The sequence below is a fragment of the Microcoleus vaginatus FACHB-2002 genome (genome assembly GCF_040004035.1).
Classification (GTDB): Bacteria; Cyanobacteriota; Cyanobacteriia; order Cyanobacteriales; family Microcoleaceae; genus Microcoleus; species Microcoleus vaginatus_C.
Genome location: NZ_JAMPLN010000023.1, coordinates 1 through 57,671, shown reverse-complemented (window position 1 = coordinate 57,671; position 57,671 = coordinate 1). Strand labels below are relative to the sequence as shown.

At 46.3% G+C, this 57,671-nt stretch carries 47 protein-coding genes (1 of these 47 running past the window's edge); 27 read left to right on the top strand and 20 right to left on the bottom strand.

Going from position 1 to position 57,671, the window contains the following annotated elements:
- The 3 genes from NDI35_RS19400 to NDI35_RS19390 form a co-directional block, all read left to right on the top strand.
- Nucleotides 1-1,079 carry the final stretch of a recombinase family protein gene (locus tag NDI35_RS19400; RefSeq protein WP_445314157.1) on the top strand. It extends 1,132 nt beyond the left edge of the window, so the window shows 1,079 of its 2,211 coding nt (coding positions 1,133-2,211); its start codon lies off the left edge, out of view; it ends in the stop codon at nt 1,077-1,079.
- A gap of 380 nt (nt 1,080-1,459) precedes the next feature.
- Entirely contained in the window at nt 1,460-4,762 is a 3,303-nt protein-coding gene (locus NDI35_RS19395) for an Ig-like domain-containing protein (protein ID WP_445314156.1), read from the top strand.
- Nucleotides 4,763-4,796: 34 nt separating this feature from the next.
- Entirely contained in the window at nt 4,797-7,832 is a 3,036-nt protein-coding gene (locus tag NDI35_RS19390) for an Ig-like domain-containing protein (RefSeq protein ID WP_445314155.1), read from the top strand.
- A 257-nt stretch (nt 7,833-8,089) separates the two neighbouring features.
- On the opposite strand, the gene NDI35_RS19385 is transcribed toward NDI35_RS19390, so the two are convergent.
- The 4 genes from NDI35_RS19385 to NDI35_RS19370 all read right to left on the bottom strand — a co-directional run bounded on the left by NDI35_RS19385 (nt 8,090) and on the right by NDI35_RS19370 (nt 15,667).
- Nucleotides 8,090-8,794 (bottom strand): rhomboid family intramembrane serine protease, encoded by a 705-nt coding sequence (locus NDI35_RS19385; protein ID WP_445314154.1) that lies wholly within the window; start codon nt 8,792-8,794, stop codon nt 8,090-8,092.
- A gap of 374 nt (nt 8,795-9,168) precedes the next feature.
- On the bottom strand, nt 9,169-10,266 hold the full coding sequence (locus tag NDI35_RS19380; protein WP_445314153.1) for a DJ-1/PfpI/YhbO family deglycase/protease: 1,098 nt from the start codon (nt 10,264-10,266) through the stop codon (nt 9,169-9,171).
- A gap of 136 nt (nt 10,267-10,402) precedes the next feature.
- A complete protein-coding gene (locus tag NDI35_RS19375) occupies nt 10,403-11,161 on the bottom strand; it encodes an SDR family NAD(P)-dependent oxidoreductase (RefSeq protein ID WP_445314152.1) in 759 nt (252 codons plus the stop codon).
- A 258-nt stretch (nt 11,162-11,419) separates the two neighbouring features.
- Entirely contained in the window at nt 11,420-15,667 is a 4,248-nt protein-coding gene (locus NDI35_RS19370) for a PAS domain S-box protein (RefSeq protein ID WP_445314151.1), read from the bottom strand.
- Between the two features lie 245 nt (nt 15,668-15,912).
- Between NDI35_RS19370 and NDI35_RS19365 the strand changes: the two genes are divergently transcribed.
- From NDI35_RS19365 to NDI35_RS19345, 5 genes are all read left to right on the top strand, one after another.
- Nucleotides 15,913-18,087, top strand: a complete 2,175-nt coding sequence (locus NDI35_RS19365) for an EAL domain-containing protein (RefSeq protein ID WP_445314150.1) — start codon at nt 15,913-15,915, stop codon at nt 18,085-18,087.
- A gap of 177 nt (nt 18,088-18,264) precedes the next feature.
- Nucleotides 18,265-19,212, top strand: coding sequence for an NAD(P)-dependent alcohol dehydrogenase (locus tag NDI35_RS19360; RefSeq protein ID WP_445314149.1), 948 nt, complete (start codon nt 18,265-18,267; stop codon nt 19,210-19,212).
- 927 nt (nt 19,213-20,139) lie between these two features.
- Nucleotides 20,140-20,883: a twin-arginine translocase subunit TatC gene (gene tatC, locus NDI35_RS19355; protein WP_445314203.1), complete on the top strand. Its 744-nt coding sequence runs from the start codon at nt 20,140-20,142 to the stop codon at nt 20,881-20,883.
- Between the two features lie 671 nt (nt 20,884-21,554).
- On the top strand, nt 21,555-22,673 hold the full coding sequence (locus NDI35_RS19350; RefSeq protein WP_445314148.1) for a calcium-binding protein: 1,119 nt from the start codon (nt 21,555-21,557) through the stop codon (nt 22,671-22,673).
- Nucleotides 22,674-22,889: 216 nt separating this feature from the next.
- Entirely contained in the window at nt 22,890-23,678 is a 789-nt protein-coding gene (locus NDI35_RS19345; protein ID WP_445314147.1) for a calcium-binding protein, read from the top strand.
- Between the two features lie 201 nt (nt 23,679-23,879).
- Here NDI35_RS19345 and NDI35_RS19340 read toward each other — a convergent pair whose 3' ends face one another.
- Together NDI35_RS19340 and NDI35_RS19335 are read right to left on the bottom strand one after the other, a co-directional pair.
- Nucleotides 23,880-24,188 carry a carbon dioxide-concentrating mechanism protein CcmK gene (locus tag NDI35_RS19340; protein ID WP_006631236.1) on the bottom strand — a complete coding sequence of 103 codons (309 nt, stop codon included), beginning with the start codon at nt 24,186-24,188 and terminating at the stop codon, nt 23,880-23,882.
- A gap of 412 nt (nt 24,189-24,600) precedes the next feature.
- Nucleotides 24,601-24,918, bottom strand: coding sequence for a DUF3067 family protein (locus tag NDI35_RS19335; protein WP_190661639.1), 318 nt, complete (start codon nt 24,916-24,918; stop codon nt 24,601-24,603).
- A 218-nt stretch (nt 24,919-25,136) separates the two neighbouring features.
- On the opposite strand from NDI35_RS19335, the gene petC reads away from it, so the two are divergent.
- From petC to NDI35_RS19305, 6 genes are all read left to right on the top strand, one after another.
- A complete protein-coding gene (gene petC, locus NDI35_RS19330) occupies nt 25,137-25,679 on the top strand; it encodes a cytochrome b6-f complex iron-sulfur subunit (protein ID WP_445314146.1) in 543 nt (180 codons plus the stop codon).
- A 165-nt stretch (nt 25,680-25,844) separates the two neighbouring features.
- Entirely contained in the window at nt 25,845-26,834 is a 990-nt protein-coding gene (gene petA / locus NDI35_RS19325; RefSeq protein WP_333099177.1) for a cytochrome f, read from the top strand.
- Between the two features lie 105 nt (nt 26,835-26,939).
- On the top strand, nt 26,940-27,791 hold the full coding sequence (locus NDI35_RS19320; RefSeq protein ID WP_445314145.1) for an alpha/beta fold hydrolase: 852 nt from the start codon (nt 26,940-26,942) through the stop codon (nt 27,789-27,791).
- 111 nt (nt 27,792-27,902) lie between these two features.
- Nucleotides 27,903-28,346, top strand: a complete 444-nt coding sequence (gene psbQ, locus NDI35_RS19315) for a photosystem II protein PsbQ (protein WP_445314144.1) — start codon at nt 27,903-27,905, stop codon at nt 28,344-28,346.
- A 328-nt stretch (nt 28,347-28,674) separates the two neighbouring features.
- Nucleotides 28,675-29,727 carry an NAD(P)/FAD-dependent oxidoreductase gene (locus NDI35_RS19310; RefSeq protein ID WP_445314143.1) on the top strand — a complete coding sequence of 351 codons (1,053 nt, stop codon included), beginning with the start codon at nt 28,675-28,677 and terminating at the stop codon, nt 29,725-29,727.
- Between the two features lie 51 nt (nt 29,728-29,778).
- Nucleotides 29,779-30,261, top strand: coding sequence for a hypothetical protein (locus NDI35_RS19305; protein WP_333055292.1), 483 nt, complete (start codon nt 29,779-29,781; stop codon nt 30,259-30,261).
- 20 nt (nt 30,262-30,281) lie between these two features.
- On the opposite strand, the gene NDI35_RS19300 is transcribed toward NDI35_RS19305, so the two are convergent.
- The 3 genes from NDI35_RS19300 to NDI35_RS19290 form a co-directional block, all read right to left on the bottom strand.
- Nucleotides 30,282-30,614, bottom strand: a complete 333-nt coding sequence (locus NDI35_RS19300; RefSeq protein ID WP_445314142.1) for a hypothetical protein — start codon at nt 30,612-30,614, stop codon at nt 30,282-30,284.
- A gap of 447 nt (nt 30,615-31,061) precedes the next feature.
- Nucleotides 31,062-31,478 carry an NUDIX hydrolase gene (locus NDI35_RS19295; protein WP_333178339.1) on the bottom strand — a complete coding sequence of 139 codons (417 nt, stop codon included), beginning with the start codon at nt 31,476-31,478 and terminating at the stop codon, nt 31,062-31,064.
- 280 nt (nt 31,479-31,758) lie between these two features.
- Entirely contained in the window at nt 31,759-34,395 is a 2,637-nt protein-coding gene (locus tag NDI35_RS19290; RefSeq protein ID WP_445314141.1) for a M1 family aminopeptidase, read from the bottom strand.
- 224 nt (nt 34,396-34,619) lie between these two features.
- Here NDI35_RS19290 and NDI35_RS19285 point away from each other — a divergent pair, with 224 nt between their 5' ends.
- Both NDI35_RS19285 and cas6 read left to right on the top strand, forming a co-directional pair.
- Nucleotides 34,620-35,702 carry a class I fructose-bisphosphate aldolase gene (locus tag NDI35_RS19285; protein WP_445314140.1) on the top strand — a complete coding sequence of 361 codons (1,083 nt, stop codon included), beginning with the start codon at nt 34,620-34,622 and terminating at the stop codon, nt 35,700-35,702.
- A 190-nt stretch (nt 35,703-35,892) separates the two neighbouring features.
- Nucleotides 35,893-36,774: a CRISPR-associated endoribonuclease Cas6 gene (gene cas6 / locus NDI35_RS19280; RefSeq protein ID WP_445314139.1), complete on the top strand. Its 882-nt coding sequence runs from the start codon at nt 35,893-35,895 to the stop codon at nt 36,772-36,774.
- Here cas6 and NDI35_RS19275 read toward each other — a convergent pair whose 3' ends face one another.
- Entirely contained in the window at nt 36,775-37,101 is a 327-nt protein-coding gene (locus tag NDI35_RS19275) for an antibiotic biosynthesis monooxygenase (protein ID WP_006631248.1), read from the bottom strand.
- A gap of 429 nt (nt 37,102-37,530) precedes the next feature.
- Here NDI35_RS19275 and NDI35_RS19270 point away from each other — a divergent pair, with 429 nt between their 5' ends.
- Entirely contained in the window at nt 37,531-37,998 is a 468-nt protein-coding gene (locus NDI35_RS19270; protein WP_445314138.1) for a response regulator transcription factor, read from the top strand.
- A gap of 100 nt (nt 37,999-38,098) precedes the next feature.
- The gene (locus NDI35_RS19265) at nt 38,099-38,392 is read left to right on the top strand and encodes a DUF2103 domain-containing protein (protein ID WP_242717336.1); all 294 of its coding nucleotides are present in this window, start codon (nt 38,099-38,101) and stop codon (nt 38,390-38,392) included.
- On the opposite strand, the gene cpcF is transcribed toward NDI35_RS19265, so the two are convergent.
- The 8 genes from cpcF to NDI35_RS19225 all read right to left on the bottom strand — a co-directional run bounded on the left by cpcF (nt 38,381) and on the right by NDI35_RS19225 (nt 44,836).
- Nucleotides 38,381-39,007 carry a C-phycocyanin alpha-cysteine-84 phycocyanobilin lyase subunit CpcF gene (gene cpcF, locus NDI35_RS19260; RefSeq protein ID WP_445314137.1) on the bottom strand — a complete coding sequence of 209 codons (627 nt, stop codon included), beginning with the start codon at nt 39,005-39,007 and terminating at the stop codon, nt 38,381-38,383. The genes NDI35_RS19265 and cpcF overlap by 12 nt on opposite strands.
- 250 nt (nt 39,008-39,257) lie before the next feature.
- Nucleotides 39,258-40,097, bottom strand: a complete 840-nt coding sequence (gene cpcE, locus NDI35_RS19255; protein WP_445314136.1) for a C-phycocyanin alpha-cysteine-84 phycocyanobilin lyase subunit CpcE — start codon at nt 40,095-40,097, stop codon at nt 39,258-39,260.
- Between the two features lie 226 nt (nt 40,098-40,323).
- Entirely contained in the window at nt 40,324-40,632 is a 309-nt protein-coding gene (gene cpcD, locus NDI35_RS19250; protein WP_445314135.1) for a rod-capping linker protein CpcD, read from the bottom strand.
- 101 nt (nt 40,633-40,733) lie between these two features.
- Nucleotides 40,734-41,603, bottom strand: coding sequence for a phycobilisome rod-core linker polypeptide (locus NDI35_RS19245; RefSeq protein WP_445314134.1), 870 nt, complete (start codon nt 41,601-41,603; stop codon nt 40,734-40,736).
- A gap of 191 nt (nt 41,604-41,794) precedes the next feature.
- The gene (locus NDI35_RS19240; protein WP_445314133.1) at nt 41,795-42,610 is read right to left on the bottom strand and encodes a phycobilisome rod-core linker polypeptide; all 816 of its coding nucleotides are present in this window, start codon (nt 42,608-42,610) and stop codon (nt 41,795-41,797) included.
- 149 nt (nt 42,611-42,759) lie between these two features.
- On the bottom strand, nt 42,760-43,248 hold the full coding sequence (gene cpcA / locus NDI35_RS19235; protein ID WP_006631256.1) for a C-phycocyanin subunit alpha: 489 nt from the start codon (nt 43,246-43,248) through the stop codon (nt 42,760-42,762).
- 102 nt (nt 43,249-43,350) lie between these two features.
- Nucleotides 43,351-43,869, bottom strand: coding sequence for a C-phycocyanin subunit beta (gene cpcB, locus NDI35_RS19230; RefSeq protein WP_333037001.1), 519 nt, complete (start codon nt 43,867-43,869; stop codon nt 43,351-43,353).
- A 754-nt stretch (nt 43,870-44,623) separates the two neighbouring features.
- Nucleotides 44,624-44,836 (bottom strand): hypothetical protein, encoded by a 213-nt coding sequence (locus NDI35_RS19225; RefSeq protein ID WP_445314132.1) that lies wholly within the window; start codon nt 44,834-44,836, stop codon nt 44,624-44,626.
- Between the two features lie 401 nt (nt 44,837-45,237).
- On the opposite strand from NDI35_RS19225, the gene NDI35_RS19220 reads away from it, so the two are divergent.
- The 9 genes from NDI35_RS19220 (at nt 45,238) to NDI35_RS19180 (ending at nt 57,056) form a co-directional block, all read left to right on the top strand.
- Nucleotides 45,238-48,060 (top strand): cation-translocating P-type ATPase, encoded by a 2,823-nt coding sequence (locus NDI35_RS19220; RefSeq protein WP_445314131.1) that lies wholly within the window; start codon nt 45,238-45,240, stop codon nt 48,058-48,060.
- Nucleotides 48,061-48,368: 308 nt separating this feature from the next.
- Entirely contained in the window at nt 48,369-49,622 is a 1,254-nt protein-coding gene (locus tag NDI35_RS19215; RefSeq protein WP_445314130.1) for a DNA replication/repair protein RecF, read from the top strand.
- A gap of 147 nt (nt 49,623-49,769) precedes the next feature.
- A complete protein-coding gene (gene psb27, locus NDI35_RS19210) occupies nt 49,770-50,168 on the top strand; it encodes a photosystem II protein Psb27 (protein WP_190659832.1) in 399 nt (132 codons plus the stop codon).
- A gap of 474 nt (nt 50,169-50,642) precedes the next feature.
- Nucleotides 50,643-52,292 (top strand): family 10 glycosylhydrolase, encoded by a 1,650-nt coding sequence (locus NDI35_RS19205; protein WP_445314129.1) that lies wholly within the window; start codon nt 50,643-50,645, stop codon nt 52,290-52,292.
- A gap of 155 nt (nt 52,293-52,447) precedes the next feature.
- The gene (locus NDI35_RS19200) at nt 52,448-53,605 is read left to right on the top strand and encodes a DUF262 domain-containing protein (protein ID WP_445314128.1); all 1,158 of its coding nucleotides are present in this window, start codon (nt 52,448-52,450) and stop codon (nt 53,603-53,605) included.
- Between the two features lie 107 nt (nt 53,606-53,712).
- On the top strand, nt 53,713-54,756 hold the full coding sequence (locus NDI35_RS19195; RefSeq protein WP_510182639.1) for an AAA family ATPase: 1,044 nt from the start codon (nt 53,713-53,715) through the stop codon (nt 54,754-54,756).
- Nucleotides 54,757-54,759: 3 nt separating this feature from the next.
- On the top strand, nt 54,760-55,722 hold the full coding sequence (locus NDI35_RS19190; RefSeq protein ID WP_445314126.1) for a hypothetical protein: 963 nt from the start codon (nt 54,760-54,762) through the stop codon (nt 55,720-55,722).
- 138 nt (nt 55,723-55,860) lie between these two features.
- Entirely contained in the window at nt 55,861-56,757 is an 897-nt protein-coding gene (locus tag NDI35_RS19185) for a polysaccharide deacetylase family protein (RefSeq protein WP_445314125.1), read from the top strand.
- 122 nt (nt 56,758-56,879) lie between these two features.
- Nucleotides 56,880-57,056 carry a hypothetical protein gene (locus NDI35_RS19180; protein WP_445314124.1) on the top strand — a complete coding sequence of 59 codons (177 nt, stop codon included), beginning with the start codon at nt 56,880-56,882 and terminating at the stop codon, nt 57,054-57,056.
- Nucleotides 57,057-57,066: 10 nt separating this feature from the next.
- On the opposite strand, the gene NDI35_RS19175 is transcribed toward NDI35_RS19180, so the two are convergent.
- On the bottom strand, nt 57,067-57,513 hold the full coding sequence (locus NDI35_RS19175; protein ID WP_445314202.1) for a transposase: 447 nt from the start codon (nt 57,511-57,513) through the stop codon (nt 57,067-57,069).
- Nucleotides 57,514-57,573: 60 nt separating this feature from the next.
- Complete coding sequence (locus tag NDI35_RS19170; RefSeq protein ID WP_445314201.1) at nt 57,574-57,657, bottom strand: IS630 transposase-related protein; 84 nt, start codon at nt 57,655-57,657, stop codon at nt 57,574-57,576.
- Between the last annotated feature and the right edge of the window lie 14 nt (nt 57,658-57,671).

Below are 57,671 nucleotides of genomic sequence, written 5' to 3'. Positions count from 1 at the left end.
TAATTGCCCCTGGGATGGATGCGATCGCCCGTTACAGTTTAACGGAAATTCTCGCGCGAGATGGTATCGCCGCCGTATCTCTCAACGATCAGCGTCCCCTCTCGACTACCCCAGAGATTCGAGCTTTACTCACTTTGTTAGCCTTAGTTTATCCGGGACTCGGCCGTTTAGTCGATCGAGACGGCGCAGCCGAAATGCTGGTAGTGTTGGGCAGCCAGAAACACCGTTCATTGGAAACAGAAGATTCTAACTCGACTTTCAATCTAACATCTCAAATTCACCATCAAAAATCGATCGACCAAGTGAGAGCAGGTTTAATCGCCGATCACTGTTTTTGTCCAGATATCGATCGACCTCAACTGCTGCCAATTACAGCCTTTCCCCGGTGGGACAGACTGGGACACCGAGCAGCCAGGGCCTACGAGCACATTGTCGAGTGGATCGAACAACAGCGGTCGCAACAGCAGGAGCGGCTGTTGCCGAGCCCAATTGCCCTACTCGATCGAGCCATCCAGAAATTTCTCATGAACGACAGATACCTGCCTTACGATCGGCTAGCAGCCCTGCGCGAGTTAATGGAAACCGCCAGCCACTACTGGGAAATCAACGGGCGAATGCAGCGCGTAGAACCAACAAACGGCGGCGACTCAGAAACCATCGCCCGGTTCATCCAGTTGTTGCGCCAAGGAACCGTCACCGCCAACCCCTTTCCAGTGCGTCCAGAAGGCCCAGCAGCCAGAGCCGTCACCCTCGCCAACATCTTCCAGTACCGCAGCAGCCGCCGCGCCCACAAATGGCACTTTTGGCTGGATGCCGGCTCGCCCCTGTGGCTGAGCGGCGGTGCGGCGACATTGTTTGGCGCTCCCTTATTTTTGCGATCGCAACAGGGGCGTCCCTGGGAAACCGAAGAGGAAACAGCGGCCGACCAACAGCGGCTGCGGCGAATTCTGCTAGATTTGTTAAGTCGCTGTTCCCTGCTTTACCTTTGCCACAGCGAACTCTCCGTCAGTGGACAAGAACAAACCGGGCCGCTTCTGCCCCTAATTAACAGCTCTGTTTCTTGTCAGCAGTCAGCATAAGACAGTCGGCTTCTGAAGGCAAGAGGCACAGATGTATTCGTCATTGAACATTCGGAAGGAAAAAATTATGAGGGCGAAGATTTTTATTTTTTCTGATTCTGGATAAATACACCGGGATGACTCGCAGCCCGACTTCTAGGTTATATCACTAGGGCGCGATATTAAAGTATACCCAACATAAGCCTCAAAACGTGCAATCATTAATATTTTGGGATCAAAAGATGCCCAGCTTAAAAAATATCTATAGCCGTGGCAGTTTTGATTTAGTATGTTAGAAATGATGGGGTTATTAATCAATTTTAAGCCAGATTTGTGGCAACAAACTGATACTAATCAGTTCTTAAAGTAAATCGGGATCGTCGTTTAAAGGAGCCAAAATAATGCCAAGTGCAGTGCCATTAGTAATTATACCACCTCCAACACCAACACCAGAACCAGAACCAGAGACGCCAACACCAGAGACGCCGACACCAGAGACGCCAACACCAGAGACGCCAACTCCGACTCCGACTCCAACACCAACACCACCTCCCTCCGGGGACGACACCTTTGGTGGCATAGATGACACAGTGGGCGGAGGCCAAGGTACATCGCCCGGAATCATCGGCGGCGTAGTCCGCGGCACAGAAAGCAACGACTCCTTAGCTGGCAGTCCCGGCCCCGACGTGATTTCCGGGCTGCAAGGCAACGACACCTTGCAAGGAGTCGGAGGCGACGATTTACTATTTGGCAACGACGATGACGACGTGCTGTTCGGCAATGAGGGCAACGACGTTCTTGATGGCGGTTCAGGACTCGATACCCTGTACGGAGGCAAAGACAACGACTCCCTCGATGGGGGAAATAACCCCGACCTGCTGTATGGCAATGACGGCAACGACACGGTAATCGGAGGCGAAGGCAGAGACACGGCTTACGGCGGCAAAGGCAGTGACAGCTTGCGTGGGGGTTCTGGCGACGATAGCTTTTTCGGCGATCGAGGCGACGACATCCTCTGGGGCGACCAAGGCAACGACTCGCTCTTCGGTGGCGACGGCGAAGACTTGCTATTTGGCAACGAAGGAGGCGACTGGCTCTACGGAAACGCCGGCGGGGACACAATTTTTGCCGGCGACGGCGACGACATCGTATTCGGCGGCGACGGTGATGACATCGTGGACGCCGGTGCTGGCAACGACGTTATTTGGGGCGAAGCAGGCAAAGACGTAGTGGCAGGAGGCGAAGGCAGAGATGTCTTCGTCATCGGTGCCTTCAGTTCTCCCAGCGGCAGCAGCAGCGACGGCACTAACGCGGCATTGATCACCACAGGCGGCCCAGATCTCGCCGATGCCGACATTTTCACAGACTTTCGCCAAGGCGAAGATTTAATCGGGTTAAGTGGCGACCTCAAGTTTGAAGATTTGGTAATCTTCCAAAGCACCGAGACCAAAGCTGGCAGTACGATTATTCGCAACGGCGTCAGCGGCGACTTTTTAGCAGTATTGCCCGGAGTAGACAGCAGAACCCTAGGGCGAAGCTCATTTGTAATTGCCCCCACAGTTCCCGGCAGCGCAACTCCGCTTCCCCTGCCGACGCCGACAACCAGTCCGACGCCGACAACCAGTCCGACACCGACAGACAGTCCGACACCGACAACCAGTCCGACACCGACAACCAGTCCGACGCCGACAACCAGTCCGACGCCGACAACCAGTCCGACGCCGACAACCAGTCCGACGCCAGACGAGCCGGTGCCGACGTTCCCGACGCCGAATTTGCCGACGCCGACAGGAAGTCCGACGCCGACAGGAAGTCCGACGCCCATCTTTAACCAACCTCCAAGAGCAGTTAACGACAACTTCACCACGGTTGCGGGTCAAGAACTCAGTTTCAACGTTCTGTTGAACGACACGGACCAGGAACAAAGCGCTCTGACTGTCACGACTTTTGCTCCAGCAAGCAAAGGGAGTCTGGTTCCCGTGGGTGGCGGCGTATTCAAATACACCCCGAATCCGGGCTTCTCGGGTACTGACAGCTTCAGCTACTCCATCTCAGACGGCAGCGGTGGCACAAGTAAGGCGGTAGTAACCATCAACGTCAGTAGCCCGCCGCAGCTAATAATTAACGACGGTGTGGTGGTTGCCAAAAGTAATCCTACCCAGACAATTACTGCCGCCGATTTGTTGGTCACAGATCCCGACAACAGCCCCTTGGAAATCGTTTACACGATTACTAAAGCCCCCGACGCTACCAGAGGTTTTGTCCAAAGGGGCACCACATTTCTCAACGTCGGCGGCAAATTCACGCAAGACGATATCAACAACAACATCGTCAAATACAACTTGCTGGCAGGAGGTGGCAGCGACAGTTTCACGTTTACAGCCTCCGACGGATCTGCAACTATCGGGCCGGCATCCTTCAGCATCACGGTGGTAGATAATATTGTCGATCGCAGCGCTCTCCCGGCCAGCAGCTTTACAGGCAGCAACCTCAGCGACTTCATCCTCGGCGGGGCCGGTGACGATACCCTCTCTGGGGGCGACGGCAACGACATCATCGATGGCAGTGGCGGCAACGACCTCGAATTCGGTGAAGCAGGCAACGACTCGGTGGTGGGTGCGATCGGCAACGACACCCTTGACGGCGGACTGGGCAACGATACTGTTGACGGCCAAGACGGCATAGACTCGCTGATCGGCGGACTGGGCAACGACCTGATGTTCGGCGGCAATGACAATGACAACCTCCTGGGCGGTGACAATAACGACACCATTGACGGCGGAACAGGCAACGACTCGATATTGGGAGAATCCGGCGACGACTCGATACTTGGAGGAACCGGGATTGACACCTTACTTGGTGGCATTGGCGACGACTCCCTCGACGGCGGTGCAGGCGACGACATCCTCGACGGTGGACTCGGCAGAAACTTGCTCGACGGCGGTATCAATAACGATTCCATCTCCGGCGGCGACAACGATGACACGATTTTGGGTGGAGAAGGCAACGACACGGGACTCGGAGGTTCGGGAAATGACTACGTGTTGGGCGAGGCCGGCAGCGACTCCCTCGACGGCCAAGCGGGCGACGACACTCTCGACGGCGGTGCCGGCAGCGACTGTCTCAGTGGCGCCTTCGGCAATGACTTGGTATTGGGCGGCGATGACAACGACTCGCTTTCCGGCGGTGCAGGCAATGACATTTTGGGCGGTGGCAACGGTTCTGACTTGCTCACGGGCGATGCTGGCAATGATTTCTTCTACTACGAAACTCCCAGCGAAGGCGTGGACGTGATTGCTGACTTTAACGCTAACGGCAGCGAGACCGACAGATTTTTGTTCAGGTCATCAAATTTCGCAGGTTTAACCAACTCAGGAACTACTCTCGATTTCACCAGTTTTATCGTCAGGAATATCGGGTCTAGCGGCGACGACATTAGCAAGCAATCAGTCATTTTGTTTGAATCTAAATTTGACAACGCTCAAGCAATAAATGCAGTGTTGAAGAATCAAAACGGTTCGAGCAAAACGGGAGCTTTCTTCGTGTACCTGAACAATACTTTTAACAAGTACGTTCTCGGCTTCGACCCGAATGTGGCAGATGACAGTCTCCCAGCTTTCGATTTGGCAGTGTTGAATTCTATTCCTACAGTGCCGGGAGCGCTCAGCACCGTCATTACTGCATCTGACTTTAAGTTTATTTAGTAGTTTTTGAGTAGCGTCGCAAGGAGTCGGAACAATGCCAAGTGCAGTACCACTAATTTTTCTCGAAGGGCGGCGACCCGATGAGAACGAGGATAGTTTGGATAGCGGCACGGTGCCGCAGCCTACGCCGTCGTCGGGGACGGAGCCGCCGATGATGACGGGAACGCAGCCACCGATGATGACGGGGACGGAGCCGCCGATGATGACGGGGACGGAACCGCCGATGATGACGGGGACGGAACCGCCGATGATGACGGGGACGGAGCCGCCGATGATGACGGGGACGGACATTTCTGTCACGCCTGTGCCGCGGCCACCTCTGACAGTTCCCACGCCTCCCCCAGAGCCACTTTTTGTCGATGGCTTAGTTGTCGCAAATGACGGCAGTAACTATTTAATCGGCAGCTTGTTCAATGACACGATTTCCGGGGGGGCCGGCGACGACACGCTTCTGAGTCGGGACGGAGACGATCTACTCAGGGGCGAAGACGGTAACGATTCTCTCAACGGCGGCGCTGGTAAAGATATTGTTGAGGGCGGGCGTGGCAATGACACGGCGCGGGGCGGAAAAGGCGATGACTTGGTTTCTGGCGACGAGGGCGGTGACGTAGCTTTTGGCGACCAGGGCAACGATCTTGTCTTGGGTGCTGAAGGCAACGACTCGCTGTACGGCGGTAAAGGCAATGACTGTCTGCGCGGTGGTGGGGAGGACGACCTGATTTTGGGCGACAAGGGCAGTGACACTGTTTTTGGCGACACGGGTAACGACTGCCTCATAGGCGCGGCTGGCGATGATATTTTGTTGGGCCAGGAGGGCGGGGATGTCATCACCGGTGGTGTTGGTAACGATACTGGTGATGGCGGCGAGGGTGATGACCTGATCTTCGGAGGCGACGGCAATGATTCTTTGTCTGGGGGGCCTGGGGATGATATTCTTTCGGGCGATCGCGGGTCTGATACTCTGACAGGAGGCGACGGATCGGATATCTTTGTTCTCGGTAGGGTGGGCACGTCGCCTGGTGGCAACGGGTTTCTTACTACTGGCGGCCGCGAAGTCGGCGATGCTGATGTAATTAGAGATTTTAATGCGGGAGACTCGATCGGTCTGGCTGGAGGTCTGAACTTTACCGAATTAGAAATTTTCCAGGGCCAAGGCTCGAATTCTAGCAACACGATTATTAGAGACAGGCGAACTGGGGAATTTTTGGCGGTGTTGATTGATGTTCGATCGAACTCGCTAGATGAATCTAGGTTCACTACAGCTCAGATACCGCGCGTAAACGACAATCCCTTCACCATTGAGGGGACAAGTGTTTCTCCGACTCCGGCAACGGGGACAACACCTTCTCCGACTCCAGCAACGGGGACAACACCTTCTCCTGCACCGGCAACGGGGACAACACCTTCTCCTGCACCGGCAACGGGGACAACTCCTTCTCCTGCACCGGCAACGGGGACAACACCTTCTCCTGCACCGGCAACGGGGACAACACCTTCTCCTGCACCGGCAACGGGGACAACACCTTCTCCTGCACCGGCAACGGGGACAACACCTTCTCCTGCACCGGCTCCTTCTCCGGAACCGGCACCGGCTCCTTCTCCGGAACCGGCACCGGCTCCTTCTCCGGAACCGGCTCCGACTCCGACTCCGAGTCCATCACCGGGGACAACTCCGAGTCCAATACCAACAACGGGGACATTGCCGACACAGGTTCCGAGTCCGAGTCCGAGTCCGACTCCGACTGCCGGCGGGACAACTCCGAGTCCGAGTCCTTCGATCGTCCCGACTCCAACTGCGGCGCCCCCAACTCCTCCGCCTTTGGGCGGGGGGCCGACTCCGCCGAGTTTTACATCTCCGACTCCTAACCAGCCGCCGATCGTGGAAGCTGGCAAGACGGTGACTGGTTTGCAGAATTTGCCTCTGTCTCTGAGCATTTCGGCGCCCAGCGACCCGGAAGGCCAGCCACTGTCGATCGCGGTAGTCGGACTTCCCAATCCTACTTTTGGTCAGGTAACTACCGGTACGAGTCCCGTCACCGTGAACCAAAAGTTAACGGTTCAGGATTTACTTGGACTGACATTTCAACCTGGAACAAACGTGATCGGGCAAGCCGGTTCTTTCAGCTACAGCGTAGCTGACGACCAAGGCGGCACGGCAGCAGCGTCAGTCGCAATTAACATCAATTCTTTCGATACCTCCGTAACTGTTCCAACTCTCCTGCCGCCAATTGTTGTTGATGACGGCATCGTATTTACCAATACGAATAATTTGCTGCCCACTTTTATCGACGTGCTGGCCAACGATTCCAGCCCGCAAAAAGGGACGCTCAGCATTATCAATGTCAGCACACCGCAACTGGGGATAGCTGTAAATCTTGTCTCTCAAGTGCAATTCATCCCCGGCAACGTAGCGGGTACAACTGCTTTCACCTACAGCGTCAGCGACGGATTCGGGACAGTTCCGGGCGTAGGTACTGTCACCGTTCAAATCTTGCCGGCTGATAGCGGGCCTAACAATTTAGTTGGGGGTTCTTTGCCGGACAATTTAGACGGTTTGGCGGGCAGCGATACTATTGATGGTCAAGGCGGCAACGATACGATTAACGGCGGTTTGGATAACGACGTGCTCGTAGGGGGCCTCGGCGCAGATACCATGACGGGGGGCGGTGGCAGCAATCAATTCCGCTATACCAGCCCTGCACAAGGTGGGCCTGCTTTTGATGCGGCTTCTTCGGCGGCGATCGAGGCTGCGATCGCGGCGGGCGGATACGATGTGATTACTGATTTTAGCGGTCTGGGTGTGCCGATCGCCGATCAGTTTAATTTTGCCCCCGGATTCCCCAATCTCAGCAATGGCAGTCAAGTTCTGCTGAATGTGCAGACAACTGTTTCTGCAAATATTCTGGGAGGAAGTGCTTTCTTGTTTGCCTACGATTCCGGTGGCAATACTTACATCATTTATGACGGCAATGGCAATAACCTCACCGGCAGCGATTCTCGCATTTTGGCGAAGTTAAATGGTGTAACTGGGGTTTCTGCTCTTTCGGAATTTGACTTGACGTTTATCTAGGAAGATAAGAGGTTTGAAACCGCAGATTAACGCAGATTAACGCCGATTTTCTTGGCAGTTTATCTGCGTTAATTTGTGTTTATCTGGGGGTAAAAAAGTAAACCTGATTATCTTTAGAAAACAAGCCCCACAAATGCCAGAGAATAGCGCCGAACTTTGAGAAAAATTCGAGGTTTGAAACTGCAGATTAACGCAGATTAACGCCGATTTTGTTTGCAGTTTATCTGCGTTAATCTGTGTTAATTTACGGTGAAAAATTAAATTTGATTTTCCTCAGAAAAAAGTCCCAATAAAGGGCCGAGAATAGCGCCGAAAACAAAGCCGCCGGCGTGGGCCCAGTAGGCAACTCCCCCGGATTCCATGCCGACACTTGCCGGGGCATTCAACGAAGCCAGGCCGCTCAATGCTTGCTGTGCAAACCAAAATCCTAGAAAGAAGAAAGCGGGGACTCTGACGGTGGTAAAAAAGATTCCCAGGGGAAGCAGTGTCAGAACTCTGGCTTGGGGATATCTGAGAATGTAAGCTCCCATCACGCCTGCGATCGCGCCGCTAGCACCCAGGGACGGAATGGCAGATGCTGAGGAAAAAAACCACTGAGTTAGTGATGCTAAAACGCCGCAAGTAAGGTAAAATATTATAAATTTGACGTGTCCTAAACGGTCTTCTACATTGTTGCCAAAAATCCACAAAAATAACATATTTCCGGCAATGTGGAGAAAGCCTGCGTGCAGGAATTGGGAGCTAATTAGTGTCGTCCATTCGGGAAATGGCGAAGCTGGCAGAGCAACCCGACACATATTGCTTAACTGGCAAGGAATTACGGCCCAAGAGTAGAAGAATTGGGTTAATTGTCGATCGCCCAAACTGAGTTCGTACAAAAATACTAATATGTTTGCGGCAATCAGCCCGTAGGTGACGTAGGGAGTGATAGTAATGGGATTTTCATCGCGTAAGGGAACCACAGCCTTTTTTTCCTCATCAAAATATTGGCAACACAGTAGCGCATTTATAGCCCAGGTGTCTCCTGTCTAAAGGAAGAGGGAAGAAGGCAATCGATTTTAGATTTTAGATTTTAGATTAAAGAATTGAAGAATTGAAGAATTGAAGAATTGAAGAAAGCCACTTTACGAATGTATCCGGGGGGCTGAAATAAAAATAAAACCCATTTAATAAAACCCTCCACCTTGCAGTTAGTTGAATATCTGCTTTTTAGTGTTGGGTTTTATTTTACCGCCAAGGCGTATATTATATGATTGCAGATCAAGTTTGTAGTGGCGATATTGGTACGGGTTTTCACATCTCAATAAAACTACAAACTTATTTATTCCCTTGCTGATTACATTTTTACAGCGGGGCTAGTCGAAGGTTTAGGCGACTTGATTTCCTGGGAAACTGCACGGGCGCGGAAGAGTTTAGCAACGACTTGTTCACACTTGGACAAATCCGATTCTATCTCTGTCAAAATAGCAGTTGATACGGGATCTGTGAACTTCACCCGCAGGTTGTTGATATCGACAACACCGGTTTGCAAGTCACCTAGAGTGCTCCGCAGTAAGAACGTTTCATCGGTTCCTTGCATCGAAGCTTTTAATTTAGCGTATTTGTCAGCAATTTGGGCAGGAATTGAGGGTTTTTCACCGAAATCGTTGAGGCGTTTTTCGAGAGCGAGGATGTGGTTCTGTTTGTTTTGAATCATTTCTCTCAAGAGCGATCGCAAATCGCTATCTTGCGTTTTTTCGGCATAATGTTCAAACGCTTCGCAAGCATAGCGTTCCCCTGCCAGGGCGGTATTCAAACCTTTAACAATGTCGCCTTGTGTAGAACCTCCCCAACCATTAGCTAATTTCCACCATTCTGCATTTGTGTCAGTTTCTTCTGGCAAACCGACTTCTTTTCCGCCGTAACCGAGGCGAGCCATAATTGCGGTGGTAAATATTGCTAAATCTCCCGGTTGGCGGGAAGTAATCAAGTTGCCGTCAACTACTAAAGCTTCGTTAATGTAGTTAGCTCCGGCATTAATCATGTCTGTTTTAATTGCCAAGAAACCCGTCGCATTTTTGCCTTTCAGCAAGTCGGCTTCTATCAAAACTTGCGGGCCGTGGCACACAGCAGCGACGATTTTTCCTTGCTCAAATGCTTCTCGTACAAAACGTACTGTATTGGGATTAGTCCGCATCATATCGGGAGCCATACCGCCGGGAATTATCACTGCATCGAATTCTGCAGGTACTGCTTCAGTGGTAGTTCCGTCAGCTTGCTGAGCAACTTTTCCTTGTTTCCCTGCATACTTTTCGTTTGTCCGCGAACCGAGGACAACTACATCAAAATTTGCTTGTTTTAAGGCGTTGTAAGGAACTAGAAATTCCGAATCTTCTACTCCATTTTCGATGAGTATGGCAACTCGTTTGGTGTTGGTGCCGTTATCTGTTGTCATAATCAACTTTCCTCAGATTGTCTTTTCATCTAACATTAAGTCATTTATGATGTTTTTAGCGTCTTGCTAAAGTGATAAATTAGTTGGTTTTAAAAGATATCAGCGTGAGCCTTGAGAGGTATTTTACAGAACTGTCTCAATGCACGTAAGAGGCTCCATTAATGTCGATCGTAGTCCCGGTAGCGTGTGCAGCTAAACCCGACGCTAAAAACGCGATAACATTGGCAACATCTTGAGGAGGAGCGATTTTGCCGATCGGGATATCGCGAATAATATCAGCTTCACCGAACTCCTGAATAAACTGGTTAGACATTTCTGTACTGACAAATCCCGGTGCAACTGTAAATGCCAAAATATTATCAGCCGCAAACCCTCTAGCAATGCTGCGAGTTAAAGCAACAATAGCACCTTTAGAAGCGGCGTAGTGCAGATAATTCGGGTCATCGCCGCGAAAAGCAGCGCGACTTGCTATATTAATAATTGTGCCGACTCGGCGAGTTTGAAAATGCAGGATAGATTCCCGGCACAAATCGGCAACGGCCACTAAATTTACTTGTAGAGTTTGCTGCCAAGCTGAAGACCAAATATCGAATTTGTCCTCGATACCCGCTGACTGCATAATCCCCGCATTATTAACTAAAATATCAATATGACCCCGCCATTTTAAAGCATCTCGCCACAAAGTCGAGGCCGCGTTTTCCACCATCAAATCTGCTGCTAATAAATAACAGCGATCGCGCGCCACACTTGCGGCTACCGCTTCCGCTTCTTTGTGACTGCGACAGTAATGCAAAATCACCTCGGCCCCAGCATTAACCAGAGTCCGCACCGTCGCTGCGCCAATCCCTTTCGAGCCACCAGTTACTAAAATTACTTTTCCGGTTAAATCAATCATTTCTATATCTCTTTTCTATTTCTCTGCCCCCTCAGCACCCTCTGCATTTAATAAAAAAAATAAATCTCCTTCACATACGAAATAGAATTGCTATATGATACAGCACATTTCATCTAATGTGTATGCCATTCCCTCAAGCTGATGGATATCTGCAATAGACTTATCCAAAAACTTCCAAATCCTTTTCGAGGTTGGTTTATATGGCAAATATAGCCACTGGTTACAGCGCTATAGCTTCTGTGTCCTTAAACTCGATAACTACAGTGGATTCGGCAGCAAAGGTCGAATCAACTCCATAATTCGGTCAGAATTAAAATTATTGATATAATCGGTTAGTGCTTTGGACAAACTTGCTTTGGATTCGGGAATTTGTACGATTAATTCGTTCATAACTTCCGTATCGAGATAGTAAGCAGCTTGATACATTTGTTCTAACCACTGAGGGGGCATCGTGGATAGATCTTTTACAGACACCGTTTCAACTAATTGTTTTTGTGGAGTTGGTTCTACGACTTCGTAGATATATTTTACTCCCAAATATTTAGCGATTTTGTCATAGATGTGTCTCTGCTGAAAAGGCTTGCTCATAAAGTCGTTAAAGCCAGCCATCAGAACTTTCTCTCGATCTTCTTCAAAAACACTGGCAGTTAAAGCAATAATGACCGTTTCTTGGCTCTGAGGGCGTTCTCTAATATATTTAGTAGCTGTGTAGCCATCCACGATCGGCATTCGTAGATCCATCAGAATCAGGTGTGGCCGCCAACTCTCCCACAAGGAGAGTGCCTCCCCTCCTTGTTTTGCTTCTCTCACCTCAAAACCAACCGAGGTCAGGAGCTCGACTAACAAGCGACGATTGTCTTCTAAATCTTCAACAATAAGAATCCGGTAAGTGGGTTGTCCGGGAGCTAAACTAATTACTTTTTGATTAATTGACTCTGGGGGTAAGGAGTCTGCTTGAGGTAACTGTACACCAATCTCAAACGAAAAAGTGCTACCTCGGTTCAAAGTGCTTTTAACCCGAATCTGACCGCCCATAAGTTTGACGATTTTTTGACTGATGGCTAAACCAAGCCCAGTGCCTTGACTCAAATTATTCCCAGCTTGCGTTTGCACGAAAACCTTAAATAATTTATCAATTTCTGTGGGCGCAATTCCCACGCCTGTATCCTCAACTTCAAAACATAGGTGACAGGATGTTTTGTCTCTTTGTGTTGCTCTTACCCGTAAGGTGACGCTTCCTTGATTGGTAAACTTAATCGCATTTCCGAGCAGATTGACCAAGATTTGATAGAGTTTTTTCTCGTCGCTATGCACAAATTTAGGAATGTCGGGAGCTAGCTCAAAAATTAGTGGCAATTCTTTAGATTGGACTTTGACTTGGAACATTTCTTCAATAGAAGCCAGCAAACTTGTCAAATCAAAGTCAGAAGCATTGAGGGTCATCCGTCCGCTCTCTATTTTGGATAAATCTAAAATATCGTTAATCAAGTCCAATAAATGTCTACCGCTACGATTGACAATTTGTAAACGTTCTTGGAGAGAAGGAGTCAGATTTCTATCATAGCTCATCAATTGCGTGAATCCCAAAATTGAGTTCAGGGGGGTGCGGAGTTCGTGGCTCATGTTGGCGAGGAAGACAGTCTTGGCTTGGTTTGCTTCATTTGCCTGGTGAAATTCCAACTCAGCTTGTTTGCGATCGCTAATGTCAATTAAATATCCCAAGATTTCTACTGGTGTACCTGAACGATCTCGAATTAGCCTAAGCTGACCCAGCATCCAGCGATAAACCCCATCGGAGCGACGAAGACGGTATTCGTGGAAATAAAAATCATTAACGAATAAATTTCCTAAGCCATTAAGCACTGGTTCTAGATCGTCTGGGTGTAAGTGATTCACCCAAAATTTAGAATCTTCTAAAAACTCCCTGGTTTCGTAGCCCAATATATCTTTGATATTTGCGCTGAGGAACGTTGTTCCATAATCGCCAGCAGCTTTACTGCTAAAAATGACAACGGGGCTGTAGTTCAGAAGAAAGTTAAGGCGATGTGTGGTAGCTTGCAAGCCTTGCTCAGCCAGTTTTAGCTCTGTTGCGTCCTCCTGAACGGCAACATATACAGTTCCGTATTCAGGATGCTCAAACATGGATGTATGAACTCTGCACCAAAAGAGAGTTCCATCTTTCTTTCTACTGTGGGCTTCATATTTCGCTTCGCCGGTCTGTTGAATTTGACTGACTATATCTAGAACGGTTACATCTGGTGTAAAATTTGTATCGACATAATTCAAGACACCAAGGGGTTGGCCTGCTAATTCGCCCTCTGTGCAGCCAAACATAGCGTCAAAGGTAGGGTTTGTGTAGACTATTATGAGGTCGGAGGCTTTAATTAAACACACTCCTCCTGCCATGTTATTCATGATAACGCTTTGAATATCTAGCGTTTTTTGAGCTTCTTTTCGAGCGGTAATGTCTTGGATCTGAGCAATAAAATGCAGTGGATTTCCCTGTCCATCTTGTACTAGCGAGGCATCAAGAAGAATCCAAATTATATGTCCTTGTTTGTGGAAATACCGTTTTTCCAGTTGGTAAGTTGAAATTGTTCCTGCTAATAGTTGATGGGCATAACTAAGATCCGCGTCTAAATCGTCAGGATGGGTGATTTCTTGGAACGTTAACGCTAACAACTCTTCTGAGGAGTAGCCAAGAATCTGACATAAGGAAGGATTGACTTTAATCCAGTGCCCATCAAGTGAAACGAGCGCCATCCCGATAGAGGCATCTTCAAACGCATGGCGAAACTGCTCTTCACTGTTTCGTAAAGCCATCTCAATTTGTTGGCGATTTATTTGAGCTCGTTTGCGCTCTGTGATGTCGCGTTTAATTACAGAACACCCAATAATTTTGCCTTTTGTGTCCTTCAGAGGTGATATGGTACAAGATATGTGGATAAGCTGTCCATCTTTTCGGACACGCACGGTTTCATAGTTATCAACCGTTTCTCCTTGTCGAATCCTTTCTAGGAGTTGCTGTTCTTCGTAAATAAGATAGGAGGGAATTAGAATGACGATCGATTGTCCTATGATTTCTTCAGCCTTGTAGCCAAAGATTTTTTCTGCTGCATTGTTCCAGGTTAAAATAATGCCGTCTAATGACTTGCTAATAACTGCCTCACCAGAGTATTCCACAATCGCTGCCATGTGAGCGAGTGATGCTTCTACTTGCTTGCGATCGCTAATATCGCGCATAATAACAGTAAATACCGTTTCGTCTCCCATTTCCAGCCTAGAAATAGAGGCTTCAGCCGCAAACTGCGTTCCATCTTGACGACGACCCAAAATCTCGCCTCGTTCTCCCATCCTTCGCGCTCTGGTAGAAGACTGGGCAAATTGTTTGATATGCTGCGGATGTGCATCTCTAAACTGTTCTGGCAGCAGTAAATTCAGTGGCTTCCCTAAAATATCCTCAATTTTATAGCCAAACATCTTTTCTGCGCCTTGATTAAACAGGGTAATGCGTTGAGTGCGATCGATGGAAATAATTGCATCATTGGCGATTTCTAGAATTCCTGCAAAACGAGCCTGCGATTTTTGTAAAGCATCTGTTCGTTCAGCCACAAGAATTTCTAAAGTTTCGTTAAGTTTTTTAATTTCTTTTTCGGCTTGTTGGCGCTTGTAATCTATCTGGTTCAAAAAGCGAGCCGTCCCCAAGATGAGAATTGAGAACGTCAAAACCATAACAGTTGAACGCAATTTATAGCCAAAATTAGCATTATACCAGCCTAAATTTTGTCCCTGAAGAGTGAACCAGTTCACTGTCACTGGAAAGATTGTTCCCCAAGGCAGCAACCACCGAACCATTACTCCGCCTACCAGGGGACTGGTTACTACTTGCATTAATCCTTCCTTGGGGCGGAGCAATAAAATTCCTCCATAGAGGATGAAAAAGGTGACGATCGTGTTTAGGGGTTGAGTCGTCGTAATTGTGACCAACGGTTCAAGAATATCGACATTGAATAGGTTTCCAAATAAAGCTAGTAGAGAAATTAAAGCTGCAACACTACTAAAAATCTGAGCCAACCAAGTGTCCCGTGGGGAATTTTGCCCTAACAGTAACAGTGCTAGTCCCATCACCACAAAATTTAGGGCGGTATTTACTGCCATTCTTCCCGGATAAGGAGTCGCTGAAGATACGAAATCTGGGAAAAGCCACTGATCAATACCCAGCTTCCAACCAAGAATATACTGGCTCAGCGTCAGCATACCGATGATGATTATGAATCCTGCCATCCCTTGAGCGATGCGATGGTGCAGTCGGGTTCTGTTGTACTGCAACAATCTCAAAGACACTCCAGCCAGCAAAAAGCAAATTGCCGTGTTTGCTTTCATGGTCGAGGTCATACCGGGAAAACCACTTTTGAGTAGGGAGATGTCAAATTGCCAACCCAGCAGCACGAGACATCCGATCGCAATGAGGAGTAGACTTGCCATGTGAGAAATGCGCTTGTTCATAAATCGGCTACTTGGGTTGAAACACTCTTCTTCTGATGTTAGGCGAAGCGAAGAAGGGCAACCACGGGGGGGCTGCCTCTAACCGAACTATCCAGATTTTGTATGGTTGCGCCCCCTTGCCAGCCCCATATCTCCGGGATCGCAGGACTTCTTTGTGGGTAAAGTGACTTTTTTAACAGAATAATTAAACTATACTATTTGTGCATATGTTTATATTCCTCTAGCAGGAAACTAGGGAAATGAGTATGATTGTCGATAGAACTAGCGATAGGGTTAGCGATCGAGCTACAAACTACCGAGGCAATATTTTAATTGTTGATGATTTGCCTGATAACCTGCGTCTTCTCAGGGATACTTTGAGGGAAGAGGGTTATAAAGTTCGCAGTGCTATAACAGGGGCAATGGCTATCCGAGCCGCCCAATCTCCATCGACGGAGTTAATATTACTAGATATTAAGTTGCCAGATATCGATGGCTATGAAGTTTGCCGACAATTAAAATCTGACGAGCGCACTGCAGAGATTCCAATAATTTTTTTGAGTGCGCTAAATGAAACTTTTAATAAGGTGAAAGGGCTGGCTGCTGGAGGGGTAGATTATATTGCTAAGCCATTTCAAGTAGAAGAAGTATTAGCTCGTGTCGAAACCCACCTAACTATCCGACGGCTGCAACAAAGTCTCCAAAAGCAGAATTTACGTCTATTGAGAGAAATTGAACAACGGCAACGTCTCGAAGACTCTCTCTTTGCCGAAAAGGAATTGGCTCAAGTGACACTGCAATCCATTGGCGATGCGGTCATTACTACTGATGCCCAAGGTAAAGTGAGATATTTCAATCCTATAGCTGAGCGGCTGACTGGCTGGAAAACTCATGAGGTTCAAGGAGTTCCTTTCTCTACAGTCTTCTTAATTGTCGATCAAGTAACACGAGAGCCAGTAGAGAATCCGATAAACAAGGCTTTATTAGAGGAGCGAATTGTGGGCTTAGCTAACAATACTATTCTGATTGGTCATGATGGAACCGAGTATCCCATTGCTGACTCGGCAGCACCGATTCGAGACCGCCAAGGTCAAATTATCGGGGCAGTCATCGTCTTTCATGATGTTACTGAATCACGGTATCTCACCCGTCAACTCTCTTGGGAAGCCAATCACGATGCCCTAACGGGGTTAATCAACCGTCGAAGATTTGAGGAGGAGCTAGTTGAGGCGCTCGCCTCTGTTAAAGATAGCAATCACCGGCACGCTCTCTGTTATTTAGATTTAGATCAGTTCAAAGTCGTTAACGATACCGTAGGTCATATTGCTGGCGATGAGCTACTGCGCCAAATCACCGCACTTATTCAACAGGGAGTCCGTGCTAATGATATGCTGGCTCGCTTGGGAGGTGATGAATTTGGCATTTTGCTCACTCAATGTTCGCTCTCTCAAGCAGCTCAGATTGCGGAAAATCTCAAAGATCTAGTGCATCAGTTTCGGTTTATTTGGAATGGCAAAACCTTTATCATCGGAGTCAGCATTGGAGTTGTTGCTATTGACCAAACCAGCCAAGATTTGAGGGAGCTTCTGGGAGCTGCTGATGCAGCTTGTTATGCCGCCAAAGCCAGAGGCCGCAACTGTGTTCATATTTATAGTCTAGATGATAGCGAACTAATTAAACAACGTGGTGAGAGGCAGTTGATTTCCAAAATCAGCCGAGCGCTGGAAACCAATCGTTTTTCTCTCTATTACCAAAAGATTGTCTCTATTACCTCTAAACCATTAGTAGAGCATTATGAGATTTTGATCAGAATGCTGGATGAAAATGGAGAAGTAGTATCTCCAAGTGAGTTTATTCCCGCTGCCGAGCGTTACGGATTGATAACAGAAATCGATTGTTGGGTAATCGAAACTTTTTTCTCTAATTATCACAATTTGCCGGAGAAAGATGTTCTTAGTCAAGGTTTGTATACCATCAATCTTTCTGGGGCTAGCATTAGTAACAATCAGTTTATGAGGTTTTTAATCGAACAATTTTCTCGCTACAAAGTACCCCCACAAAGCATTGGTTTTGAAATCACCGAAACCGCAGCGATCGCAAATTTTGAGCAAGCCCGATATTTCATGAGCGAACTCAAAAAGATTGGGTGTTGCTTTGCTTTAGATGATTTTGGCAGTGGGTTGAGTTCCTTTGCTTATCTGATGAATTTACCAGTGGATTATCTAAAAATTGATGGTGCTTTTGTCAAGAATATTAGTCATAATTTGATTTCTCAAGCGCTGGTTGAAGGCTTTAATAGTATTGCCCATGCGATGAATCTCGAAACTATAGCTGAGTTTGTCGAAGACGAGACTATCTTAGAAAAATTGCGGGAGATTGGAGTAGATTATGCTCAGGGTTATGGAATCGCCCGCCCAGTCCCTATTAATTTTAATCGCTAGCCCTCGCACTGGGCCAGCGAACCCATTGCCTCACGCCTGCGCCCTGCCTGGAGGCCTCCAAGAGTCGATCGCCCGCTGCTACAAGGCTGGCTCAATTTACTGTGTCACATTAAGATCGAATGTGCTGTAATTGTAAAGGATTGAGTGTTTTATTGGAAATAAACCGGAAAATTTGCCATGAAAGCAGTTGCGTTCGATCGCTACGGTTCAGCCGAGGAATTGCAATACCGAGAGTTGGAAAAGCCGATCGCCAAATCCAACGAATTGTTACTGCGAGTTCGCGCTAGCAGCGTCAATCCCGTAGACTGGAAAATCCGGAAAGGACACCTGCAACTATTAACAGGATATAACTTTCCTCGAATAGTCGGTTCTGACATCTCTGGAGTTGTCGTGGAAGTCGGCCGAGAAGTCACCAAATTTCAACCCGGAGACGAAGTTTATACTTTCTTAAATCCCATGAGTGGGGGTGCTTGCGCCGAATACGCGGCCGTGCCAGAATCCGATGCGGCAATTAAACCGAAAAACATCACTCATGCAGAAGCAGCAGCAGTACCTATCGCAGGTTTAACTGCTTTGCAATCGCTCAGGGATTTGGGTCAAATTCAAGCAGGAAATAAAGTATTGATTAACGGCGCTTCCGGCGGAGTCGGCACTTTTTCCGTGCAATTTGCGAAAGCAATGAATGCGGAAGTAACGGGAGTTTGCAGTGCTAAAAATAGAGAATTGGTCAAGAGTTTGGGAGCCGATTTTGTCCTGGATTACGAAGAAATTGACTTTACTCAACAAACCGATAAATATGATATAATTTTAGATGCTGTCGGGACAAGAACATTTGCTGAATGCGAAAAAGTGCTGCAAGCAGAGGGAATTTATATATCGACTTTGCCAAGTTTCGAGAACCTGGCACCGATGTTAACGAGCTGGTTTATATCGGATAAAAAAGCTAAATTCATTCTAGCCAATGCCAACCCCAGCGATTTAGGGGCTTTGCGGGAGTTAATAGAATCCGATAAAGTTGAGCCGATTGTCGATCGCACTTACAGCTTAGCAGAAGTAGCAGCAGCCCACGCTTACAGCGAAACCGGCCGCGCGATCGGCAAAATTGCGATCGTGATTGACACTTAAAAAAACTATGTTTGACCGACACGACTCAGACATTATATGTGTTACGTGGCAAGAGTTCACCAAAAAATGCGCGGTTGGAGTTAAAGTTAAAAGGGATCTCGGGCTTAACTCAATACGCTTGGGTTAAGCCCGATCCCCCCTAACCCCCCTTAAAAAGGGAGGGACAAGAGTGATCTCAAAGTCCCCCTTCTTAAGGGGGATTTTCGGGAAATAAACAGTGTCAACCCAACCGTATTGGAACTTAACCCGGAAACTCGATTTTTGCACTCACCTAGCTCCAAGACTAATAAACGTAAAACTTAAATAAAATCACAAATACCTATGACTGTGCCCTCAGACTTGGAGAGATCCGAACAAGATTCCGACAACAACCTCAAACAAGTTATCCCGGAAAATAGCATTGCACCAATCGCCGATGATTTCGTGGGTGTCAGTAAATTAGAAGACGAAGAAGTTAGCCCGGAAAATAGCATTGCACCAATCGCCGATGATTCAGTTGATGTCAGCAACTTAAAAGGTGAAGAAGTTAGCCCGGAAAATAGCATTACACCAATCGCCGATGATTTAGTTGATGTCAGCAACTTAGAAGGTGAAGAAGTTAGCCCGGAAAATAGCATTGCACCAATCGCCGATGATTCCGTGGGTGTCAGTAAATTAGAAGACGAAGAAGTTAGCCCGGAAAATAGCATTGCACCAATCGCCGATGATTCAGTTGATGTCAGCAACTTAGAAGGTGAAGAAGTTAGTGCGGAAAATAGCATTGCACCAATCGCCGATGATTCAGTTGATGTCAGCAACTTAGAAGGTGAAGAAGTTATCCCGGAAAATAGCATTGCACCAATCGCCGATGATTCAGTTGATGTCAGCAACTTAGAAGGTGAAGAAGTTATCCCGGAAAACAGCATTGCACCAATCGCCGGCGGTGCGATGGGTTCCCGCAACTTAGAAAACGAATTTCTCGACGAACTTCCCGACGAAGTTGAAATGTCTTTGTTCGAGCATTTAGAAGAATTGCGTCTGCGAATTTTCTACTCGCTAATTGCAGTAGTAATCGCTGTAATCGGTTGTTTTTTAACAGTTAAGCCCATCGTGCAACTGTTAGAAGTACCGGCCGGGCCAGTGAAGTTTCTGCAACTAGCTCCGGGCGAGTATTTCTTTGTTTCTATCGAAGTAGCCGGATACAGCGGTTTGCTCCTCGCCAGTCCGTTTATTTTTTACCAGATAGCGCTGTTTGTTCTTCCCGGTTTGACTCGGAAAGAACGCAGGTTGCTGGGACCGGTGTTTTTCGGTTCGAGTTTCCTATTTTTGGGCGGGCTAGTCTTTGCTTACATCGCTCTGATTCCGGCGGCGCTCAACTTCTTTGTTACCTATGGAGCGGATGTTGTAGAGCAGTTGTGGTCGATCGACAAATACTTTAAATTTGTGCTGCTGTTAATGTTCAGCACTGGCTTAGCTTTTCAAATCCCGATCGTCCAAGTATTGCTCGGCGTTTTGGGCATAGTTTCTTCTAACCAAATGCTCTCCGGCTGGCGGTATGTAGTTTTGGGAGCGGCAGTTTTGGGAGCGGTGTTAACGCCTTCTACTGACCCTTTAACGCAAAGTCTTTTAGGAGGTGCGGTGCTGAGCTTGTATTTTGGCGGGGTTGGTTTGGTGAAGCTTTTAGGGCGGTGAGAATTAAGAATAGCAGACAATGTAAAAGTTACCCAACATCTGAATTTTAAATTTGTCTGCTATTTTTAGCCGAGATTGGGATTGTTGTCAACTTTTCTTAAAAACATCGCTTCAGCTATTTTGAGGGCGAATTCCCTATTTACTTAAGTAAGCTTATAAACATTGTGTAAAGCTAAGCTTCTCAGCTATTGCAGTAAGTTGATTGTTTTATCTGATAATCTTTGCTGATTTAGTGCCTTTTTGGTAATTATTTTAAAGGAAATATAAATAACACATTAGAAATGTTTATACCTAGCTGTCTGGGGTCAAGGCTGTGAGCCTTAATTGACACTATTCTTTAGGCGATCGGGCTGGCAATCATAAGTTATTTTAATAAATAAGTTTTTCAGGTTTACATTAAGATTTGAAACGAGCCACTCCTGAGTATTTCGATCGACAGATAACATAGAAATACAGTGAAATTACTGAAGAATAATGTAAAACCTCAGCAAGAGAGTCAAGCTGGGTCGCTGAAGTTGAGCTAGCTCTTTTGAGTTTCCTGGCTGCCTAAGATAGGAGGCTTGTTGGTTTTTTGGGTGGATTTTTTAGTAAATTCACTTGAAAAATCCACACTGTAGATTCTTACCTTTTTGACGGTTTCAGTTTCTTAATATCCATAGGAAATTAAATACATGGTAACATTCGCTAGAACAATCAAGGGCACTTCAGGCCCTGACTACTTATCCGGCCCTGATCCTTACACTTTTAGCAACGACTTTCTTGATGGTTTGGCTGGCAATGACACTCTCGATGGTGGTATTGGCAGTGATAGTCTCGATGGTGGAAGTGAAGATGACCTACTCTATGGTGGAAGGCAAGATTTTAATTCCGATTTTAATACTCTGCTTGGTGGACTTGGCAATGACAGTCTCTATGGAGGCTCAGGTTATGACTTGCTCGACGGCGGAGCAGGCAATGATTATGTGCTTGGTGACTACACTGGCGATTCAAATAATCCAAACAGTAACGATGACACGCTCTACGGTGGAGAAGGAAATGACTATCTTGATGGTAAAGATCATCGTGACATTCTATATGGCGGAGGTGGCAACGATCAACTCTACGGCGGCTTCTTGAACGATTTGCTCAATGGCGACGATGGCGATGACACTCTGTCTGATGGCAGTGGTATCTATGGTTATCGTGGTACCAAAGCAAACAACGGCAACGACACTCTCAACGGCGGCAGGGGTAATGACTATCTTGATGGCGGGGCTGACAACGACTTTCTTGATGGCGGGGCTGGCAACGACTCCATTAATGGCGGGGATGGCATCGACACAGTATCGTACAGCGATGCAGGAACTGGCGTCTATCTCCAGTTGGGGCCAGTCGGTGACGCGTCTGGGTTAGGTCGGGCTTCCGACGGGTTCGGTGGCGTAGACTCGCTCTCCGGCCTGGAAGTAGCGATCGGTTCTAGGTATAACGATACTCTGCTTGGCGGATACGGCAACGAAATGTTGATTGGCGGGGGGGGCGACGACTTATTGTTTGGCTTGAGCGGTGATGACTATCTGGTTGGTGGCACGGGGGCTGACAAGTTTAGGCTTTGGATGAGTTCGGGAATAGATACTGTTGCTGACTTCAAACAAGGTGAAGATAAACTTTTGGTACGTTCTCGCGCTCCGTTTACAGACATAATTTCTCAGTTTAATGGTTCAGATACCGAGATTCGTCAAAATGGCCAAATCATCGGAATTCTGAAGGGAGTTCAAATCACAATCACCGCCAGTGATTTGATTACTGGGTGATTATATTATCTGCGTCGAACTGCGTTTATCTGCGGTTAAGAGTTCCAAGTTATTCTGCCTGCTGCTTCGGCAAAATATACCGCAGATAGACACAAGATAGGAGACTTGTTGGTTTTTTGGGTGGATTTTTTAGTAAGTTCATTTGAAAAATCCACACTGTAGATTTTTACCTTTTTGACGGTTTCAGTTTCTTAATCTCAATAGGAAATTAAATATATGGCAACAACAACTGGCACTTCGGGCCCTGACTATCTCTATGGCGGGCATGACGATGACGTGCTCTATGGCGGGGGTGGCAATGACATGCTTGATGGCGACGATGGCAATGACTTGCTCTATGGCGGGGTTGACGATGACATGCTCTATGGTTACTTTGGCAATGACTTGCTCTATGGCGGGGATGGCAATGACTCTCTTAATGGTCAGAGTGGCAATGACTTGCTCGATGGCGGGGCTAACGACGACCTTATAGTTGGCGGGGCTGATAATGACTTGCTCTATGGCGGGGATGGCATCGACACAGCATTTTACAACCGTTCTGCAGGAACTGGCATCTATCTCCAGTTGGGGGCTGTCGGTGACGGGTCTGGGTTAGGTCGGGCTTCCGACGGGCAGGGTGGCATAGACTCGCTCTCCGGCTTCGAAGTAGCGATCGGTTCTATGTATAACGATACTCTCCTTGGTGGATACGGCAGCGAAACGTTGATTGGCTCGTGGGGCGACGACTTGTTGTTTGGCTTGAGCGGTGATGACTATCTGGTTGGTGGCTGGGGATCTGACAAGTTTAGGCTTTGGAGCAGTTCGGGAATAGATACTGTTGCTGACTTCAAACAAGGTGAAGATAAACTTTTGGTACGTTCTCGTGCTCCGTTTACAGACATAACTTCTAAGTATTTGAGTAATGGTTTAGATATCGATACCGGGATTTTTCAGAATGGCCAAATCATCGGAATTCTGGAGGGAGTTCAGATCACTATCACCGCCAGTGATTTGATTACTGGGTGATTGTATTATCTGCGTCGAACTGCGTTTATCTGCGGTTAAGAATTCCATATTATTCTGCCTGCTGCTCCGGCAAAATATACCGCAGATAAACACAGCACAAAAATATATCGACTCGCCATAAAAATATAGAGACGCGATCGCCCGCGCCTCTATAATTACCAAAAGTTAAAATTCAACACCAAAGTTTTGTCAAAACTTTGACTACATTCGGAACTGTTCTACTTCGGGAGTATAGCCGATCGGCAAAACGTAATCCAGATTCTCGTGGGGACGAGCAATTATATGATACGATAGCAACTTTCCGCCATCGACCTTTTTAACTGATTCAATTCCAGCAGCAACGGCTGCTTGCACTTCAGAAACATCTCCTCGCACTATAATTGTCCAGTAGGCGCGGGTTATTTTCTCATAGCGAACTAAAGTAACACGGGCTGCTTTCACCATTGAGTCCGCAACTTCTACTGCAGCGGGAAATCCTAAGACTTCAACCATTCCCAGTGCAACACCCATTACAACATTCTCCTAAATTTCACAAGATATCTGACCTTCATTGTATGTGAAATTGTTGACAGAAATTGGTTCCGATGATTTTGGTAAGCTAGAAGTCCGATCGCCCAAAATTAAAAAAGCCCCTAAAAAAGCCCCAGAAACTGTTGCGGCATTTAAATCCCACAGTTGGCGGCGCGCAGCAAAGCCCGCCACACAAGACTTTGAATCAAAACACCCGTGCAAATTAGATGCGCCACAGCTTAGTTTCTCACAAGCGGCAAGTCGTATGACAAGCTCGCCGATCGATTTTCGGGACTTTGGGCTCAACTAATCCAGCCGCGGCGCGACACAAAACTTTAGGGAACTCGCCCAGATCCCGGCTGTGGAGTCAATCTAATATCTAAAATCTAAAATCTAAAATCGACTGACTGATTCAAAACTCGTCTAGCAACCACTCCGAGGCTCTTTCACCCAAATCTAGGGGAACGCTGACAGCTTTACCCAAGCGGGGGCGATCGCGAGTAGTTACGATATATTCTCTAACCTGTTCCGTGCTGCCCCAGCCGTTGAGGTAATTGGCCACCGCATCCAAATGCTCGAAATAATCAGCCTCCGTCATCGGAAAAGATGCCTGTTCTAAATATTTCCACATAACTTGCACAAAAATCTTGCCCCGTGTTCGCCGCAATCTGATATCGTAAGACTTTCCCCATTTTTCTAGCAGTAGCTGGTGTAAATCCTTGCCCGTCATGGTTGCTCCTGAGTTAATCCATTAAACAATAAAAGACAAAGTTCAAAAAATGTAATAATACTCTAATAAAGGCTGGAAGGCGCATTCTTAAAAGGAATTTTCGCGGCCTAAAATTTGTGCGAGCAGATTAACGGCAATTATCCTCCTTCCTCTGCACGTACAGGTTCGCTAACAGCTAACAAACAAACAAACGTAACTTAAAACCGTAAAGGCAGGTCATGGCTCAATCTTCTGCTGGAAATCCCGATGTTCCCGATATGGGGCGTCGCCAATTTATGAATTTGCTGACGTTCGGTACAGTCACAGGTGTTGCACTGGGCGCACTCTATCCCGTTGTCCAATATTTTGTTCCTCCGGCGAGTGGGGCAGTTGGCGGCGGAGTGACAGCTAAAGATGCTTTGGGTAACGACATCATCGTTAGTCAATATTTGGCTTCGCACCCGGCGGGCGATCGCACCTTAGCCCAAGGTCTCAAAGGCGACCCCACTTATCTTGTGGTGAAAGAAGACCAATCAATCGCCGACTACGGCATCAATGCAGTCTGCACTCACTTGGGTTGCGTCGTGCCTTGGAATGTTAGCGAAAACAAGTTTATCTGTCCTTGTCACGGTTCTCAATACAACAATGAGGGCAAAGTGGTACGCGGCCCAGCGCCTTTGTCTCTGGCCCTGGCCCACGCCACTGTCGCAGATGACAAGATCGCTTTGACCCCTTGGAAAGAAACAGATTTCCGCACCGGCGAAGAACCTTGGTGGTCTTAAACTATTTTGGATTTTAGATTTGAGATTTTAGATAGGGGGTGAATGGTGAAAACCACTGATAATTGCATCCCTAAAGCAGTCTCACAATCCAAAATCCAAAATCCAAAATCCAAAATCCAAAATCCAAAATCCAAAATTGTCTGACCTTTGAGATTGAATACTCTAATGCCACAAACTAATTTATCTGCGATATTTCGCCGCAGTGCCAGGACGATCGCGAAAACAGCCTTAATTGCGATCGCAGCCACAGCATTTTTCCTCACCAGCGACATCGCACTTCCCCAAGCAGCATTTGCTTACCCTTTCTGGGCTCAGCAAACTGCACCCGCTACTCCCCGCGAAGCAACAGGCCGGATTGTTTGCGCTAACTGTCACCTCGGTGCAAAACCGACTGAAGTTGAAGTACCGCAATCTGTTTTGCCAGATACGGTGTTTGAAGCTATTGTCAAAGTTCCCTACGATACTAACGTTCAACAAGTTGGCGGCGACGGCAGCAAAAGCGGCTTGAATGTAGGCGCTGTAGTGATGTTGCCCGAGGGTTTCAAAATTGCTCCCGCTGACAGAATTCCCGAAGAAATGAAGGAAAAAGTCGGCGATCTTTACTTCCAACCTTACAGCGAAACCCAAGAAAATATTGTTTTAGTGGGTCCAGTACCGGGAGAACAGTATAAAGAATTGGTATTCCCAGTTTTGTCGCCGAATCCAGAAACTGACAAGTCCGTTCACTACGGCAAATACCAAATTTATGTTGGTGGCAACCGCGGTCGCGGTCAGGTTTATCCTACTGGCGAAAAGAGCAATAATACTGTTTACAATGCTTCGGTAGCTGGCACCATTTCTAAGATTGCTCAACCTGAAGATGGCGGTTATCAAGTGACAATTCAACCTGCCGAAGGTGCAGCGGTTGTTGATACGATTCCCGCAGGCCCAGAACTGATTGTTTCCGAAGGACAAACAGTTGCAGCAGGCGAACTTTTGACGAACAATCCTAATGTGGGCGGCTTCGGTCAAAAAGACGTGGAGATTGTGCTGCAAAGTGCAGGTCGAGTTAAAGGATTGATGGCTTTCGTGGCTATAACCATGCTGGCTCAAATCATGCTGGTTCTCAAGAAGAAACAGGTCGAAAAAGTTCAAGCTGCTGAAATGAATTTCTAAACGCGGCTGTAATTAGTTGGGTAAGGTGTTCTATGCACACCCAACTATTAGGTAAGTAGGGCGGGTATTCCCCGCCTTATTCTTTGATAAATAACCAGTAAAATAATGTTAATTGATGAGAAGATAGTTGAAGTAGGCCCGCTGAAATGGTTTTATCGGGAAACAAATCCGGTTAACGAAACTGGTAAACCGCCCGTACTGCTGCTGCACGGTTTGCCGTCCCAGAGTTTTACCTGGACTGTAATGATGCCGGATTTGGCGGCACAGGGATTTAGATCGATCGCCCCAGATTGGGTGGGTTACGGGCGATCGACAAAACCCGACAAGCGCGACTTTGCCTACACTCCCGATGCTTTTGTTGACGCCCTCGCTGGCTTTATTCAAGCTATAGAATTAGAGCGCTTTTCCCTCGTTGTCCAAGGATTTTTAGCTTCAGCCGGCATTCAATACGCTTTACGCAATCCCGATAAAATTGAGCGTTTAGCCATCATCAATACACCAGTTTCAGCAGATATCAAATTGCCTTGGAAAATGCAGCAGTTGGGGCTGCCTTTTATTGGCGACATGATGACGCAAGACCCGCTTTTGGTTGACAGAACTCTCGAAGGTGGCAGCCGCCAGACAATCTCAGATAAGGATTTAGATGTTTACCGCCGCCCGTTTTTGAAGAGTTCGGATGCAGGTCGATCGCTGATGAATACAGTCCGCAATATTCAATTGCCGCAATCAATGGCCGAAATTGAATCCGGCTTGAAAGGATGGACTCGACCAACTTTATTTGTCTGGGGTTTGACAGATCCTTGGCTGAGTGTTGAACCAGTTCAAAAGCTAGTGGGTTCCCTGCAAAATGCAGAGTTAGTTACACTGGAAGAAGCGGGGCATTATCCTCAAGAACATTGGTCAGAAAAAGTTGGCAATGCTGTGATCACTTTTCTGCGCCGCCAGGAGGTAAAATAATATTTTGTACATAACTCTCGGTGCTAGGTCAGTGAACCAGCTCCTCGCCGAGCTGCATTCCCAGGCAGAGCCTGAGAACGAGAAATCTAAAATCTAAAATCTAAAATCGATATGACTCGTCCCCGTTCAATTTTTGCCTTGATGATGGCGTTTTTGATGGCATTTCTGGTTAGTTGCAGCAGTGTCGAAGCCAAAGTTCCAACGACTTACACAGCAGCCCAGACCCAGCAAATTCAGCGCTATGTTCCTACTCTGACAGAGTTCCGATCGCGCATGGATAAACTGGGAACCTTAATTCAAAAACAAAATTGGGTTGATACCAGAACTTACATTCACGGGCCTCTAGGCGACTTGCGGAACACCATGAAAACCGTCTCTGCGAGTTTGTTGCCTAGTTCTCAACAACAAGCTGCTGATTTAACTAAGAGTTTGTTTACCGATTTGGTTAACATTGATCTTGCTGCTAAAGAGCTTGACTATGCAAAAGTCACGGCCAGCTATCAAAAAGCTGTCAAGGATTTCGATACCTTTTTGCAGCTAATTCCTAAAGCTTAATAGCTTTAGGGGTTTGTAGGCTTGGCAATTGATGGGTGTCAAATTAAGACTGAAACCCATAATAAATATCGCTTGTAGTCGAGTCTAGATCCCCCCTAACCCCCCTTAGTAAGGGGGGGACAAGAGTATTCAAAGTCCACCTAAAAAAGGGGGGCAGAGCATTCAAAGTCCCCCTTATTAAGGGGGATTTAGGGGGATCGAGACTTCGAGACAAACTATAAAAACAGAGGATTTTACTGTTAATTTGACACGCTTTGCGCTCAGAACCATACGAAAAACTTCTATAAAATTTAAAATCTAAAATCTAAAATCTAAAATCTAAAATTGAATGATTCGCGTTGCAATTATTGGTTGCGGTATTGTTGGGGCTTCGATCGCCTTTGAACTAAGTCAATTTCCAGAACTGAAAGTTACTGTGTTCGACAAACAGCCGCCGGCACAAGGTTCTACTGGCGCTGCACTCGGTGTTTTGATGGGAGTTATCAGCCACAAAACTAAGGGCAGAAATTGGCAGTTGAGGGAAACCAGCCTTCAGCGCTACGAGACTTTGATTCCTGAATTGGAAGCAGTTACGGGGCGAAAAATTCCTTTTAACAAACAAGGGATTTTAATGCTTTGTTCGGAGGGAGAGGATTTAATTAAGTGGGAAAATTTGATAGCAACTCGCCGTTCTCAAGGTTGGCAATTGGAACTTTGGGATGTGGAACGAGTGCGAGATCGCTGCCCTCATCTCTCTTTAAACGATCGCATTATTGCTGCGATTTATTCGCCTCAAGACCGGCAAGTCGATCCGACGGCGCTAACTTTGGCTTTGATTGATGCTGCTGAACGAAATGGGGTGATTTTTGAGTTTGGCGTGCCCGTTGAAGCAGCGGAGATTGCTGCTAGTTTGGAGTTCGATCGACTAATTGTGTGCGCTGGTTTGGGTTCTGCTGCTGTAACTGCATCGTTAAATCAGTTGGTTGACATTCGCCCGGTGTTGGGACAAGCGCTGCATTTGCGATCGGCCAATCCTTTAGGAAACCCAGATTTTAGCCCAGTAATTACTTGCGATGACGTTCACATTGTGCCTGTGGGAAATCAGGAATTTTGGGTGGGGGCGACGGTGGAGTTTTCCGAAAATGGCGGGGAAATTCAGGCGAATGCTGATATGTTGGCGCAAGTGATGGCAAGGGCGAGATCACTTTGTCCGGGCTTAGCAGAAGCTGAAATCATCAGGAAATGGTCGGGATTGCGCCCGCGTCCGGAAGGACGACCGGCACCAATTATCGAGACGCTTCCCGGTAACGATCGCGTTTTCATCGCCAGCGGCCACTATCGCAACGGTGTTCTGCTGGCCCCTGCAACAGCGCGATCGATTCGAGAAATGATTTTGCAATAATTAACAAATGTTAATACAATCAAGATAGCCATTCATATCTTACATTTAAATATGTCGGACAAACCTTTAGGTAAACCGCGCTCTTTGTGGCGAGTAATTTTGCTGTCGGGAGTCAGCTTGCTGCTATATTACGGATGGTATAAATGGATTATTCAAGAAGAATTGCGTCGCTATAACGGCAGCGGTTGGTCGGGAACTCTTTGCTTGCTTCCCTTTGTTTTAGGAGTAGCCGTCCCCCAAGCTTTGCGGATATTCGATCCTGACGTTCCCGGATGGTTTGGTTGGTTTTCCTTGCTAGGTATTGCTTGGATTTACATCGTGCAGTTCAAACTTTACAAGACAGTTAACGAATTGTACCGCCAAGAAGGAATCAAAGAACCGCTAACAGTTTGGTGGATTTTTGTACCTGGTTTAAATTTAGTTGTCGGCTTGCGGCAAATTCACTTTTTGAGCCAGTTTTGGGCGAGAAAACAGGGAATTGAAGTTAAGGATAACTTAGCCGAAAGTATTCCTTTCCTCTCAGCTAACGCCTAAATACATTAAGCTCCAATCGCTTAGCGCTGTGAGTAAATTTCTTCTATAAGCAGGTCACGCAGTTCATCCGCAATGTCCGTGGGAGGGTTGCCTGCCAGGGCGCGTCCAATCAGCCGTTCTGCTTCCCGGAGTTGGGTACACTCAATGGCAAGTACGGCGGCGCTCCGATGCAGTATAGAACGAGTAGGCTCAAAATCCCATTCGTTTGCTACTAAATCCGCTGCCGCCCGTTCTTTCGCAAAGGCGGCTCTGGTGAGTGCAGTCACTTGGTCGATATCACCGCACTGACGGGCGAGAACGGCTCGATCGACCAGTTCCATTGCTTCGTGATGGAGGGCTTCTACGGTCTGCATTTTTTGACGATCCCTGCTTTGGGAGTACCGAACTCAATTACAGATACATAGCCAGGATCTACGTCATCTGAAGGGCGGATTTGTTCTAATTTGATGTTAACTCTGGCTTGAATAATGTTGTCAGAACCTTTACGAATCCCGGAGACTTCTAAGCGAGCTTTACGCTGAAATAGCGTGCCTGGATCTTCGAGCGAACCAAGCCAAAAGTCAAAGCCTAAGCCTTTACCTTTGACGAGCCTGGACGTTCTGGCTTGTTCTCGCGCAGATCATTCAGGGAGAGAATTTTAAGTGGGTTAAGGTTGGTCATCTGAGGAGATGGCTCCGGGCGATCGCATCTCCAGAATCATAAAGCATATAGTCTTCAGTCATTTTGTTCTTTTAGCGAGTTCACCCGAATTTATGGTTGAAAACCAAAGTCTTGGTAAACCTGCCCTTACCGATAACTCTTCACCAGAACCTATTCTGCAAATCCGCAAGAATGAGTTTGAGTTCCGGTTCGTTAACCCGCTTAATTGCTTTAGGAATACTTACCCACTGGCGCTTTCTCTTGCTAGCTTCCGGCCAAATTTCTAGAACTGCTTGCACTTGCATTAAAAATACCCCTACCTGACAAATATACCCAGACTTTTGATACTCGTAAGTTCCCAGCAAATCCGGGAACACTTTACCCAACAAACCTGCTTCTTCCCAAGCTTCCTTGGCGGCGGAATCTTGGGGAGTCATGTCAGGTTCAATTAATCCTTTGGGAATCACCCAGCGCTTGCTAGCCGAAGAAGTAATCAACATTACTTCAATTTCTCCCTCTTGAATGCGGTAGGGAATTACCCCCGATTGCTCAACCAGTAAAGCGCTTTTTATACTCATGATTTCTGCAATATTTGTGGCTACCAAAGCTGCTGTAACCTCATGAACGGTTTACAAGTAAAAAATAAAAATAGCATCCTGATTCTCGACCCTTCCCAAGTTGAGACAGCAATAAAGTGGATAATAAGCATATTGGGCTTTTCCCGTCTGTCGAAAATAGGAAATTCCCCTGCACTCCCACTGAACAATAATATTATTATAATAACTGCGCGAAATCCTCTACCGACAAGCAGATAAAAGCCGATCGCCAATATCTGCCTTTATCTGCGTTGGTAGGATTTTACACCGAATCTTTCTTCGCCTTAGCCTCCAAATTTTCCATCCGACTCCTCAAATCTTGATTCTCCTTTTTCACCTGGTCTAATTCCTCCCGCAACTGCTTTACCGCTGCATCAGAACCAGCATTTTTCTGCACTCTTTGCACAGCTTCATCAGCCATGCGACGAACGCGGCCATCGGGAGTTTGGTCAGCTAAAGAACGCAAAATGCGAATGGCTTTGCGAGTTTGCATTTGTCCTAATCCCACAACTACAGAGACTTGAGTCAAGAAAAACGTCTCTTTAGATAATTCTGCCAATCGCTGCAAAATCCGTTCTAAATTGACTTTGGTTTGACCAGTAGAAATTGTGCCCAAAGCTCGAATTGCAGCCAAGCGCAAAGCTTGCGGAGTACCGACGGCTGTGTATTTCAAAATTAAATTCAGCGCATCTTCAGAAGTTTTCATCTGCGCCAAACCTGCGATCGCACCCGATCGCACTACCTCATTCCAGCCCTGACGCTCTTTCAGCACCAATTTTAACTCTTTCAGTACCTGTTCGTCGGTCGGTTTTTCGTCGGGGTTAGCCCCTGCAATGGCACCCATAGCACTCGCTGCTGCTGCTTCTACGTAATAGCTGTCGTCGCCTTTTTCGACGATCGATCTCAGCGCTTTATAAGTTTCGTGAGTTTGGATTTTACCCAGCGCATTCACCACAGCGCGACGAACACGAGCATCTTTATCTTTTAAACCACTTACTAAACCTTCAAAAACTTGGTCGAGTTTAATTTCAACTAAGTGACCGGCCACTTCTGCCCGTACTGCCCAGAACGGCTCTTTCTTGAGAACTTCTGACAGCGTTTTCACCGCTTCAAGCCCTCCCTTTTTCGCCAAAGCTTGGGCAGCGTAAATCCGGGAAACAGGGTCTGGATCGAACTGCAACTGAGCTTTGAGTTCCGCAATTCCATACTCTAAGACAACAGTTTTTAAGTATTTATTGCCGACATCAAAACTGATAAATGCAGGCTTCTCTTCGAGGGGAAAATAGAAGCTTTGCTCGCGCTCATGCACTCGGACTGTGAAAGTTTTTAGGTTTGGGTTTGAACGTACCCAACTGTCATCGTCTGCTTCTTTTTCCGGCTTGTAACCGAAGCCTATGGGAATTTTTAGGTCAAAGACCTCTTTGCTGTTGCCGTTGCCATTTTTGCTATCTTTTACCTGAGTTTGGGTGACAGTAACTTTTGCTAACTTGCTGTCACCATCCCAGGAATAACCAACCTTATAATCTGGATGACCGCCGCGATAAACGTACTGGTCAAACAAAAACATGAGATTGCGACCAGTAGCCTTTTCTATAGCCCTGAGCAAATCAATCGTTTCTACAGTTTTGTGAGCGTTATCCCGCACAAAAGTGTGAATTGCTTTGTAAAATAATTCGTCGCCCAACTCGGCGCGAATCATGTGATAAACGCAAGCACCTTTTTCGTACAAATGGCGATCGTACAATTCAATGGCTTCGCGGTAAACGTGAGTAACCATCGGGCGGCGGTAGCGGGAACTATCTTCAGCTAAATAATTGCGGGCTTCATTTAACATATAGTAAGCCGCGTCTTCTTTGCCGTATTCTTTGTCAGTCCACAGCACCTCGGAATAAGAAGCCATGCCTTCTTTTATCCAAGCATGAGACCAATGTTTAATTACTACTAAATCACCGAACCACTGGTGAGCTAATTCGTGGGCAACTAAGCTTTCAGTACCTCGATTGTCGAGGGTAGCGCGTTCGTCTAACAAGCACCTATCTGTTAGCAAAGTTGTGGAAGTGTTTTCCATACCGCCGAAGATGAAATCATCGACGCAGACTTGAGCATATTTGGGAAAAGGGTAAGGGTAGCCAAATGCTTGAGAGAAGAATTCAATCATTTGAGGCGTTTTGCCCATGCTGCGCTTAGCGTCTGCTTCGCGGCTTCTTTCCACGTAATAATTAACTGGTTTGCCGTTCCATTCGTCTTTAATTTCAGCAAAATCTCCGACTGCTAAGGTCATTAAGTACGTCGGGTGTACCTGGGTTTGCGACCAGTGATAAATTTTATCGTCGCCTTCGTTTTTTGTACTAATTAATTCGCCGTTGGAAATAGCAAAGAGTTGTCTCGGAACTTGCACTCGAATTTCCGAAGTTGCCAACTGTCCGGGATAGTCGAAACAGGGAAACCAGAAACGGGAATCTTCGTCTTCGCCTTGAGTCCAAACTTGTGTTGGTTTGTCTGGATAGTGTTTGTCCGGGCCGACGAAATAGAGGCCGCGCTGGGGTTTTTCTACCGAGTATTCGATCGCAATTGTAATTGGTTGGTAAGCTTCTGTTGGTTCGTGTAGTTGAATTTGCAGCACTTCGCCATCGCTGTCGAAATTTTGCTCACTTTCGCCGACTTTTACTGATTTAATATTCAGGTTTACAGCATCTAAGGTTAATTTGTCAATACCGCTGCGGACTGGATTGATGCGGATGCTACAAGTGCCACGAAAGCTTTGTTTGGGAATATTCAGCACTAAGTCGAGGAAAATGTGTTCTACTTGACCGGGGCGATCGGGATTGTAATGCGGCCGAGCACCGGGCATCTCGAAGGATTTGTGACCGTTTTCAGAATCGAAGTAAGTGTGTGACATTGTGATGGCAAAGTTGTGAGTCGATCGGCGATCGCTGGCAGCGCAGATCCGGCTGAACTGCCAGCTTATTATAGAGTAGCGCGTCCTAGTTGCTGTTGTCGCTAACTTGTTAAAAACTGGGTCGAGCGTTGACGGGATGGAAAATATGATTTTTTCGCTACAATATCAGCAAGGTTAATGTCCGCAATCATCAGCCTGCAATTGAAATTGAGAGGGAAATCTGTATGACAGCTACACTATCAGTTCCCAGTTCGATCGAATCTTGGCTTGGCGACGAAGCCGAAGACTTGCTCACTCATCAAGCAAAAATTTCTAAAGATTTGTTGCACCTGCCGGGGCCGGATTGGGTCGATCGCATTTTTGCTCAAACCGATCGATCTCCCCAAGTTTTGCGATCGCTTCAGCAACTCTATTCTAGCGGACGCTTGGCAAATACCGGCTATTTATCCATCCTGCCAGTAGACCAAGGAATCGAACACTCGGCGGCCGCTTCTTTTGCACCGAATCCCATCTATTTTGACAGCGAAAATATCATTAAACTAGCAATTTCGGCTGGCTGCAATGCTGTCGCGACAACGCTGGGAGTTTTGGGAAGCGTATCTCGCAAATACGCGCATAAAATCCCTTTTATTGTCAAGCTCAATCACAACGAGTTGCTAACTTATCCCAATCAATTCGACCAAATAATGTTTGCGACCGTCGAGCAAGCTTGGAATTTGGGAGCGGTTGCAGTGGGAGCAACAATTTATTTTGGTTCGCCGGAATCGACGCGACAAATCCAAGAAGTCAGTCAGGCTTTTGCTCACGCTCACGAATACGGAATGGCGACAATTTTGTGGTGCTATCTCCGCAACGATATCTTTAAACAAGATAAAGATTATCACGTTGCAGCCGATTTAACCGGGCAAGCAAATCACTTGGGAGTAACAATTCAAGCTGACATTATCAAGCAGAAATTGCCAGAGTGCAATAACGGTTACGAAGCTGTGGCTAAAGCTAGCGGCCACAGTTACGGCAAAACCGACAAGCGCGTTTATTCGGATTTGACAACGGATCACCCGATCGATCTAACTCGCTATCAAGTGCTCAACTGTTATGCGGGAAGGATGGGTTTAATTAACTCCGGCGGTGCTTCCGGGAAAAGCGATTTTGCAGAAGCAATTCGCACGGCGGTAATCAACAAGCGCGCTGGCGGCTGCGGCTTAATTTCCGGCCGCAAAACTTTTCAGCGTCCTTTTGAAGAAGGCGTAAAATTGTTCCACGCCATTCAAGATGTTTATTTGTCGCCAGAAATCTCGATCGCCTAAAAATTTACCGCACAGAGATTGGGATCAATATCACAACCTAAACGTAGGTGTGCACGACCCAGAAATCTTCGTAAACGTAGGGTGCACACTTTGCACCTTACGTGATTAAAATTCCTTAATCTAAGTTGCAACTTAGCTGTAGTATTAATACTAGCTGAACATATATACAGACACAGTATATAATTTAAAAATGCCCCACAGCCTTGTTTTAAACCTGCTGCCAGTTGCACCAATTCCATCCCAGTTTTTAACGGGGCGACATCTCCACGCTTTGTTTTTGAACCTTGTGAGTGCTGTAGACAGCGATTTGAGCGCGTACCTGCACGACCAATCTCATGAAAAAGCTTTCACTTTAAGCCCTTTTCAAGTAAGCAGAAAAGAGGCTTACAAAAGCAGCACCCCCCAGCCACAGAAGAGAGTTTTGCCTCCTGCTTCCCGCACAATATCTCCGGCTGTACAGTGGGAACACAAGCAAGCAATTCAGGAAAATACGCCGATTTGGTGGCGAATTTCTCTGCTGGATGACGGTTTGTTCGATCGCCTAACTCAACTTTGGCAGCAACTTAATTTCGAGATCCCTTGGCATCTCGGCCCGACAAATATATATATTACTAATATTTTGAGCGAACCGCAATCAAACCAGCCGTGGGTAAACTTTTGTAGTTACGCCGAATTGTTCGATAGAGCTTCGGAAACTGAGCGCCAAATAGCTTTTAGTTTTTGCACTCCTACTAATTTTCGGCAAGGTGTATACGATAGTGCTATGCCCACTCGTGAAAGTATTTTCGGCAGTTTAGCGAATCGCTGGAACAAGTACAGCACGATTGCGATCGAACCTACTTTCACAGAAGCTATTTTTCCCAGTTTCTTCGATATCCGAACAGAAGTTTGTACAGATTCTCGCAGTAAATTTATTGGCTGCGTCGGCGATATTAGTTACCGAATTATGGGAGATATAGCTCCTGCTACTATCAAGCAAATTAACACTTTAGCAGATTTTGCGCTTTACAGCGGAGTCGGGCGAAAAACGCCGATGGGCATGGGAATGACCCGCCGGTTGCAGGTTTTTTAATTATTCACTTTTGGGCTGAATTTCACTGACGATTTCATAAACATTGGTGTCGGGTATTTTCGCAAACAAAGGCGTCATCTGCTTCAATATTTCCTGATAAGCTTCGCTTTGATTGGCTGCCATATCTTCTACGCTTTCCCAAAAAATGATAGCAATACCTTTGTCTGTATTGGGCAATTGCAGCAGGTATGCTCCCTTAAAACCTGTGGCATAAGTTGCCACGGCTTTTTCAAAAAGTTGTTCTGCAGCTTCAAATTTTCCTGGTTTAAATTCGCCAATAGCAACGTAGGCAAACTGATGTCGGAGAAAGTCTAGAAATTCTGACATATCTTTTTCCTCACTCAATAGCGATACAGCAAGTTACATTTTACCCGATCGCCCGAAATTTGTGAACTTCACAGGTTGGAGTTTCGCGCTTAGCTCATCGGCGGATTTATTAATTACACGTAACTGCGATCGCCACTCAAATAGAAACTTTTTGAGTCAGGCGGCTGGAATCTTGATTAAATAAACTATGGAATCGCTGATTTTAGACGTTCCACAATCCTAGGTACCCCGGAGCGACTTCTACCGCTAGTACACAAGGTAAAGCTGCTGATAACTCATGTATTGTGTATAACTGCGACCATCCACAAAGCCGTAAAAATTTGCCAGTCAAAAGTGGTTTTTTGCAATAACCCTATTGAATTTTTTAAAACTAATTTGTAACAATGATAACAGAGACATACAAACAAAGTAAAGAGCCTGTTCAAACAAATGAAAAAAATATTAGTAATTGAAGACGATCACTTAATCCGCGAAACGGTATTAGAACTTCTGCAATCGCGCGGTTTTGAAGCTGTCGGTGCCGAAAATGGAAAAGTTGGTATCCAGTTAGCTGCCCAAATTCCCGATTTAATTTTGTCTGATGTCATGATGCCGGAACTCGACGGTTTAGAAGTATTCGCAGCCGTGCGATCGCACCCTGCAACCGCCAGCATTCCGTTTATTTTTATGACAGCCTCCGAAATGGAAAAAGCCCTGGAACTCAAAGCAGACGGCTATCTCAAGAAACCTTGCAGCCTCGCAGAAATGCTCGCGGCAATCAAAACTCAACTAGAAAAACCGACAGTTGCCCACCCACAACATCAAAAAGTACAGGACAATTCTGCACCATCAAATCTTAGCTTGCGCGCCAGGAATCAAAAATCTCGGTTTGAGATTGCCTCGGTTTGCTGGCAATGACGCTCACAGTAACGTTATTGATACAGAAGTTGAGGGAATTTGAAATTGGTTCCAGCCAGGGGTGGCTTAGACTGGGTATGTTGAATTTGGTTAAATATTTATGAACGCACAACCCAAAGGCCGCCTAGTTTGGAATCACTCTACCCACCTTCCCGGTTTGATACCAATTTTAGAGCGCCTCACCCTAAAAATCGGCATTCAAACAGTCACTCCGGGCGTCATCAACAAAGTTAAAGGACACATCCCCCGCATGACATTAAGAGTGTCAGTACCCATCCGCGGGGGATTTAAAATCATCGCCAGACAGGGCAAAACCGTACAAGAAGTCTTTATATTAACCACTCTCAGTCAAGGGGACTTGGAAGAGACTATCGCCCAAACCCTACCCAAGTGACAATTTTTCCTTAGCAAGCAAAGCCCGAGCCCTAACAGAAGTAGTTTCATCGCTTTGGGTGATTTCCTCAAGTCGGGCCGAAACTTCGGCTAACCAATCCGGTTTAACAGTCGCAGCACCCGCCAAAGCTTGCAAACCCCCCGCTGCTGCGTAGCGCACCACCCATTCTGGATCTCGGGACGCTTGCAGTAGCGTTTTCACAGTGCGAAGTTGAGCATCTGCAATTTGTTCTGCCGGCATCAATTCCCAGCAAATCGTCCCCAAACCCCTAGCCGCGGCCCGCCGCACACTCAAAGCAAAGTCATTCGCCGCTGCATCAAGCAAAATCTCCAAACCCCTGGGGTCGCCAATTCCCGCCAAAGCCCGAACAGCCCAAGCTCTCGCCCCGTAATTGTAGCCGTCAAGCTGTTCTAGAAGCGGCAGCACCGCAGGTTCTCCGAGCTGAATTAGCCCATCAACGGCGGCAACAGCGGCGCCTGGGTTGTTGTAACCGAGCACTGTAATTAAGGTAGGAATTGCTTGTTTTGAGGAAGCTGCAGCCAGTGCTTTGACTGCGTTTAACAAGCCTTCGGAAGAATCTGCTTGTTCGACAGCCTGAATTAGTTCTAATGCCATTTATTTGTAAGCTTTACCGTGACTATTGTAATTGTAGGTTGGGTCGATCGCGCGATCGAACTTTTTGCCACCTCACCCACCAACATTCTCATCAAAATAGGTAGGGAAACAGCAGTGCTGTGTCCTGCCTAAAATACCGATATGCCGTAAGGAAACAGCACTGCTGTGTGCTGAATATACTGTGTCCTAAATATACGGCAGACAATTGAGAATCTCTACAGCAATCCTATTGTAGTTGTGAACTAATTTTTTAAAGTAAACTATCCATTAAGTTCATAACTTCGATAGCTTCATCTGACAAAGATAGTGATTCTTGTTGAGTGAGGTGATGCTCCAAAACTCCTTTGAGCGCAATCAATTTGAGGCTATTTTCTGCTAAAGTTTCAGAAATAGCTTGCGCTCCCGGCAAATAGCCGATCGCCCCCAAGTCCATCAAAGCCGATCGTCTCAACTGCAAATTATCTCCATTCAAAGCACTTACCAACCGCTCTCCGTAAACCCGCTCACCAGTTAGCTGATACATCGCCCGCGCCGCAGCGTACTGCACTCGCTCCACAGAATGTTCTAAAAAAGGTGAAATTAGCGGTATTGCTTCTGTCGCTTGCAGCGTTCCCAAAGCTTCAATTACCGAGTCGTAAGGTTGCACGAGGTGCGATTTTCCTGGCACTCGCACAGCCACAGCTACGCCCCCATCCAATAGCTTCATTAGCGGCCCAATAGAATCGATCTCGCCCAGCATTTCTAGAGCTTGAGCCGCCGCTTCTCGCACGTAATAATCCGCGCATTCCAAACAGCGAATCAGAGCCGGTAAGGCTTGTTTGTCGCCCAATTTACCCAGGGCCCGCGCCGCATTTCTTAATAAGGAATAGTCACCAATTTTTGTTTGTTCTGACTCTTCTTCTAATGCGGCAATTAAAGCTGCAATAGCTGCCGGTTCCTTGACTCGAAATCTACCAATCCACCAAGCAGCATAATACCGGAGACTGTAATCTTGGGAGTGCAAATTTGCGATCGCCTGTTCAACAGTTAAAGACTCGCCCTCAGCTACACCCGCCGGCGGTGAGTCGGATTCGTAATAATTCATAGTCATTAGTTATTAGTTATTAGTTATTAGTTATTCGGCTATTTAAATCGCTGCTATCCAGCAATGGTTAGGGAAACTTGGCGATTAAAATCGCTACTAAACAGACAAAACCCGCCTGCGCGGGTTACATTAACTCTTAGTCCGCTTGGAGTGGACTTTGTTTGTCTAGGAGCGATTTTCATCGCCCCTTCTAGCTTGTGCCGGAGCGATTTTCATCGCCCCTCCCAGCAAACTATTGGTGATCACCCGATGATTCATGGGATGATTCATGCGATGATTCATGCGATGATTCATGCGATGATTCTGCACCCGCGTTTAAAGGATGAATGCTGACAATTTTCCCGCCCATGCGAGTAATCCGCTGCATTTCTTGATTCATCCGATTGTAAGGCACGGTGATAAATGTACTCGCGCTCGATCGAATCGAATAATCCACATTATCTGTTTCATCGCTTTGGCGCAAGCCGACAACTTCATACCGAAAGCAGCGACCAGCCGAAGCTGTATTGCCACTTTTTCCAGCTACAATTTGACCCAACATAAGCTTCTTGGTAATTGGTAATTCTGACTGTTGACTGTTAACTGTTGACTGTTGACTGTTGACTAAAAGCTAGTAACTGCCAACTGCCAACTGCCAACTGACTAAATTGGAGTAATGCTGGCGATTTTTCCGCCCAGGCGTTGAAACTTCTGAATTTGCGAGGACAAATCCTCAACAGGTACGATGAAAGCTTTGCTGCTGCGGCGCACGCTGGGATAGCCGCCCGTGCGAATGCCTGACACTTCCACGCGCAATAGCCGCCCTTCTTTGCCGTAAGCTGCAGCGCCGCCGAAAGTGCTGCTGGGAGTTACGTTTCTGGCAGAAGGCCGATATGCCCAACCTTCGTTACCGCCAGAAGGCCCAACTACAGCCGTAGCGCTGTTAGTGCCGAGTTCGACAGCTAAGCGAGAGTTATTGCCTTCTAGTTGAGATGTATCGCTGTTTGCATAGCCGCGATACAAGCGGAACATCCGGGTAAAACCGACGGTTTTTTGACCACGCTGGGTGTTGAAGCCGCGGTAGTAAGGCACGATACTTTCGCCAAAGTTTTCTTGATACTCTACTGAATCGATGTAAGAATCAATATCCGCGTCGTAGCCTTGTGTTTGGTACAAATCTAAGTGCTCAACTACTTCAGATTCGTCGTAGGGAGCGCGACCGAGCAAGTGTTTGTAGTTTAGTTCGATCGTCCGAGTTTGGAAGCTGTTGTAGAAAAACTTGGTTTTGTACAGTTCTGACTTAGCTACAGCCCGTACAAATTCTCGTACAGTCAAACTGCCGTCCCGCAGCAAAGACTCGGAACTTGTAAGTCGCTCGGATTTCATTAAATAGTCGTTGCCCAGTACCTGACGGTAAACCGCACGAATCACAGTTTCAACGTCGTCTTTGGTGTAGTTTGGGCGCAGTTCTACCTTCGGCGCATCGCTCAATGCGGATGTTCCCAGTCTGGACGCTGCTGTCGTAATCGCCACCAGATTTTCTCCTAAATTATTAATGACAAAAGTTTAATGCTTGGTTGCACTTGAAATTTTTAGGACTAAGGATAATATGCCTCAAAGTAGGGTGTGCACTGCACACCTTACCTCTACACATAAAATTGAAGAATTTTTTAGCCTTAGTCCTAATTTGCTAAAGACGTTTCAAAAAAACGTCTTTACAAACTTTAAGCTGTGGTAATACTTACCACTTTGCCGCCACATTTGTTGATTTGCTGCAAGCGACTCGAAAGTTGCTCGTAAGGCACGAGATATTCGGTAGTTGTCCGCCGCACTTGAGGCGAAAACTTAGCCGCACCTTGCATTGCAGTGACTCGGTAGAGTTGGCCGCGAGAACCGCCGGAAGTCCCGCCAAGGGCTTTTCCGGTGGAGGCTGTGTGTATCGGCGAAGCCATATTTCTCGCTACTTCCCAAGTCAGGCGGGCTTGGGTTTGGTTTTGGGCGCGATCGCTAGAAGCAAAACCCCGGTACAGTTGAAACATCCGGTTAAAACCGACGGTTTTTTGACCTCTTTGAGTCGCAAAACCGCGATAGTAAGGCACTACACTGTCGCCAAAATTTTCTTGATACTCAACTGAGTCAATGTAAGAATTGATTTCAGCTTCGTAGCCTTCTGCATTGTACAAATCAACGTGGAAAGCAATTTCCGACTCGTCGTAAGGAGCGCGGCCCAACAAATGCTTATAATTAAGCTCAATTAACCGCGTTTGCGAGTTCGGATAAAAAAACTTTTTCCGATAGGTTTCCGAATGTGCAATTGACCGCACAAAATCTTTCACTGAAATCTGCCCTTGCAGCAGCAGAGATTCAGCACTGGTAAGTCGTTCGCTCGACATTAAATACTCGTTGCCAAAAACTTGGCTGTAAGCAGCGCGAATTACTGCTTTCGCATCGTCTTGCGTCCAGTGGGGGCGCAGTTCTACTCGTCCCGCTTCTTCAAATGCTTTTATTCCCAACCGTTCTGCTGCACCTAATCCCGCCATCTTCGCTTCTCCCTTTTTTGCTTTAAAAACTGAAAACTGCTTAAAAAAAGTATTTGCAAAACTAGGCTTAGATCGCAGATGCCCGGAATTCTAAACAACCGCTAACACTTAAGCTAACAGCAGCTTACAATTCCGGGCATCACGCAAATCTAGCTTAGAGCGTTGATTGCGTAGTCGATGTAGGAATTCGCTTCAGTTGCAGCGTCGCCACTCAGACCGTGGTTGCCTTTGATGTACTTGAGAGCTTCCACGTACCAGCTAGGAGACAATTCAAATGTCCGGTTGATTTCGTCAACACCTGCAATCAGGTACTCGTCCATCGGACCGGTGCCGCCTGCAACTAAGCAGTAGGTTACCATCCGCAGGTAGTAGCCGATGTCGCGAGAGCACTTGGCTTTACCGGTTGGGGTAGAAGCGTAGTTAGGGCCTTGCATTTGTTGGGTGTACGGGAATTTGTTGTACACAGCTTGAGCTGCACCGTCGATCAAGCGCTGAGAGTTGGCGGTCAAAGCTTTGGCTGCTTCCAAACCTGCTGCTGCTTGGCGGAAACGTCCGAATGCTACTTGCAGTTCAGTGCTGCTCAGGAAACGGCCTTGAGAATCGGCTGCGGTTACTGCTTCAGTCAAAGGGGTTTTCATTGTTCTGGTTTCTCCCTAATGTTGTGTTGTTTTTGTACAAAAATGATTGTTTGCAAAAATGCGATGCTCGCTTCTTTACAAGAAAGGTTCGCTTGGCTATTTTTAGCCGACTGCATTAGCTGCGCGGTCGAAGTAGCTGCCGATTTCAGACATCAGCGAGCTGCAATCACCACGGGTAACACCGTTGGGGTCGTTAGCGATCGCGATTGCTGCTTCCTTCATTTTTTGCACGCCGGCTGCAACTGAGCCACCGGGAACTCCCAGAGCTTGGTATGTTTCACGCAGACCGTTCAAGCAGCGGTCGTCCAAAACGCTGGCGTCGCCTGCAAATGTTGCATAGGTGACGTAGCGCAAGATGATTTCCATATCGCGCAAGCAAGCTGCCATGCGGCGGTTGGTGTACGCATTGCCACCAGGAGCGATCAGTTGAGGCTGTTCGGCGAACAGGGTGCGAGCTGCATTGGCTACGATGCTGGATGCGTTACCGGTGATGCGGTTTACTGCGTCAATCCGCTTGTTAGCGTCGGAAACCATGCTGCTGAGAGCATCGAGTTGGCCCTGAGCTAGAAATTCGCCCCGAGCGTCAGATTGGGAAACCACTTTTGTAAATGCGTCAAACATGAAAGAACTCTCCTACTTGAGTTAATTGAGTTTGGTTGCGGTATAAAACCGTTAAGTTAAATTTGTTCAGGCTACGAGTGCCTGCAAGGGTTGAAATTGGATGCCAGCTAATCTGCTGCTTCCATCGATCTCTCCCTTTCCGCTACCTGCACTATTGTTACATTGCAACGGACGTTTAAGAAACCTTAGAAAATTTTACACCTTTTATGAGATGCGACAAACCTTGTCAATCAGTGTTTTTGTTAACTTTGGCCTGTCGTTTCAACCCTCTGATAATCTTTATACAATGCTCGCTCGTCTTTGTTTATTACAAATTATTACAGAAACTTATCTCTCTAAGAAGGTAAATATTTCCGGGGCAAGTGCGGGCAAAAATCATTCCTAGGGTAGATGCGCGAGGGGACTGCTAAACGAAGAGTTTGCTTCTATCGCCCTGCCGTGGGGGTGGAACTGCCCCAAACCCTCCCGTGGATTGATCGCGTTTGTTGGCTTTCTCTGGAAAAGCCGAATTGTTAAGAAGTATTAAGTAAATTAAAGTTTTCGTAAAAGAAGGCTGGGGGAATAGGGAAAAAAGCAAAAATTCTGCCCAATGTCAGGATGGCTGCAGAATTGGGTGTGGGCAAAATCCAAAAGATTGTGAACCCGATCGCCACAGCCTCAGCTTTTGCCGGAAATATCAGCATTTAACGACAAAACTCAGCCGTTGGAAGTTGGAAGACCGGGCGCGGTCTTTCATAACGCGGGGATTCTTGTATCATGGGGAGTCCTTGGACTTGAGCCAAGACCAAACATCTACTGTGTTCCGCGCAGCGGTTGCAAAAAAACTTTCTTCATCTATATGTTCTATGTTCTGCTTCCCACAGGCTAGTCGCACGGAAGGGTGTGGCAAGCTGAGCATTGTCGATGGTGAGACAATTAACAGAGGCGATCGAGACCGGGCGACGCAGCGCCATTTTTCTTTTAACATTAAAACTCAGCTAAATAGATGAGTTCGGATACACGCCTTTTATTACGTTTGTTTTAAGGTAGGTTTTGACCTGCGATGCACGCTTTCATCCCCAGACTAAAGTCACTCATGCTCTCAGCTTATTTTCTGTGTAAAAGCCGAAGGAATTGCTAATTTTTAGTAGTAAGGTGGATAGGTGCTATCAGCCGTAGGCCTACAAACGGCGCGATCGAGCTGCCAGACGCAGTGAAGTTAAAAGCTTTTTGCTTCCCCGGCATCGAACCGCCCAAAACGAGTCCCAAGTTAAACAGTTTTTGATTCAGAACTCAAAACTTAAAAGTCTCTGGCTGTAATCAGCCACATCCATCGGCTGTAGCTGTCCGGCCTCATTCGCCTAATTTCCCCATGCTCGATCGTAATTTATGTCTTCAAATTCTCCCTATTCTTGGCACACCGTAGCAATTGACAAAACTCTCAAGCAGCTAAGCAGCAACAAAGACGCTGGCTTGAGCAGCCAACAGGTGTCAGAACGCTTGCAGCAATACGGCCCCAACGAACTCGAAGAAACAGGAGGCCGCAGTCCGTGGTCGATTTTTGTCGATCAGTTCACCAACATCATGTTGTTGATGCTGATGGGTGTGGCCGTGATTTCGGGTTTTTTGGACTTTCGGTCGAATACTTTTCCCAAAGATGCGATCGCCATTTTTGCGATCGTCATACTCAACGGCATTCTCGGCTATTTCCAAGAAAGCAGCGCCGAAAAAGCCCTCGCAGCCCTCAAAAACCTCGCTTCCCCCCTAGTCAGAGTCGTGCGGGACGGCAAAACTTCGGAAATAGCAGCCAAGGAACTCGTACCCGGAGACGTGATGCTGTTGGAGGCTGGGGTAAAAATAGCAGCAGACGCACGCTTGATCGAAACATCAAATCTGCAAGTCAGAGAATCTGCTTTGACAGGAGAAGCTCTAGCAGTAACCAAGCAAGCAGAGCTAGAACTTCCAGAAGATGCTTCCTTGGGCGATCGACTCAACCTGATTTTTCAGGGCACAGAAGTTGTTCAGGGACGAGCAAAGGCGATCGTCACCAACACCGGAATGCAAACTGAACTGGGCAAAATTGCCACCATGCTTCAGTCAGTAGAAACCGAACCGACTCCCCTGCAACAGCGGATGAGCCAGTTGGGAAATGTTCTAGTCTCCGGTGCCCTAACCTTAGTCGCAATTGTCGTCATCGGCGGCATGATTACCTTCCAAAACGGCGGCATCGGGTTCGATACCAGCAGGTTTGAAGATTTGTTAGAAGTTTCTCTCAGCATGGCTGTGGCTGTGGTTCCCGAAGGACTTGCAGCAGTCGTGACAGTTACTCTGGCACTCGGAACTAGGCGGATGGTGAAGCGAAACGCCCTGATTCGCAAACTGCCTGCAGTAGAAACTTTGGGCTCGGTAACTACCATTTGTTCTGACAAAACAGGTACTCTGACTCAAAATAAAATGGTTGTTCAGCTAGTGTCTACGGGCGACTGCACAGTCGCCGTCGCAGGATCTGGCTATGCCCCGATCGGAGATTTTACCGATCGCCTGACATCGACCAAAATTAATAATTTAGAGGAATATCCAGAACTCGAATCTTTATTAATTGCCTGTGCAGTTTGCAACGACGCAGTATTGCAACAAGAACAGCAACAATGGCAGATTTTAGGCGACCCTACAGAAGGAGCTCTGCTGTGTGTAGCGGGAAAAGCAGGCATTTATAAGGAAAAACAGTCTCAATTGCTGCCACGGACGGCGGAATTTCCTTTTTCTTCCGAACGCAAGCGGATGAGCGTGATTTGCGAAGTGCCGGGCCGATCGGGACATTCGGGATTTCCCGCAGAAAAAGGACAGCAGTCGAATTATTTGATGCTGACCAAAGGTTCTCCTGAGTTGACTTTGGAGCGCTGCAAAGGCATTATAGTCGGCGATCGAGTACAACCTTTAACCCAGGAAATGCGCGATCGAATCCTCGTCGAAAACAACAACATGGCAAGCGGCGGTTTGCGAGTCCTCGGCTTTGCGTACAAACTCTGGGAAAACTTGCCGCCCGAAGGTTCTGAGGAAACCAGCGAACAAGAAATGATTTGGCTGGGACTCGTCAGTATGCTGGACGCCCCGCGCCCGGAAGTGCGCGAAGCAGTGGTGAAGTGTCGCAATGCTGGCATTCGGGTGGTGATGATTACAGGAGACCACCAGTTGACAGCAAAAGCCATCGCCTACGATTTAGGTATTGCAACAGAGGGCGATCGAGTTCTCACTGGTCAAGAATTAGAAAAGCTCAGCCAAGAAGAACTCAAACAGCAAGTCGAACAGGTTAGCGTTTACGCCCGCGTTTCCCCCGAACACAAATTGCGAATAGTTCAAGCTTTGCAAAGTTGGGGCAAATTTGTCGCCATGACCGGCGACGGCGTTAACGACGCCCCCGCCTTGAAACAAGCCGATATCGGCATCGCAATGGGGATTACCGGCACCGATGTCAGCAAAGAAGCTAGCGATATGGTGCTCCTCGACGACAACTTCGCAACTATTGTCGCCGCCGCTGAAGAAGGACGAGTGGTTTATAGCAATATTCGCCGCTTTATTAAGTACATTTTGGGCAGCAACATCGGCGAAGTTTTGACAATTGCGGCCGCACCTTTAATCGGTTTGGGAGGAGTGCCGCTGACGCCGCTGCAAATTTTGTGGATGAACTTAGTAACAGACGGCGTTCCCGCTTTGGCCTTGGCCGTGGAACCGGGGGAACCGAACGTGATGAGAAAGCCTCCTTTCAGTCCGCGAGAAAGTATTTTTGCGCGGGGTTTGGGTTCTTACATGATTCGGATCGGGATTATTTTTGCAATTTTGACGATCACGATGATGTCCTGGGCTTATGGATATACCACCAACCCTAACCATGTTGGAGATCCCGATGCTTGGAAAACAATGGTGTTCACAACTCTTTGTTTGGCGCAAATGGGTCACGCGATCGCAATTCGGTCTAACACTCAGCTAACTATCGAATTAAATCCCTTGACTAATGTTTTTGTTTGGGGAGCTGTGATTGTTACTACTGCTTTGCAATTAATGCTGATTTACGTTCCGCCACTGAGAGCATTTTTTGGCACTCACTATTTGTCGCCTTTTGAATTGATGGTTTGCTTCGGTTTCAGCGCCCTGATGTTTGTCTGGATTGAAATGGAAAAACTGTTTGTGCGCTTTTACAAATCTCGAAAATAGTGTTAAGGGCTAACGCATACTGGATGTTTCCTTATTAGCTAGAGCTCTCGCCTGATTAGCACTGTTCTCAACATTCGCCAGGGTGGAAAACCCCTGGCTCACAGCGCAAGTCATCGCTATGAAGACTAAAGATATTAGTCCACAATTAAACATTTATTACTTCGTTATAATGTCATTGCAAGCGCCACGCTCCGCGAAAATCGCAATTGCCAAAAAGGCTCGCAATTGCCAACGGGTAAAAGGCGCTCGATTGTGCAACCCACGATGACTGTATTACCAATTACCAATAATTACCAATTACTAATATTATGTATTTAAAAACGCTTCACCTACGGCAGTTTCGGAACTACTTTGATCAAAAGGTAGCGTTTGACGCTCCCAAAACCATTTTAGTAGGAAATAACGCGCAAGGAAAATCTAACTTGTTAGAAGCGGTAGAGTTGCTTTCTACCTTAAAAAGCCACAGGGTAGGGCGCGATCGCGATTTAATACTCGACTCAAAGCCGATCGGGCAAATTGATGCTACACTCGAACGTCAAACCGGAGCGATCGACTTAGCTTTAACTCTTCGCTCTGGGGCGCGTCGAACACTGAAGATCAACGGTGAACCGCTGCGTCGCCATTTAGACTTTTTGAGCGTCTTAAATGTAGTGCAGTTTTCTTGTTTGGATTTGGACTTAGTGCGCGGCGGGCCCGAAGGAAGGCGCAATTGGATCGATCGCCTAGTCATCCAGTTAGAACCGATTTACGCTCACATTTTGCAGCAGTACAACCAAATTTTGCGCCAGCGAAACGCTCTGTTAAAACGTTCTAAAGAAATCAGGAAAGCGGAATTTTCCGAAAGTTTTGACCAAATGCGATTTATAGGATCTGAAACTCCCGAAGACCAAAATATCGCAGAATTCCCAATGCCCAATGCCCAATGCCCAATGCCCCATTCCCAATTCCCCATTCCCCATTCAGAATTAGCTTTGTGGGACGCCCAGTTGGCGACAGCGGGCGCTCGCGTCATCCGCAGGCGCGATCGAATTTTGGAGCGTTTGATGCCTTTAGCTCGAAATTGGCACCGTTCAATTAGCGGTTCAGCAGAAGTTTTGGATGTGAAATACGATGCTAATATTGAAGTAGGGGCGGAATTAATCGCTAAAGATAATCTCGAAGGAGTGCGACAAGCATTTTTAGATAAAATTCAAAAAAGGGCGATCGCAGAACAGTTTCAAGGAACCACTTTAGTAGGTCCCCACCGCGACGATATTACATTTACAATTAACAATACCCCAGCTCGTCAATACGCATCCCAAGGTCAGCAGCGAACTCTGGTATTAGCATTAAAATTAGCCGAATTGCAGCTTATTGAAGAAGTCGTCGGCGAAGCGCCTTTACTCTTGCTCGACGACGTACTTGCAGAACTCGATCTGAGCCGCCAAAATCAACTTTTAGAAACAATTCAAGAACGATTTCAAACTCTGATTACTACAACTCACCTAGGCGCTTTTGATGCTCAGTGGCTGCGACAAACCCAAATTCTCTCCGTTGTTGCTGGACAAATCAATCGATTTTAGATTTTAGATTTTAGATTTTAGATTGACAAATTTTCTGTTTCATGGTATTGATGCAAAAACTTTGAAAAATTGGCATTATGACCTCAATTCGAGATAGGATAAAGGTTAATTTTGATTACCGCTTTCGCTTCCCTTTTTCTAAACCTTATGAAGCATTACATTTCCCGTCTGTTAGCCCTGGTATTAGTTGTTGTCATCGGCATAGCGGGCTGTACCAATGTTCCGGCCACTCTGAGTGGAGATTATGGCCAAGACACATTAGCATTAGTGAACAGCTTGAGAACAGCGCTCACTTTGCCAGAGGGCACGCCGGAAAAAGCAGCCGCTCAAGCCAAGGCTCGCACAAGTATCAACGATTTTTTTGCTGAATACCGCCGCGATCCCGCTCTTACCAAGCTGGCCTCTTTCACGACAATGCGGACGGCATTAAACTCTTTGGCAGGACATTACAGTTCCTATCCAAACCGTCCGGTTCCTGAAAAATTGAAAAAGCGTCTTGAGTCAGAATTTCAGCAAATTGAAGCTGCTCTTAACAGAGGAGCTTAATCTCAAAATTTAGGAGCAAGGATAAATTTTAATAATTCATCTTTCATCCTTGATATTTGAGTGTTAACAATTTTTAGTAGAAATATCAACTGCTTTTAGCGCCCACTGTATCCAGGCGCTTTTTTATGCAGCATTTAGTGAAAAAATACAGAAAAATCGAACTGGATATGATATCAAATCCGGGCTTTTTACCCCCTTTATTTTTGAGTTCGCGAAGGTGCGTGCCTCCGCACTAACACTTAGGCAGAGGAAAGTTTGTATAACATAGCAGCGCTTTAATCGCGGAGTCTTATCTTGCCCGATCGCCCTTATTGAATTTAAATAGCCGCCAGATAGAATTTGCATTGTGCGATCGACTTGTGCCATAACTAAGTCAACCGAAAAAAGTAGAAAATTTGTAGCTGCTTGTTGAGCGCGATCGCATTTTTGCGATCGCCACCCAATTTAAACCAGAAAACCCCATTCAAATCTCCCATGAAAATTGCACCAACTCGCATCGCGAATTTTCAACACCAGCGACGCTTTTTAAGTGCGGTAACTGCTGTTTTAACCAGTAGCTTCATCAGCCAGCTTGTTTGGTCGTTTATCGGAAATCAACCAGCTTTTGCCCAAACATCAGCCTATTGCCAATTATCCCAAGAACAGGTCAATCAAAAAGAAGACTTGCGCCGCGCCGCGCTGTCGGGAAAACGGGAATCTCAGCAAGCATATTTTGCTGTTTTGAACAAACACGCGCGGGAAATAGCAGAATGCCGCCAAAAAACTTGGCCCGAAACCCAAGCAGTTTGGCTGCGTTTGTATCCCTGCGATGTCAGACCCGGAGAACTCGATCGAGTATTAGACAAAGTTGTGAATAAAGGCTACAACCAAGTCTATGTCGAAGTGTTTTACGATGGTCAAGTGCTTCTCCCAGTTGCAGACAATCCTACGGCTTGGCCTTCGGTTGTGAGAAATCGCGGTTACGAGAAATACGATTTGTTAGAAAAGGCGATCGCCAAAGGCAAACAGCGAGGTTTAAAAGTTTACGCATGGTTATTTACCATGAACTTTGGCTATAGCTATGCTCAGCGTCCCGACAGACAGCAAACCCTCGCTATCAACGGTAAAAATCAGACAAGTTTAACAGTAAGCGAATACGCAGCAATTAACGAGGACTTCGGAGAAGTTCCGGGCAATCAAGCCTTTATCGATCCGTACAACCCACAAGCGCGGCAAGACTATACTTTGTTAGTAAATCAAATAGTCAAGCGCAAGCCCCAAGGAATGTTGTTCGACTACATTCGCTATCTACGGGGCATCGGACCCGCTTCAGTTGCTACCAAAGTTCAAGACTTGTGGATTTACGGCCCAGCATCGCAGCAAGTTCTTTTGCAGCGGGCTAGCAATCAGCAAGGGCGAGATTTAATTCAGCGGTATTTGACTAGGGGATTTATCAATACTACTGACGTTCAAGCAGTAGTCAAACAGTATCCAACTGAGCGAGAACCTCTTTGGCAGGGCCGAATTCCGCAGGCGATGTCAGTAGCAACTTCACCTTCTAGAAGCCAGAATGCCGCATCACGATCGGCCTCAACAACTCCCGCTGCTAACAAGCCAAACCCTACAACTCCCACACCAAAACCGACACCGACACCGCGGCTTCCCGATACTGGCACTCTGCAAAAAGACCTGTGGAAACTGAGCGTTGCTCACGCCGTCCAAGGGATTTTAGATTTTTTGGGGGTAGCAATTCAACCAGCTCAAAGGATGGGAATTCCTGTAGGAGCAGTGTTTTTTCCCACTGCAAATCAAGCCATAAATCAAGGGGGATATGATTCGAGATTGCAGCCTTGGGACACCTTTCCGGCTGCAATGGAATTCCACGCCATGTCTTACGGAAATTGCGGCGATGTAAGCTGCATTGTGCCACAGGTGCAGCGGACAGTAAGTTTAGCGCCTGCGGGAGCAAAAATTATTCCTGCCATTGCTGGAGATTGGGGAAAACCTCTGAAAAATCGGCCGTCTTTGGAGATTCAAATGGCGGCAATTCGCTCGGCGACGCCGCAAATTAATGCGGTGAGTCATTTTGCTTTTGGGTGGCAAGAACCGGAGGATGAAAGGGCACGACAAACTTGCCGATTGTAAGGAGATTATTTGTAGAGATGCGGTTCGTGGCGTCTCTACAAGAGAGAATTTGTGCGATAATATTTGAGAATGTTCTTATCTGCTAGGAGCGTCATCCAAGTTTTAATAAGACAATACAGAATCATAATAAATATTAATACAAAGGAGTATTTTCTATGGTAGCTCAGCCTGAACCCTACAACCAAGTATCTAACGAAGATACGACGCTTGATGAACTAAATTTGATGCAAGAGGAAGAAGATAACGATTCTGAACCTTATCCAACAGACAAATTGATATACGATCCTGATGAAATTAATATTTTCACCAGAGAACCAACCATCGAGCAACTTTTAAGAAGAATCGATGAGGAAGCTCTTGACTTAGCACCCGACTTTCAGCGCCATGCAAACATCTGGAAAGATGACGCTAAAAGTAGACTGATTGAGTCGCTCCTGATTCGGATTCCATTACCAGCTTTTTATATAGATGCAACTGATGAAGATAAATGGTTAGTTGTGGATGGATTGCAACGGCTATCTGCTCTCAAGCAATTTATGAGCGATAAAACACTTAGGTTATGCGGACTAGAATACTTAACCAATTTAGAAGGTAAAACTTATGATGAAATTGAACGCAGATACCAGCGTCGAATAGAGGAAACTCAGGTTACAGTTTATTTGATTGAAAAAGGTACACCTCCTGAAGTTAAATATAACATTTTTAAACGGATTAATACAGGGGGATTGCCAATGACTCCCCAAGAGCTCCGCCATGCTCTCAACCCCGGTAAGGCAACAAAGTTTCTAGCTCAACTTGCTACATCTAATGAATTCCAGCAAGTTACTAAGCTGAGTAAGTTGCGTAAAATGCGGATGGACGATCGGGAATTTATACTCGGTTTTTTAGCCTTTACGCTTACATCTTATAAAAATTCTCAATCTGAAAAGAGAAATCTATTTTTAAGTAAAGCATTATCTAAGGTTAATAATATGTCTGAACAGGAATTACAAGTAATAGAAAATAATTTCACAAAAGCTATGATTGCCGCCTGGCAAATTTTTGGGAAAAATGCCTTTCGTAAAATCTCCCAACACCAAACAAAAATGTTTCCAATAAATAAAGCATTGTTTGAAGTTTGGTCTGTTAATCTCAGTTTACTTAGCGACGAGCAACTTAATATATTGAAGCAGCACAAGGAGCAATTGATTGAAAAATTTAGAAAATATGTAGATAGCGATCGAGAGTTTCTGACTTCTATCTCTCAGGCAGCGGAAAAAATCGAGTACAGATTTAAGATAATTGAAAAAATAATTCAGGAGGTTCTGGCATGATTACTTCGCTGCGCTTGGTCAACTTCAAACCTTTTGCAAATCAGTTATTGGAATTCAAAAAAATCACGTTATTTTCCGGATTAAACAGCACTGGGAAATCTTCTGTTATGCAATCGTTCCTGCTGCTGCGACAATCTTACCAACAGGGTTTACTGCCAGGAAAAGGGTTAGCCCTTAATGGCGATTTAGTGAATGTGGGTACTGCTAGAGACGCACTTTTTGAGGGAGCAAAAGAGGACTTAATTGCTTTTGACATTGTTTGGGAAAACAACAGCGAAGGAATATGGTGTTTCAAATATAACCAAGAGGTAGATGTGTTGAACATTCTCATGGAACAAGTTACGTCGGAAGTGTATAAATATAATCTTTTTGGCAATAATTTTCATTACCTTCAGGCAGAACGGATCGGACCTCGGCCATTTAATGAAATGTCAGATTACCAAGTACGACAGCTCGGTCAATTGGGTATCAAAGGTGAATATGCGGCTCATTTTCTGGCTATTAATGGACGGAAAGTTATTCCCAATAGCAGTCTCAGTCATCCAGAGGTAAAATTAAAGACTCAAAGAGAAAAAGAGCAATCTAGTGCAAAATCAATGGATTTAATCGACCAAGTTGAGGCGTGGATGGGAGAAGTGAGTCCGGGTACGCGACTCAAAATTGATGCCAAATCAGATGTCGATTTGATGAGTTTTCAATATTCCTATGGAGATAGCAATCCTTACCGGGCAACTAATGTGGGATTTGGAATTAGCTACACTTTACCGATTATTGTAGCGGCACTTGCATCAACACCTGGTACAATCATTTTAATTGAAAATCCTGAAGCGCATCTCCATCCGAAAGGACAAGTTAAAATGGGTCAATTATTAGCTTTGGCGGCTAGCGGTGGCGTTCAAGTTGTGATAGAAACTCACAGCGATCATGTTTTAAACGGGATTCGCCTTGCGGTTCACGGGGGCAAAATTGACCCGAAAGATGTTCGGTTGCATTACTTCCAGCGTCAAAATAAAGAAGGACAAGCTGTGACTGAGGTAATATCGCCAAAAATCGATCGCAACGGACGAATTGATCTATGGCCGGAGGGTTTTTTTGATGAGTGGGACAACAGCTTGGAGATTTTGTTGGAACCTGCGGTGGAAGGAGAATAAGCGATGGATTTGGAGATGGTGTTTAATGAACTGTCCGCGCGAACTCTTGCTCCTGATATTTCTACAGCACGACAATGGATGTCAGAATTGATTAGGACGATGGTTGCAGCTAAAGGCTGTGGGCTGAAGGGAATTCGCATTCAAGCAGATTTTCATGCTATGATTCTTGCTGAAAGCTATCCTCTTTCTCGTTGGCGTAACGATCCTGAAGTTAATAAAGACGAGCGGACTTTTTTGAGAACGCTTGCAACTAAGACTCCTTTATCCGTTGATATTCCAGATATAGAGATTAAAATAAAAGTTGAAGACCCTGGTTGTGAGTTGAGTTTACAGGGTATTCAATCCGAAAGCTTTAAAGTTGCTTACTACTTTGAAACATTAGTCATTAGTCTGCATTCAGAATTGCTGTGGAATGCTAGTCGCATCAACTTAGATTTGATACAAATTGATGAGAATGGAGAGCTAATAGAAGAAAGTGTAGAGGTTCTTCATGCTAGTCAGAAAAACCACGTTCTCGAACACGCTGATTGGATTCAGAAGCGTCTCCAACCCGATCGGCTTAACGGGATGGAACTCTGGAATCGTAGAGATGAGTTGTTCCCTAGTCTGCAATTTTGTAATGCTGGCACTAAGCAGTTGCGAAGACTTCGTACAGGAGAAAAAAAGCTTGAACTTGTTTTAGAAGTATTGTCTGTTCTTGATAAGTGCGCTAAGAATTGGCAGGCGGGGTATTTTAGTCTAGAGGGTTATCCCTTTGAGGAGTCGGCAGAAAGTCAACCTACCCTTAACCAATATTGGAGAGAGCGAACCTTTGTTTGTCCTGACGGTGAGGAACGTCTGTTTGAACGACACGTCAAACTGAAAGAATGCAATTGGCGAATTCACTTCTTCCCAGAAGTAAAGACAACAAAGTTGATTATCGGTTATGTGGGCATCCACCTTCCTACTGATAAGTATCCTACCTGATATCAAAAGGTCTGTATAATTTTAGATGAAAGTCTCGCTCGCCATTCGATCGACCTTTTGGAAAAAAAAATTACCAAACTTTCAAGCTGGCAGAACAATCAGGCATAATGAGATTGTTCAAAATAAATCCTCTACCTGATGAGTTCCAAAGTCAATAAAACATGGGTAATTAAAACCGTTATACTTATCGGATTGAGCCTCACAATTTCCCTGTTGTGGGAAAACCGAAAAACCGCCAATTCAAATCCGTTAATACCGATCGCACCCGTTGAAAACCCGCCGCCAAACCTCCAGAAACCCCGAAAAATAAAAACACCGCATACTCCCCCCGCAACTCCCTCTCCCAAACCTCCAGAACAACCTTTAGTATTCGCACCGCCCGCGCAATTTAGCAGCCAAATTGTTTATAAAGCAAGTATTAACAACTCAAAAGTTATCGCCCTGACATTTGACGATGGCCCTTCGCCTGAAACTTTGAAAATATTAGAAATTTTGCAGAAACATAACGCGATAGCTACATTTTTCTGCTTGGGTGCAAATTTGCGGGAGTATCCAGAAATTGCGAAAAGAGTTGTGCAAGCGGGAAATGCGATCGGCAATCATACTTGGCATCACTATTCTCACAATGTTACCGAAAAAACAGCCTCGGATGAAATAGATAATACAGGCGTTCATATTTATCGATCGACTGGGGCAAAAAGTTTCTTGTTTCGCCCGCCCGGCGGCCGCTTAAATAACGGTTTGGCAGATTACGCTAAAAAGAAAAATTATGTAGTGGTGATGTGGTCGATCGATCCTAAAGACTTTCTGCAACCTCCGGCCGCTACGATCGCCCGTACTGTCCTATCCCAAGCTTCAACGGGGGCGATCGTATTGTTGCACGACGGCGGCGGAAATCGCCAGCAAACAGTCGAGGCGCTATCTGCAATTATTCCCAAACTCAAACAGCAGGGATATCGTTTTGTCACCGTGCCGCAATTGCTGCAAATGCAAGCTGGACAAAAACAGCGAATTACCGATCGCAAATCCCAATGAACAGACATCTGGGCCAAATTAACTTACTCAGAATTTCATCTGCGTTCCTTTGCGTTCATCTGCGGTTACAATCAAAATTCTGCTAAACTTATTAATAATCATAAAACCCTTTATTAATCCTCATGCAAAAACTTCTATCAAGAGACATTAACCTCCGCTATCTAATTGATAACTTCGGCTTGCAGCGAGTTCGCAACAGCGAATTTTTCCAAGAATGGCAAGAAAACTTACCTGAAGTAACAGACTCAGAAAAACAATTGCTCGACCGCATCCAAGACATATATAGTTATTTCAAATAAAAATTAGACACTAAGTTGCACAATAAGCGCGAATAATCTCATCAAGAGATGTGGCAGAATGCGAATACATTAGAGCTCTCTTTAATGCACTAAAATCATGCTCAATATCATTTAAGTCAGGAGAGTATTTTGGTAAAAAAAGTATCTGATGGCCTGCTTCCTCCACTAGGAGTCTAATTGCGGTCTTACGATGAATCGGTGCATTATCCATGATTAATATTGATGGTATTTTTAAAGATGGCAATAAATATAAAGCTAACCACCCTTCAAAACTTTCTGCATTCAAGCTCCCTGTAAAGACCATAGGTGCAATCAAGTCCTTGTTGCCTTTTCTTCTTCCTGCTACTAAGTTTTCTCTTTTCCCCCGTTTTCCTTGTCTATCCCCATCTACTTTTTTTCCTTTTTTTGACCACGCATAAACACAAGCATGAAACTCTTCAAATCCTGATTCATCAATAAATACAAGGCTTTTACTACCATAAACCTTAATTAAATTTCGAGCGTGTTTGGTAGTATTTTATTCTTTCTTCTCTATTCCTTTCTTTATAACGAAATTCTTTTTTTTTCTCGTAATTTTCATTTTCTTTAAAGCATAGCATATGGCACTCGCTCTCA

Coding starts and splice junctions, on each gene's coding strand:
- NDI35_RS19395 (WP_445314156.1), top strand. CDS start 1,460: ATGCCAAGTGCAGTGCCATTAGTAATTATACCACCTCCAACACCAACA.
- NDI35_RS19390 (WP_445314155.1), top strand. CDS start 4,797: ATGCCAAGTGCAGTACCACTAATTTTTCTCGAAGGGCGGCGACCCGAT.
- NDI35_RS19380 (WP_445314153.1), bottom strand. CDS start 10,266: ATGACAACAGATAACGGCACCAACACCAAACGAGTTGCCATACTCATC.
- NDI35_RS19375 (WP_445314152.1), bottom strand. CDS start 11,161: ATGATTGATTTAACCGGAAAAGTAATTTTAGTAACTGGTGGCTCGAAA.
- NDI35_RS19370 (WP_445314151.1), bottom strand. CDS start 15,667: ATGAACAAGCGCATTTCTCACATGGCAAGTCTACTCCTCATTGCGATC.
- NDI35_RS19365 (WP_445314150.1), top strand. CDS start 15,913: ATGATTGTCGATAGAACTAGCGATAGGGTTAGCGATCGAGCTACAAAC.
- NDI35_RS19360 (WP_445314149.1), top strand. CDS start 18,265: ATGAAAGCAGTTGCGTTCGATCGCTACGGTTCAGCCGAGGAATTGCAA.
- tatC (WP_445314203.1), top strand. CDS start 20,140: ATGGGTTCCCGCAACTTAGAAAACGAATTTCTCGACGAACTTCCCGAC.
- NDI35_RS19350 (WP_445314148.1), top strand. CDS start 21,555: ATGGTAACATTCGCTAGAACAATCAAGGGCACTTCAGGCCCTGACTAC.
- NDI35_RS19345 (WP_445314147.1), top strand. CDS start 22,890: ATGGCAACAACAACTGGCACTTCGGGCCCTGACTATCTCTATGGCGGG.
- NDI35_RS19340 (WP_006631236.1), bottom strand. CDS start 24,188: ATGGGTGTTGCACTGGGAATGGTTGAAGTCTTAGGATTTCCCGCTGCA.
- NDI35_RS19335 (WP_190661639.1), bottom strand. CDS start 24,918: ATGACGGGCAAGGATTTACACCAGCTACTGCTAGAAAAATGGGGAAAG.
- petC (WP_445314146.1), top strand. CDS start 25,137: ATGGCTCAATCTTCTGCTGGAAATCCCGATGTTCCCGATATGGGGCGT.
- petA (WP_333099177.1), top strand. CDS start 25,845: ATGCCACAAACTAATTTATCTGCGATATTTCGCCGCAGTGCCAGGACG.
- NDI35_RS19320 (WP_445314145.1), top strand. CDS start 26,940: ATGTTAATTGATGAGAAGATAGTTGAAGTAGGCCCGCTGAAATGGTTT.
- psbQ (WP_445314144.1), top strand. CDS start 27,903: ATGACTCGTCCCCGTTCAATTTTTGCCTTGATGATGGCGTTTTTGATG.
- NDI35_RS19310 (WP_445314143.1), top strand. CDS start 28,675: ATGATTCGCGTTGCAATTATTGGTTGCGGTATTGTTGGGGCTTCGATC.
- NDI35_RS19305 (WP_333055292.1), top strand. CDS start 29,779: ATGTCGGACAAACCTTTAGGTAAACCGCGCTCTTTGTGGCGAGTAATT.
- NDI35_RS19300 (WP_445314142.1), bottom strand. CDS start 30,614: ATGCAGACCGTAGAAGCCCTCCATCACGAAGCAATGGAACTGGTCGAT.
- NDI35_RS19295 (WP_333178339.1), bottom strand. CDS start 31,478: ATGAGTATAAAAAGCGCTTTACTGGTTGAGCAATCGGGGGTAATTCCC.
- NDI35_RS19290 (WP_445314141.1), bottom strand. CDS start 34,395: ATGTCACACACTTACTTCGATTCTGAAAACGGTCACAAATCCTTCGAG.
- NDI35_RS19285 (WP_445314140.1), top strand. CDS start 34,620: ATGACAGCTACACTATCAGTTCCCAGTTCGATCGAATCTTGGCTTGGC.
- cas6 (WP_445314139.1), top strand. CDS start 35,893: ATGCCCCACAGCCTTGTTTTAAACCTGCTGCCAGTTGCACCAATTCCA.
- NDI35_RS19275 (WP_006631248.1), bottom strand. CDS start 37,101: ATGTCAGAATTTCTAGACTTTCTCCGACATCAGTTTGCCTACGTTGCT.
- NDI35_RS19270 (WP_445314138.1), top strand. CDS start 37,531: ATGAAAAAAATATTAGTAATTGAAGACGATCACTTAATCCGCGAAACG.
- NDI35_RS19265 (WP_242717336.1), top strand. CDS start 38,099: ATGAACGCACAACCCAAAGGCCGCCTAGTTTGGAATCACTCTACCCAC.
- cpcF (WP_445314137.1), bottom strand. CDS start 39,007: ATGGCATTAGAACTAATTCAGGCTGTCGAACAAGCAGATTCTTCCGAA.
- cpcE (WP_445314136.1), bottom strand. CDS start 40,097: ATGACTATGAATTATTACGAATCCGACTCACCGCCGGCGGGTGTAGCT.
- cpcD (WP_445314135.1), bottom strand. CDS start 40,632: ATGTTGGGTCAAATTGTAGCTGGAAAAAGTGGCAATACAGCTTCGGCT.
- NDI35_RS19240 (WP_445314133.1), bottom strand. CDS start 42,610: ATGGCGGGATTAGGTGCAGCAGAACGGTTGGGAATAAAAGCATTTGAA.
- cpcA (WP_006631256.1), bottom strand. CDS start 43,248: ATGAAAACCCCTTTGACTGAAGCAGTAACCGCAGCCGATTCTCAAGGC.
- cpcB (WP_333037001.1), bottom strand. CDS start 43,869: ATGTTTGACGCATTTACAAAAGTGGTTTCCCAATCTGACGCTCGGGGC.
- NDI35_RS19225 (WP_445314132.1), bottom strand. CDS start 44,836: ATGTTAAAAGAAAAATGGCGCTGCGTCGCCCGGTCTCGATCGCCTCTG.
- NDI35_RS19220 (WP_445314131.1), top strand. CDS start 45,238: ATGTCTTCAAATTCTCCCTATTCTTGGCACACCGTAGCAATTGACAAA.
- NDI35_RS19215 (WP_445314130.1), top strand. CDS start 48,369: ATGTATTTAAAAACGCTTCACCTACGGCAGTTTCGGAACTACTTTGAT.
- psb27 (WP_190659832.1), top strand. CDS start 49,770: ATGAAGCATTACATTTCCCGTCTGTTAGCCCTGGTATTAGTTGTTGTC.
- NDI35_RS19205 (WP_445314129.1), top strand. CDS start 50,643: ATGAAAATTGCACCAACTCGCATCGCGAATTTTCAACACCAGCGACGC.
- NDI35_RS19200 (WP_445314128.1), top strand. CDS start 52,448: ATGGTAGCTCAGCCTGAACCCTACAACCAAGTATCTAACGAAGATACG.
- NDI35_RS19195 (WP_510182639.1), top strand. CDS start 53,713: ATGCAATCGTTCCTGCTGCTGCGACAATCTTACCAACAGGGTTTACTG.
- NDI35_RS19190 (WP_445314126.1), top strand. CDS start 54,760: ATGGATTTGGAGATGGTGTTTAATGAACTGTCCGCGCGAACTCTTGCT.
- NDI35_RS19185 (WP_445314125.1), top strand. CDS start 55,861: ATGAGTTCCAAAGTCAATAAAACATGGGTAATTAAAACCGTTATACTT.
- NDI35_RS19180 (WP_445314124.1), top strand. CDS start 56,880: ATGCAAAAACTTCTATCAAGAGACATTAACCTCCGCTATCTAATTGAT.